General features: G+C 61.5%; 59 protein-coding genes and 1 pseudogene (2 of these 60 cut by a window edge). 22 read left to right on the plus strand and 38 right to left on the minus strand.

Annotated elements, in window-relative coordinates:
- The 5 genes in view from H096_RS02940 to H096_RS02960 are tightly spaced (each overlapping or abutting the next) and all read right to left on the minus strand, a layout consistent with a single transcriptional unit that may run on beyond the window.
- Positions 1-327, minus strand: partial view of an ABC transporter ATP-binding protein gene (locus H096_RS02940; RefSeq protein ID WP_033896707.1) — the beginning only. The gene continues 705 nt to the left of window position 1, outside the view; the window shows 327 of its 1,032 coding nt (coding positions 1-327); it begins with the start codon at positions 325-327; its stop codon lies off the left edge, out of view.
- Complete coding sequence (locus H096_RS02945; RefSeq protein ID WP_033896708.1) at positions 324-1,118, minus strand: ABC transporter permease subunit; 795 nt, start codon at positions 1,116-1,118, stop codon at positions 324-326. The genes H096_RS02940 and H096_RS02945 overlap by 4 nt, the downstream gene beginning before the upstream one ends.
- The gene (locus tag H096_RS02950) at positions 1,115-1,933 is read right to left on the minus strand and encodes an ABC transporter permease (protein WP_033896709.1); all 819 of its coding nucleotides are present in this window, start codon (positions 1,931-1,933) and stop codon (positions 1,115-1,117) included. Before H096_RS02950 ends, H096_RS02945 begins: the two co-directional genes overlap by 4 nt.
- On the minus strand, positions 1,934-2,938 hold the full coding sequence (locus H096_RS02955) for an ABC transporter substrate-binding protein (RefSeq protein ID WP_033896710.1): 1,005 nt from the start codon (positions 2,936-2,938) through the stop codon (positions 1,934-1,936). It abuts the gene before it with no gap.
- The gene (locus H096_RS02960; RefSeq protein ID WP_033896712.1) at positions 2,922-3,941 is read right to left on the minus strand and encodes a LacI family DNA-binding transcriptional regulator; all 1,020 of its coding nucleotides are present in this window, start codon (positions 3,939-3,941) and stop codon (positions 2,922-2,924) included. The genes H096_RS02955 and H096_RS02960 overlap by 17 nt, the downstream gene beginning before the upstream one ends.
- Before the next feature lie 255 nt (positions 3,942-4,196).
- Between H096_RS02960 and H096_RS02965 the strand changes: the two genes are divergently transcribed.
- Positions 4,197-5,294: a carboxynorspermidine decarboxylase gene (locus H096_RS02965; RefSeq protein ID WP_028616547.1), complete on the plus strand. Its 1,098-nt coding sequence runs from the start codon at positions 4,197-4,199 to the stop codon at positions 5,292-5,294.
- A 28-nt stretch (positions 5,295-5,322) separates the two neighbouring features.
- Positions 5,323-6,567: a saccharopine dehydrogenase family protein gene (locus tag H096_RS02970; protein ID WP_033896713.1), complete on the plus strand. Its 1,245-nt coding sequence runs from the start codon at positions 5,323-5,325 to the stop codon at positions 6,565-6,567.
- 70 nt (positions 6,568-6,637) lie between these two features.
- Here the strand turns inward: H096_RS02970 and H096_RS02975 are convergent, their stop codons facing one another.
- The 3 genes from H096_RS02975 to H096_RS02985 form a co-directional block, all read right to left on the minus strand.
- Positions 6,638-8,581 (minus strand): hypothetical protein, encoded by a 1,944-nt coding sequence (locus H096_RS02975; RefSeq protein ID WP_156717462.1) that lies wholly within the window; start codon positions 8,579-8,581, stop codon positions 6,638-6,640.
- Positions 8,574-9,629 (minus strand): polyprenyl synthetase family protein, encoded by a 1,056-nt coding sequence (locus H096_RS02980; RefSeq protein WP_162240106.1) that lies wholly within the window; start codon positions 9,627-9,629, stop codon positions 8,574-8,576. The genes H096_RS02975 and H096_RS02980 overlap by 8 nt, the downstream gene beginning before the upstream one ends.
- A 151-nt stretch (positions 9,630-9,780) precedes the next feature.
- Positions 9,781-10,560: an IclR family transcriptional regulator gene (locus H096_RS02985; RefSeq protein WP_033896716.1), complete on the minus strand. Its 780-nt coding sequence runs from the start codon at positions 10,558-10,560 to the stop codon at positions 9,781-9,783.
- A 215-nt stretch (positions 10,561-10,775) separates the two neighbouring features.
- Here H096_RS02985 and H096_RS02990 point away from each other — a divergent pair, with 215 nt between their 5' ends.
- The 6 genes from H096_RS02990 to H096_RS03015 all read left to right on the plus strand — a co-directional run bounded on the left by H096_RS02990 (position 10,776) and on the right by H096_RS03015 (position 15,776).
- Positions 10,776-11,558 (plus strand): ABC transporter substrate-binding protein, encoded by a 783-nt coding sequence (locus tag H096_RS02990; RefSeq protein ID WP_033896718.1) that lies wholly within the window; start codon positions 10,776-10,778, stop codon positions 11,556-11,558.
- Positions 11,555-12,223, plus strand: a complete 669-nt coding sequence (locus tag H096_RS02995; protein ID WP_033896719.1) for an amino acid ABC transporter permease — start codon at positions 11,555-11,557, stop codon at positions 12,221-12,223. The genes H096_RS02990 and H096_RS02995 overlap by 4 nt, the downstream gene beginning before the upstream one ends.
- On the plus strand, positions 12,220-12,972 hold the full coding sequence (locus tag H096_RS03000) for an amino acid ABC transporter ATP-binding protein (RefSeq protein ID WP_033896720.1): 753 nt from the start codon (positions 12,220-12,222) through the stop codon (positions 12,970-12,972). Before H096_RS02995 ends, H096_RS03000 begins: the two co-directional genes overlap by 4 nt.
- Positions 12,969-14,237, plus strand: a complete 1,269-nt coding sequence (locus tag H096_RS03005; protein WP_033896721.1) for an FAD-binding oxidoreductase — start codon at positions 12,969-12,971, stop codon at positions 14,235-14,237. The genes H096_RS03000 and H096_RS03005 overlap by 4 nt, the downstream gene beginning before the upstream one ends.
- Before the next feature lie 133 nt (positions 14,238-14,370).
- On the plus strand, positions 14,371-15,156 hold the full coding sequence (mddA, locus tag H096_RS03010) for a methanethiol S-methyltransferase (RefSeq protein WP_033896722.1): 786 nt from the start codon (positions 14,371-14,373) through the stop codon (positions 15,154-15,156).
- 116 nt (positions 15,157-15,272) lie between these two features.
- Positions 15,273-15,776: a signal peptidase II gene (locus tag H096_RS03015; RefSeq protein ID WP_033896723.1), complete on the plus strand. Its 504-nt coding sequence runs from the start codon at positions 15,273-15,275 to the stop codon at positions 15,774-15,776.
- Between the two features lie 38 nt (positions 15,777-15,814).
- On the opposite strand, the gene H096_RS03020 is transcribed toward H096_RS03015, so the two are convergent.
- The 4 genes from H096_RS03020 to H096_RS03035 all read right to left on the minus strand — a co-directional run bounded on the left by H096_RS03020 (position 15,815) and on the right by H096_RS03035 (position 18,476).
- Entirely contained in the window at positions 15,815-16,558 is a 744-nt protein-coding gene (locus H096_RS03020) for a zeta toxin family protein (protein ID WP_237142504.1), read from the minus strand.
- Positions 16,555-16,845, minus strand: a complete 291-nt coding sequence (locus H096_RS03025; protein ID WP_028616556.1) for a hypothetical protein — start codon at positions 16,843-16,845, stop codon at positions 16,555-16,557. Before H096_RS03025 ends, H096_RS03020 begins: the two co-directional genes overlap by 4 nt.
- A gap of 152 nt (positions 16,846-16,997) precedes the next feature.
- Complete coding sequence (glsB, locus tag H096_RS03030; RefSeq protein WP_033896725.1) at positions 16,998-17,906, minus strand: glutaminase B; 909 nt, start codon at positions 17,904-17,906, stop codon at positions 16,998-17,000.
- A gap of 159 nt (positions 17,907-18,065) precedes the next feature.
- On the minus strand, positions 18,066-18,476 hold the full coding sequence (locus tag H096_RS03035; protein WP_033896726.1) for a hypothetical protein: 411 nt from the start codon (positions 18,474-18,476) through the stop codon (positions 18,066-18,068).
- Positions 18,477-18,584: 108 nt separating this feature from the next.
- Here H096_RS03035 and H096_RS03040 point away from each other — a divergent pair, with 108 nt between their 5' ends.
- A complete protein-coding gene (locus tag H096_RS03040) occupies positions 18,585-19,427 on the plus strand; it encodes a helix-turn-helix transcriptional regulator (RefSeq protein WP_033896727.1) in 843 nt (280 codons plus the stop codon).
- A gap of 9 nt (positions 19,428-19,436) precedes the next feature.
- Here H096_RS03040 and H096_RS03045 read toward each other — a convergent pair whose 3' ends face one another.
- From H096_RS03045 to H096_RS03065, 5 genes are read right to left on the minus strand one after another with little or no spacing between them, the layout of a single operon-like run.
- Positions 19,437-20,225, minus strand: coding sequence for an ABC transporter ATP-binding protein (locus H096_RS03045; protein WP_033896728.1), 789 nt, complete (start codon positions 20,223-20,225; stop codon positions 19,437-19,439).
- The gene (locus H096_RS03050) at positions 20,219-21,208 is read right to left on the minus strand and encodes an ABC transporter permease subunit (protein WP_033896729.1); all 990 of its coding nucleotides are present in this window, start codon (positions 21,206-21,208) and stop codon (positions 20,219-20,221) included. Before H096_RS03050 ends, H096_RS03045 begins: the two co-directional genes overlap by 7 nt.
- On the minus strand, positions 21,195-22,253 hold the full coding sequence (locus tag H096_RS03055; protein ID WP_033896731.1) for an ABC transporter substrate-binding protein: 1,059 nt from the start codon (positions 22,251-22,253) through the stop codon (positions 21,195-21,197). Before H096_RS03055 ends, H096_RS03050 begins: the two co-directional genes overlap by 14 nt.
- The gene (locus H096_RS03060) at positions 22,246-23,601 is read right to left on the minus strand and encodes an LLM class flavin-dependent oxidoreductase (RefSeq protein ID WP_033896733.1); all 1,356 of its coding nucleotides are present in this window, start codon (positions 23,599-23,601) and stop codon (positions 22,246-22,248) included. The genes H096_RS03055 and H096_RS03060 overlap by 8 nt, the downstream gene beginning before the upstream one ends.
- On the minus strand, positions 23,598-24,536 hold the full coding sequence (locus H096_RS03065) for an aliphatic sulfonate ABC transporter substrate-binding protein (RefSeq protein WP_033896734.1): 939 nt from the start codon (positions 24,534-24,536) through the stop codon (positions 23,598-23,600). Before H096_RS03065 ends, H096_RS03060 begins: the two co-directional genes overlap by 4 nt.
- Before the next feature lie 245 nt (positions 24,537-24,781).
- Between H096_RS03065 and H096_RS03070 the strand changes: the two genes are divergently transcribed.
- Both H096_RS03070 and H096_RS03075 read left to right on the plus strand, forming a co-directional pair.
- Positions 24,782-25,726 (plus strand): aliphatic sulfonate ABC transporter substrate-binding protein, encoded by a 945-nt coding sequence (locus H096_RS03070; protein WP_033896735.1) that lies wholly within the window; start codon positions 24,782-24,784, stop codon positions 25,724-25,726.
- A gap of 72 nt (positions 25,727-25,798) precedes the next feature.
- Complete coding sequence (locus H096_RS03075; RefSeq protein WP_033896736.1) at positions 25,799-26,794, plus strand: helix-turn-helix domain-containing protein; 996 nt, start codon at positions 25,799-25,801, stop codon at positions 26,792-26,794.
- A 210-nt stretch (positions 26,795-27,004) separates the two neighbouring features.
- Here the strand turns inward: H096_RS03075 and H096_RS03080 are convergent, their stop codons facing one another.
- Together H096_RS03080 and H096_RS03085 are read right to left on the minus strand one after the other, a co-directional pair.
- Positions 27,005-28,423: a mechanosensitive ion channel family protein gene (locus H096_RS03080; RefSeq protein ID WP_033896738.1), complete on the minus strand. Its 1,419-nt coding sequence runs from the start codon at positions 28,421-28,423 to the stop codon at positions 27,005-27,007.
- Complete coding sequence (locus H096_RS03085; protein ID WP_033896739.1) at positions 28,423-29,352, minus strand: LysR family transcriptional regulator; 930 nt, start codon at positions 29,350-29,352, stop codon at positions 28,423-28,425. Before H096_RS03085 ends, H096_RS03080 begins: the two co-directional genes overlap by 1 nt.
- Before the next feature lie 220 nt (positions 29,353-29,572).
- On the opposite strand from H096_RS03085, the gene H096_RS03090 reads away from it, so the two are divergent.
- From H096_RS03090 to H096_RS03105, 4 genes are all read left to right on the plus strand, one after another.
- Positions 29,573-31,111: a PAS domain-containing sensor histidine kinase gene (locus tag H096_RS03090; RefSeq protein ID WP_082461377.1), complete on the plus strand. Its 1,539-nt coding sequence runs from the start codon at positions 29,573-29,575 to the stop codon at positions 31,109-31,111.
- On the plus strand, positions 31,108-31,779 hold the full coding sequence (locus tag H096_RS03095) for a response regulator transcription factor (protein ID WP_033896740.1): 672 nt from the start codon (positions 31,108-31,110) through the stop codon (positions 31,777-31,779). The genes H096_RS03090 and H096_RS03095 overlap by 4 nt, the downstream gene beginning before the upstream one ends.
- A gap of 81 nt (positions 31,780-31,860) precedes the next feature.
- Positions 31,861-32,229 (plus strand): response regulator, encoded by a 369-nt coding sequence (locus H096_RS03100; protein WP_033896742.1) that lies wholly within the window; start codon positions 31,861-31,863, stop codon positions 32,227-32,229.
- A 133-nt stretch (positions 32,230-32,362) separates the two neighbouring features.
- The gene (locus H096_RS03105) at positions 32,363-33,562 is read left to right on the plus strand and encodes an NAD(P)/FAD-dependent oxidoreductase (RefSeq protein ID WP_033896743.1); all 1,200 of its coding nucleotides are present in this window, start codon (positions 32,363-32,365) and stop codon (positions 33,560-33,562) included.
- A gap of 72 nt (positions 33,563-33,634) precedes the next feature.
- On the opposite strand, the gene aqpZ is transcribed toward H096_RS03105, so the two are convergent.
- The 4 genes from aqpZ to H096_RS03125 all read right to left on the minus strand — a co-directional run bounded on the left by aqpZ (position 33,635) and on the right by H096_RS03125 (position 37,191).
- Positions 33,635-34,336: an aquaporin Z gene (gene aqpZ / locus H096_RS03110; protein WP_206542892.1), complete on the minus strand. Its 702-nt coding sequence runs from the start codon at positions 34,334-34,336 to the stop codon at positions 33,635-33,637.
- Between the two features lie 102 nt (positions 34,337-34,438).
- Positions 34,439-35,623: a sugar transporter gene (locus tag H096_RS03115; RefSeq protein WP_033896745.1), complete on the minus strand. Its 1,185-nt coding sequence runs from the start codon at positions 35,621-35,623 to the stop codon at positions 34,439-34,441.
- 123 nt (positions 35,624-35,746) lie between these two features.
- Complete coding sequence (locus tag H096_RS03120) at positions 35,747-36,106, minus strand: type 1 fimbrial protein (protein WP_033896746.1); 360 nt, start codon at positions 36,104-36,106, stop codon at positions 35,747-35,749.
- Between the two features lie 86 nt (positions 36,107-36,192).
- Entirely contained in the window at positions 36,193-37,191 is a 999-nt protein-coding gene (locus tag H096_RS03125) for a bile acid:sodium symporter family protein (RefSeq protein ID WP_033896747.1), read from the minus strand.
- An 86-nt stretch (positions 37,192-37,277) separates the two neighbouring features.
- Between H096_RS03125 and H096_RS03130 the strand changes: the two genes are divergently transcribed.
- Positions 37,278-38,066, plus strand: coding sequence for a helix-turn-helix transcriptional regulator (locus tag H096_RS03130; RefSeq protein WP_033896748.1), 789 nt, complete (start codon positions 37,278-37,280; stop codon positions 38,064-38,066).
- On the opposite strand, the gene H096_RS03135 is transcribed toward H096_RS03130, so the two are convergent.
- From H096_RS03135 to H096_RS03165, 7 genes are all read right to left on the minus strand, one after another.
- Positions 38,063-39,298, minus strand: coding sequence for a Zn-dependent hydrolase (locus H096_RS03135; protein ID WP_082461379.1), 1,236 nt, complete (start codon positions 39,296-39,298; stop codon positions 38,063-38,065). The two genes, H096_RS03130 and H096_RS03135, sit on opposite strands and share 4 nt — an antisense overlap.
- Positions 39,291-39,773 carry an L-2-amino-thiazoline-4-carboxylic acid hydrolase gene (locus H096_RS03140; RefSeq protein WP_033896750.1) on the minus strand — a complete coding sequence of 161 codons (483 nt, stop codon included), beginning with the start codon at positions 39,771-39,773 and terminating at the stop codon, positions 39,291-39,293. Before H096_RS03140 ends, H096_RS03135 begins: the two co-directional genes overlap by 8 nt.
- Positions 39,774-39,830: 57 nt before the next feature.
- The gene (locus H096_RS03145) at positions 39,831-40,970 is read right to left on the minus strand and encodes a branched-chain amino acid ABC transporter substrate-binding protein (protein ID WP_033896751.1); all 1,140 of its coding nucleotides are present in this window, start codon (positions 40,968-40,970) and stop codon (positions 39,831-39,833) included.
- Between the two features lie 63 nt (positions 40,971-41,033).
- On the minus strand, positions 41,034-41,750 hold the full coding sequence (locus H096_RS03150; RefSeq protein WP_033896752.1) for an ABC transporter ATP-binding protein: 717 nt from the start codon (positions 41,748-41,750) through the stop codon (positions 41,034-41,036).
- Positions 41,743-42,516, minus strand: coding sequence for an ABC transporter ATP-binding protein (locus H096_RS03155; protein WP_033896754.1), 774 nt, complete (start codon positions 42,514-42,516; stop codon positions 41,743-41,745). Before H096_RS03155 ends, H096_RS03150 begins: the two co-directional genes overlap by 8 nt.
- Complete coding sequence (locus H096_RS03160) at positions 42,513-43,598, minus strand: ABC transporter ATP-binding protein (protein WP_033896755.1); 1,086 nt, start codon at positions 43,596-43,598, stop codon at positions 42,513-42,515. The genes H096_RS03155 and H096_RS03160 overlap by 4 nt, the downstream gene beginning before the upstream one ends.
- Positions 43,595-44,542, minus strand: a complete 948-nt coding sequence (locus H096_RS03165; RefSeq protein ID WP_033896759.1) for a branched-chain amino acid ABC transporter permease — start codon at positions 44,540-44,542, stop codon at positions 43,595-43,597. The genes H096_RS03160 and H096_RS03165 overlap by 4 nt, the downstream gene beginning before the upstream one ends.
- Positions 44,543-44,714: 172 nt before the next feature.
- Between H096_RS03165 and H096_RS03170 the strand changes: the two genes are divergently transcribed.
- Positions 44,715-45,611 (plus strand): LysR substrate-binding domain-containing protein, encoded by an 897-nt coding sequence (locus H096_RS03170; RefSeq protein WP_033896760.1) that lies wholly within the window; start codon positions 44,715-44,717, stop codon positions 45,609-45,611.
- Here H096_RS03170 and H096_RS03175 read toward each other — a convergent pair.
- On the minus strand, positions 45,608-46,621 hold the full coding sequence (locus H096_RS03175; protein ID WP_033896762.1) for an ABC transporter substrate-binding protein: 1,014 nt from the start codon (positions 46,619-46,621) through the stop codon (positions 45,608-45,610). The two genes, H096_RS03170 and H096_RS03175, sit on opposite strands and share 4 nt — an antisense overlap.
- Positions 46,622-46,769: 148 nt before the next feature.
- On the opposite strand from H096_RS03175, the gene H096_RS03180 reads away from it, so the two are divergent.
- Positions 46,770-47,666: a LysR family transcriptional regulator gene (locus tag H096_RS03180; RefSeq protein WP_033896763.1), complete on the plus strand. Its 897-nt coding sequence runs from the start codon at positions 46,770-46,772 to the stop codon at positions 47,664-47,666.
- Here the strand turns inward: H096_RS03180 and H096_RS03185 are convergent, their stop codons facing one another.
- Positions 47,667-48,059: a RidA family protein gene (locus H096_RS03185; protein WP_033896765.1), complete on the minus strand. Its 393-nt coding sequence runs from the start codon at positions 48,057-48,059 to the stop codon at positions 47,667-47,669.
- Between the two features lie 164 nt (positions 48,060-48,223).
- Here H096_RS03185 and H096_RS03190 point away from each other — a divergent pair, with 164 nt between their 5' ends.
- A complete protein-coding gene (locus H096_RS03190) occupies positions 48,224-48,652 on the plus strand; it encodes a hypothetical protein (protein ID WP_033896767.1) in 429 nt (142 codons plus the stop codon).
- Here the strand turns inward: H096_RS03190 and H096_RS03195 are convergent.
- Positions 48,653-49,409 (minus strand): annotated as a pseudogene (locus H096_RS03195) (SDR family oxidoreductase). It lies immediately after the preceding gene.
- Positions 49,410-49,539: 130 nt separating this feature from the next.
- Between H096_RS03195 and H096_RS03200 the strand changes: the two are divergent.
- On the plus strand, positions 49,540-50,466 hold the full coding sequence (locus H096_RS03200) for a LysR family transcriptional regulator (protein WP_033896768.1): 927 nt from the start codon (positions 49,540-49,542) through the stop codon (positions 50,464-50,466).
- Here H096_RS03200 and H096_RS03205 read toward each other — a convergent pair.
- The gene (locus tag H096_RS03205; RefSeq protein WP_033896770.1) at positions 50,460-51,209 is read right to left on the minus strand and encodes a glucose 1-dehydrogenase; all 750 of its coding nucleotides are present in this window, start codon (positions 51,207-51,209) and stop codon (positions 50,460-50,462) included. The two genes, H096_RS03200 and H096_RS03205, sit on opposite strands and share 7 nt — an antisense overlap.
- A gap of 147 nt (positions 51,210-51,356) precedes the next feature.
- Between H096_RS03205 and H096_RS03210 the strand changes: the two genes are divergently transcribed.
- Positions 51,357-52,223, plus strand: a complete 867-nt coding sequence (locus tag H096_RS03210; protein WP_033896771.1) for an AraC family transcriptional regulator — start codon at positions 51,357-51,359, stop codon at positions 52,221-52,223.
- Positions 52,224-52,303: 80 nt separating this feature from the next.
- Here H096_RS03210 and H096_RS03215 read toward each other — a convergent pair whose 3' ends face one another.
- Genes H096_RS03215 through H096_RS03230 form a run of 4 tightly spaced genes read right to left on the minus strand, consistent with a single transcriptional unit; the run spans position 52,304 to position 54,905 of the window.
- Positions 52,304-52,768, minus strand: coding sequence for a nuclear transport factor 2 family protein (locus tag H096_RS03215; RefSeq protein WP_033896772.1), 465 nt, complete (start codon positions 52,766-52,768; stop codon positions 52,304-52,306).
- 19 nt (positions 52,769-52,787) lie between these two features.
- The gene (locus H096_RS03220) at positions 52,788-53,747 is read right to left on the minus strand and encodes a saccharopine dehydrogenase NADP-binding domain-containing protein (protein WP_033896773.1); all 960 of its coding nucleotides are present in this window, start codon (positions 53,745-53,747) and stop codon (positions 52,788-52,790) included.
- Positions 53,744-54,145: a VOC family protein gene (locus H096_RS03225; RefSeq protein ID WP_033896774.1), complete on the minus strand. Its 402-nt coding sequence runs from the start codon at positions 54,143-54,145 to the stop codon at positions 53,744-53,746. Before H096_RS03225 ends, H096_RS03220 begins: the two co-directional genes overlap by 4 nt.
- Positions 54,146-54,161: 16 nt before the next feature.
- Positions 54,162-54,905, minus strand: a complete 744-nt coding sequence (locus tag H096_RS03230) for an SDR family oxidoreductase (RefSeq protein WP_033896776.1) — start codon at positions 54,903-54,905, stop codon at positions 54,162-54,164.
- Between the two features lie 138 nt (positions 54,906-55,043).
- Between H096_RS03230 and H096_RS03235 the strand changes: the two genes are divergently transcribed.
- Positions 55,044-55,739 carry the 5' portion of an AraC family transcriptional regulator gene (locus H096_RS03235; protein ID WP_191982990.1) on the plus strand. Its footprint extends 192 nt past the window's final position, so only the first 696 of its 888 coding nucleotides appear in the window; the start codon lies at positions 55,044-55,046; the stop codon falls past the right edge of the window.

Consider the following 55,739-nt stretch of genomic DNA (forward strand, 5'->3'; position numbering starts at 1 on the left):
CGACATCCCGCGAATCTTCAAGCCGTAGACGATATTTCCCGCCACATCCAGGTTGGGAAACAGCGCGTAGTTCTGGAACACCATGCCCACGTCGCGGCGCTCGATGGGCAGGCGCGTCACGTCCTGGTCACCGAACAACACCTGGCCCACATCCGGGCGCTCCAGGCCGGCGATCAGGCGCAAGGTGGTGGTCTTGCCACAGCCGGACGGCCCGAGAATCGCCAGGGTTTCGCCGCCCTCGACGGTCAGGTTCAAGTCATGCACGGCCACGGTGCCGTCGGCGAACGCCTTGCGACAGCCTTGCAGGCGGATAGTGATAGCGGTCATCGACGCTCTCCACGGGACAAACGGGCACTGATGGCCTGCAACGCAATCAGCAGCGGCACGATCATCAGCAAAAAGATAAGGGTGTAGGCGCTGGCGATCTCCAGGCGCGCCGAGGCGTAGCTGTCGGCCAGGCCCACGGGCAGGGTCTTGGTCATGGGGGTGTGAAGCATCCAGGTCAGGTTGAATTCACCCAGGGACAAGGTCACCACCATCAGCACGCCGGCCAGGATTCCCGCGCGGCAGTTAGGCACCACCACACTGAAAAAGCGCTTGATCGGACCGGCGCCCAAGCTGGCCGCCGCCTCTTCCAGCACCGGCAGTTGCTGGCGTTGCATCACCGCCATCACCGGGCGTACCAGGAATGGCAAGGTGAACAGCACATGCCCGACCAGGATGAACAGCCAACTGCTGCGAAAGCTGCCGAACTGGCCGTAGGTGAGCAGCAACGCCAACGCACTGGCCAACCCCGGCATCGCCACGGGCAGCACCATCAACTCTTCGAAGGCGCGGCTGAAGCGGTTGTTCATCCGCACCAGGGCGTAGGCGGCCGGCACGCCAATCACGCAGACACACACCGCGCAGGCCAGCGCCAATTGCAGCGACAACCACACAGTCGGCGAATAGGCCTGCCACACCTGGATCAACCAATCGAAGGTCAAGCCACTGGACAGACCGACGAAGAAGTTGCGGGTCAAACCCGCCAGCAACGACATCACCACCGGCACCAACATGAAGGCGCACACCAGCAGGGTAAACAGCAGTTGCAGCACAAACAGCGATGAACGTTTCACAGCACAGTCCCCGCGTTTTTCACCAGGCGCCGGGTCAGCAGCAACACCGCCCAGGTCACCCCGCCCAGCACCACCGACAGCGCAGCGGCGACGGCAAAGTTGGCGTAGTTGGTGAATACGTTGTAGATCGCCACCGGGGTGACATTCAGTCGCGTGCCCAAGGTAAACGCCGTGCCGAAGGCGCCCATGGACGTGGCAAAACAGATCGCCCCGCAGGACGCCAACGCGGGTGCCAGGCCCGGCACGATCACGTCACACACCACGCGCCAATGCCCGGCACCCAGGGAGTGCGCGGCTTCTTCCAGGCTGCGATCAAGGCTCTCGCACGCGGCCATCACCGTGAGGATCACCCGTGGAATCGAGAAGTACAGGTAGCCCACGAACAGCCCCGCCAGCGAGTAGGCAAAGATCCAGCGCTCGCCAGCCAGTTGCAGGCCCAGTGAGGCCAGCAGGCCTTGGCGACCGGCCAGCAGAATCACCAGAAAGCCCACCACCACACCGGGAAAGGCCAACGGAAAGGTGAGCAACGCCACCAGCGCCGAGCGCCCGAAAAACTGGTGCCGGGCGAGGAACACGCCGCTGATGCCGCCGATCACCAGCGCCACCAGCGTCACCACCACGGCCAGCACCAGCGTTTGCCCAAGGCTACCCAGGTACTGCGCGCTGCTGAGCACCTGCCAGTAACCGCTGCCGTTGCTGTCGCGACTCTCGGCGCCGAGCACCATCAAGTGCGCCAGCGGCAGCAGCCAAAAGGCGAGCAGCACCGCAAAGGCCGGGGCCAGTGCCCAGGCGGCATGTTTTGCCGATGCTGCCACTTACTTGACCTCGTTCAGGTAACGGGCGGCGAAGGCTTCCTGCACAGCGGCCATTTTTTCGTAGTCCACCACCCCGGCGCGGGCGTAGTCGCTGTCAGGCAGAAACTGGGCGGCCACGTCAGCCGGCATTTTCATCGGACGCACCGGGCGCAGGTAGGCCTTGGCCCAGAGTGCCTGGCCTTCGTCAGACAGCACGAAGTCGAGGACCTTTTGCGCATTGGCGCGGTGCGGTGCGTTGGCCACCAGACTCATCACGTAGGGCACGCTGATGCTGCCTTCCTTCGGGATCACGAAGGCGACGTTGGCCTTATCTTTGTAGCGCGCGCGGTAGGCGTTGAAGTCGTAGTCCACCAGGATCGGCAACTCACCGGACAGCACCCGCGCATAGGCGGTTTGCTTGGGCACGATGGGCGCGTTCTTCGCCAACTTCTGGAAGTAGTCGATGGCCGGTGCGAAGTTGTCCAGGTCGCCGCCCAGGGCGCGGTTGATCGCCACGGCCGACACGTAGCCGACGAAGGCGCTGGACGGGTCGAGGTAACCGACCATGCCTTTGTATTCCGGCTTGAGCAGGTCGGCCCAGCTTTGCGGCACCGGCAAACCACCCAGCGCATCAACATTGACCATGATGCCCAAGGTACCGGAGTGGATCGCGAACCAATGGCCGGCCGGATCTTTCAAGCCAGCGGGAATCTGCTCCCAGGCCTTGGGTTTATAGGTGTCGACCACCTCGGCTTTTTGTGCCTGCAGGCCGAAGGTCACGCCGTAGTACACGACGTCGGCCACCGGCGCGGCTTTTTCCGCCACCAACTGCGCCAGCGACTGGCCGGAGTTCTTGTTGTCCAGCGGTACTTGCACGCCGGTGCTGGCGGCGATGGCCTTGAGCTGGGTGCCCCAGTCGGCCCAGTCCGGCGGGCAGTTGTAGCAGATCGCGGTTTCGGCGGCCTGGGCCAGGCTGGCCGCACCGCACAGCAGCACGGCTGCCAGGGTTTTACTGAGTGCGCGCATCAAGGGTTTCCTCGTGGGGTTGAGTACTGTCGCCCGGCCGGATATGGCAAGGCAGGCAATGGGACGTCGGGGCGTTGCCGGCGATCTGCGCCAGCAGTTGGTCAATCACGGTGCTGGCCAGCAAGGCGATGGGCTGCACCACGCTGCACAGGGTCGGGTGCATCTGGGTGCCGAGGCTGATGCCGTCGAAGCCCATCACCGACAGCTGTTCGGGCACGTTCCAGGCGTTGCGACGCAGTTCGGCGATCAGGCTGATCGCCAGGAAATCGTTGGAGCACACCAATGCAGTCGGGGCCTCGTCGCCTCGCAAAAAGGGTTCGATGGCGGCGAATTCGGCCTGGGTGTGGGCCGGCATTTCGATCACCGCGCGGGGTTCCAGGCTGTATTCGCGCATGGCGTCGCAATAACCGGCGTAGCGCAGACGGGCACGGTCGGATTGCAACGCAGGACCGGCGACCATGCCGATGCGCCGATGCCCGGCTTCCAGCAGGTAACGCGTGGCCAGCGCCATGCCTGCGCGGTTGTCCACCGACACGGCGCTGTAGTTGGGATTGCTCGGTTGGTGATAAGCCAGCACGAACGGGGTTTGCTCGGTGTTCAAGCTGCTGAGCACGCTGTTGCTCTCGGCATCGGTGACCGTCAGCACCAGGCCATCGACGCGCTGGCGCAACAGTTCTTCCACCACGATGCATTCGCGCTCGCTGCTGTAATCGGTGGTCGCCAGCAACAGGCTGTAGCCGCGCGCCCGAGCGGCGCGCTCCATGGCCTGGAACTGTTCGGCAAACACCGGGTTGAGCAGGTTGGGCACCACTACGCCGATCAACTGGGTGGTTTGCAGGCGCAGCTGGCGGCCCAGCAGATTGGGGCGAAAACCCAACTCACGGGCGGCGGCGAACACTTGCTCACGGGTGGTCGGGCGCACCTGGTCGGGGGAAGCAAAAGTGCGGGCGGCGGTGGCGCGGGATACGCCCGCCAGCCGGGCTACGTCTTTCAGGTCAGTCATTGTCACTCGCTTGAGATCGATCTCATTGGCGAGGACAGTAGCGAGGGAATGTGGCAGTTCGGCGGTAAGGAGATGACAGTTTGATGGCACCTGGCTTGCTACCCATTGATCCGGGGTATGCCCATAGATGGTCATACTCAGCGGGTATCATTGAAACCCAGGGCAGCAAAATCCGCCCACTAACCTTTCGATTCGATCCAAGTGCGGGCACAATGCGTGTCCTTTTTTGGCAGGCACCGCCGCAGGCTCTCAAAAATGATCAAAACGCCGTACTACCTCATCGATAAACAGAAGCTTCTGGTCAACATGCAGAAGATTGCTTACGTGCGCGAGCAGTCCGGCGCCAAGGCGTTGCTGGCGCTCAAGTGCTTTGCCACCTGGTCGGTGTTCGACCTGATGCAGCAATACATGGACGGCACCACCTCGTCGTCGCTGTATGAGCTCAAGCTCGGCCGCCAGAAGTTCGAAGGCGAGGCACACGCCTACAGCGTGGCCTGGGCCGACGATGAAATCGAAGAGATGCTGGACAACTGCGACAAGATCATCTTCAACTCGATCAGCCAGCTGCAACGCTTTGCCGAACGTTCCGAAGGCAAGACCCGTGGCCTGCGCGTCAACCCGCAGGTGAGCAGCTCCGACTACCTGCTGGCCGACCCGGCGCGCCCGTTCAGCCGCTTGGGCGAATGGGACCCGGTGAAGATCGAAGGCGTGATCGAGCAGATCTCCGGCTTCATGTTCCACAACAACTGCGAGAACGGCGATTTCAGCCTGTTCGACAAGATGCTGGGCACCATCGAAGAACGCTTCGGCGCGCTGCTGCACAAGGTCGAGTGGGTCAGCCTCGGCGGTGGTATCCACTTCACCGGTGAAGACTATGCGGTGGACGCGTTCTGCGCACGCCTGAAGGCGTTCTCCGAAAAGTACGGCGTGCAGGTGTACCTGGAACCCGGCGAAGCGGCGATCACCAACAGCGCCTCCCTGGAAGTCACCGTGCTCGACACCCTCTACAACGGCAAGCACCTCGCCGTGGTAGACAGCTCCATCGAAGCCCACTTGCTGGACCTGCTGATCTACCGCCTCAACGCCAAGCTGGCGCCAAGCGACGGTGAACACACCTTCATGGTGTGCGGCAAATCCTGCCTGGCCGGGGACATCTTCGGCGAGTATCAATTTGATCGTCCGCTGGCCATCGGCGATCGGCTGTCGTTCATCGACACCGCAGGCTACACCATGGTCAAGAAAAACTGGTTCAACGGCCTGAAAATGCCGTCCATCGTAGTGAAACAACTCGACGGTACAGTCGAGGTGGTTCGTGAATTTGGTTACGACGACTACCTGTCCAGCCTTTCGTAAGCTGGCGGATAAAGGAGAGATAAAGCAATTGAAAAAGAACGTTCTTATCATTGGTGCAGGAGGTGTCGCCAAGGTGGTGGCCCACAAGTGCGCGCAGCACAACGACGAACTCGGTCGTATTGCTATCGCGTCGCGCAACATCTCCAAATGCCAGGCCATCATCGACAGCGTCAAGGCCAAGGGTAGCCTCAAGGTTCCCGCCGACATCCAAGCCTTCGCGCTGAACGCCCTGGACGTGGAAGCGACCAAGGCCCTGATCCGCGAGACCGACTCGCAGATCGTTATCAACGTAGGTTCCGCGTTCCTCAACATGTCGGTGCTGCGCGCCTGCATCGATACGGGCGTTGCCTACCTCGACACCGCCATCCACGAAGAGCCGGGCAAGGTCTGCGAGACCCCGCCGTGGTACGGCAACTACGAATGGAACCACCTGGAAGAGTGCAAACAGAAGAACATCACCGCCATCCTTGGCGTGGGCTTCGACCCGGGTGTCGTCAACGCGTACGCCGCGCTGGCGCAGCAACAGCATTTCGACCGTATTGATTCGATCGACATCCTCGACGTCAATGCCGGCTCCCATGGCAAATACTTCGCCACCAACTTCGACCCGGAAATCAACTTCCGCGAGTTCACCGGACAGGTGTGGAGCTGGCAGAACAGCCAGTGGACCAGCAACACCATGTTCGAAGTCAAACGCACTGATGACCTGCCGGTCGTCGGTTCGCAGAACCTCTACCTCACCGGCCACGATGAAGTGCACTCGCTGTCGAAAAATCTCGACGTGCCCAACGTGCGTTTCTGGATGAGCTTCGGCGAACACTACATCAACGTGTTCACCGTGCTGAAAAACCTCGGCCTGCTCTCCGAAAAGCCGGTCACCACCGCCGAAGGCCTGGAAGTCGTGCCGTTGAAACTGGTCAAGGCCGTGCTGCCCGACCCGTCTTCGCTCGCCCCCGGCTACACCGGCAAGACCTGCATCGGTGACCTGGTCAAAGGCACCAAAAATGGCCAGCCCCACGAGATGTTCATCTACAACGTGGCCTGCCATGAAGAAGCCTTTGCCGAAACCGACAGCCAGGGCATCTCCTACACCGCAGGCGTGCCACCAGTGGCCGCTGCGCTGCTGGTTGCCCGTGGCGAATGGGATGTGAAGCACATGGCCAACGTCGAGGAACTGCCGGCCGAGCCGTTCCTGAAAGCGCTGGATGTGATGGGGTTGCCGACTCGGATCAAAGACGAGAACGGTGATCGGGCTTGGGATGCGATTGCCTGATCGTAATCGTTAACCAAAAAAAGCGCCCTCCAGGGCGCTTTTTGCATGAACAGCCCCCGGTTCTGCCACGTCACTCATCGCCAGACGCTTCACATTGGCTCGCAATGCCATCCGTCAGACGCGCATAAGGATTGAAACCCGCCAATTCCACGGCACTGGTTGCTATGCCGAAGAATGCACGCCTGACTATCAACCCCACCTCCACAGGTAACGTGTAGCTACGCCGAACCGCCGCATCACAATCAACATACAACTGCTCAGTATCAACGCCAGCTAGTTCATCACAAGCGACAATACATCCCCAAAGTCGTGCCAGAACGGATTTAAAGGGATCAATAAGTGACTGATGAGAATCAACGCGCGTACCACTCAGCTGCAGGCAAGCATCAAACAGCGCATGCCAGTGTGAAAACAGCGCGCGTAGATCAGCGCTGTCTTCGAGCGTATCGCATTGCTGCAACAATGGCTGTGCAATAGCAGTCAGCGAATCATGACATTCACGCCGCCACACATCGATTAGTAGGCAACGCCTGACAATCCGACGCGTCAGTTCTGCAATCAGGATGGGACGTTCTGTCGATGGCATAACTCGCCAGAGTGGCTGCCAGGAGACACCATGAAGGAGCTTGCCCGGCAACAGTATCTGCGTCGCAAACTGTAATCGGCGCCCCGCAGGCGGCAGTGTAAATGCACTGGCAAGGCCTTCTTCACCAGCACTGAACGCGCGTAACTGCCTCCACGCTTGATAGCGTGGCAATAGCAGATACCAAAGACATCCACCCATGGACATCTCCGCTGCCTCATCATGTCCTGGTTCGCCACAATCGCAACGCAATAGCTCATCAGTTACGCAGGAAAGGCTTGTGCCATAACCACGCAACGCCTTGACGCCCCCCATCGACAACGCAACAAATGCCTCATTGAAGAACTCTTCGTTCGAATAATCTGCAACGAAATCCACCACTTCGCTGTAGCGAATCAGATTATCGATAGCTCGTTGGACGGTGGCGCATCGCGCAAATGAATCGAAAGCGCCCGCTTCGTTCATCAAATAATCATAGCCGTCAGAGTTCATTACCATACGGTGATAAGGGCTCATCGCCGCATCCCACCAACGCGCCAAGACAAATTCATCAGGTGTTATCCCTCCGCCTGCCGCTTCGACAAAGCCGCCCAATTCCCCCCAATGCCTTGAAGCTGCGACCAGCACATCCTTGGTTTTCATAAAGGCACAAGCCGTAACCATGTCCTGCAAAGCCTGCCTGACAGAATCCCCACCCAAGTGCGTAAAGCCATCGCTGGCAGCCAATCTGTAGGCCGCCCGCTTCGCCCCGGGATCATCGGCGGCCCCCACATAATCGACGGCCGTCGTGAGCACCAGCAATGAGCCACATAGATCATGAATACGTGCGTCCGGGCTGCGAATGCACTGCCATGCAAATGTACTGGCGCAGAAGTCGCGAATGATCATTGCGGGCATATCCTGCGCTTTCAAACCGGGAGCAACAGTGCGGTAGGCGCTGAATAACCGTGGAACCTCCAAACCCTTTTTTGGTGCAGGGCGCGCAATAGCAGCCAGGCCACTGGCAATGCGACGGCTCTGTTCACTCACTCCCTTAGATGCGTGCCATAAACTGGCTCCCGCGATCAATGTCATCGCCGCAATTGCGCCCGTCGATACCGTCTTGCAAAGTGATTTCTCGTCAGTCAATGCCAACAACTGATCAAAATACGCGCCCCCCTGCGCACTGTGTTCTATACGGTGCGACGCATATGGCACGTATACAGGAAGGCCAACCAAGTAGGTCAGTGCACTGTCGCTCCCCACAATCACCTTCCCGCTGTTCATGGAGGCGAAGATTGACTGGACGCTGGCATCCGTCAACCCCATCGCGGCGGCACTCCATATATCCGCTCTTGAGCCCGCACGTATAAAGTGCGTACGTAAACGACGTACTTCGCAAGGATCACGCAGCCACTGCTGTGCTTTCTCAAGGATGAACGAGTCACTCATGATCAGACCACACTCTTGTAGACCCGATGAAACTCGCCCTGAGTTGCGTCAATTGCTGTCGAGCTTCATCAAGTCCCTGATGCGGTCCCGCCTTGATACAAAGCTCTCGAAACGACTGATCCAGAATATTATTACTTCGTTGAGTCCCTCGAGCGCCCAGTGCTTGGCAAATGTCATCTGCCAGCGACTGCACTTCATACGGCTCGACAACAGCTTGGGCCTTTTTCTTCAATGAGTTGAAATAACAGCAACTCAAGTCCTCCGCCAGCCACGCCCACACCCAAGAGGGCCGATCATTGCGTAAATCTTCATATCGCTTGATGGGGTCGAGCTGCTCACCGAAGTTACCCAGATCATCCAACATCTGCAGCGCCACACCCACCTGCTGTCCATACACTGTCAGGCTCTCGACAAGGGATTTCGACCCTCCTGCCGCAATGGCACCCAACGACGCAGCCAAGGCCATCAGTCGTCCTGTTTTCAAACCTGAGATCACGGATACAACCGAAAGCACTTCTGCTTGTTCCAAATCGGTCAAGCGTACAGATAGATCCAATGCCTGCCCCGAGTGGCAGTGAAGCAACGTCGACGACACTGCGCGGGATACCTTCAGCTCTACGGCGCCGGGCAGGCCCAAACGCTGTATCAGGCTGAGCGCCCAGAAATACAGCCAATTGCCGGTATTCAACGCCAGCGGCAGCCCATGGGTAACGTGCAACGCTGGTTTGCCACGTCGCCAGGATGAGTTGTCTTCAATGTCATCCACGATCAGCGAACCGCCGTGGAGTGCCTCAAGGATAATTGCCAGTTCTGGAGGTGCGCACTCCTCGCGCCCTGCCAGGTGCCAGCCGAGATTCACCAGAGACGCACGAAATCCTTTACCAGGCGTACGGAAAAATGTGCGTGCCGGGTCCAGGAGTGCTTCGTTCCAGAAACCTGCAGCCAAGTGATACTCCTGTGCAAATGTTGAGGAGGATGAGAAATCGCTCTCAAGCATTTGCAGCAGCAGAGTTGAATGTGGTTGTGTTGTTTGAAGCAGCATAGCCATGACGCGCTCTTCCCTGAACGGGTTCCCGACAGGATCAGCTTTAACTGGGTCGAACGGCATGCCAACAAAATGCGTGAGGCAATGACTCAAGAAAGCCACCGATTGAAGGGTGAGCCTAGGTGAGGTTTTTTCTAGCGTCAAACACCGGCCATCACCCCAGATTCCGCGCTGAGTTACTCAATGCTCGCGAACACTGCAACAACGCCGGCGCCAACTGCTTCTCCGCATCCGCCCTGCTCCACCGACTGGTCGGCGCCACCACATGCACCGCTGCCACCGGCCGGCCATTGGCACCCAACACCGGCGCGCCGATGGTCATATCACCCAGGAACAGCTCCTGGCCATTCACCGCGTAGCCCTGCTCGCGCACCTGTTGCAACGACTTCAGAATCTGCTCGATGTCAGTCAGCGTCTGGCTGGTGTGGGCAATGCGCTGGCTGTTCTCGATCAACACCAACGCCTCCTCCTGCGGCAACGCGCTCAAATACGCGCGCCCCGACGCCGTGCAATACATCGGCACCCGCGAACCGATCGGCATATGCACCGGCACGAACCCTGAGCTGACGAACCGCGCGATATAGGTCATGTCGTAGCCCGCAGGCTCGGTGAGGCATGACGTTTCGCCGGTCAACCGCGTCAGCTCCGACAGAAACGGGTTGGCCACCTCGATCAACGAATGCGCATCCAGATAACTGAAGCCCAACTCCAGCACCCGGGGTGTGAGTTGGTAATGCCGTGTGCGGGAGTGTTTCCGAAGGTAACCCAGGCTTTCCAGGGTAAACACCATGCGCTGGGCCGAGCTTTTGGTCATGCCGGCGGCCTCGGCCACCTCTGCAAGGCTCATGCTACGGCGCTGTGCACTGAATGCCTTGAGCACCGACAGGCCTTTTTCCAGGGATTGGTTGTGCAGACTGTTGCGTTCTTCGGACATGGCGGACTCGCGGTCAGGTCGATCAGGTGTGGCGATATTTCTACCTCAAATCACAAAAATAGACCATTAAATATCGCATATCGATACGAACAGTTCATTTTGTCGACTTTTAATAACGTATATCGATTTTTATCAATCGAAATGGCACAGAGCTTGCGATTTCATCAATAACCGCTCGCGGTACTGACGATCCGTTTTCCTTCTGGAGTAACCCGATGAACAGTCTTTCGCCCTTGTTTCGCCGCCTTGCCTTCGGTCTGTGCGCCGCCGTTTGTGTCAGCGCCGCGCACGCAGACAGTGCGTCCTTGTACAAAGTCGGTGCAACCGCCAGTGGCTCGCCGTTTACCTTTCTTGACATCAAGAGCAACAGCATCCAGGGCGTGATGGTGGATGTGGCTGAGGCCGTGGGCAAGGCCGGCGGTTTCACCAGCCAGATCGAACAGACCAACTTTGCCGCGCTGATTCCGTCGCTCACCTCGGGCAAGCTGGACTTCATTTCCGCCGGCATGCTCAAGACCGAAGAGCGCACCAAGGTGGTCGACTTCAGCGCGCCGGTATATGCCTACGGTGAAGGCCTGATCGTCAATGCCGACGACAACACCGCCTACCCCGACCTCATGCCACTCAAGGACCAGGTGGTCGGCGTACAGGCCGGCACCGTCTTCTATGACCAACTGAACAAGCTCGGCATCTTCAAGGAAATCCGCACCTACGATTCCATCGGCGAGATGGTCCGCGACCTGTCCCTGGGCCGCATCAAGGCCGCCGTGGGCGACCAGCCGGTGGTGGCCTACCAGATCCGCCAGAAGCTGTTCAAAGGCGTGAAACTCGCCCCGGACTACAAGCCCACCAATGTCGGCGAAGTGTGCCTGGTGGTGCGCAAGGGCGACGCGCAAACCCTCGAACGCCTGAACACCGCCATCGCCAGTATCAAGGCTGACGGCACCCTCGACAGCATCCTCAAGAAGTGGGGACTTGATACCCAGGTGCGCCCATGAACCCGGCTGAGTTCCTGCAAAACGCCCAGGACTTCTTGCCGATCCTGCTGCAAGGCGCCTGGGTGACGGTCCAGATTACCGTGCTGTCGTTCCTGCTCAGCAGCGCGATCGGCCTGGTGCTGGCGCTGCTCAAGCTGTCGCCGATCCGCGCGCTGTCGTGGGCGGCCAGCACCATCATCAACGTGATCCGTGGCCTGCCGATCATTGTGCAGCTGTTCTATATCTACTTTGTGCTGCCGGACATGGGCGTGCACCTCACCGCGTTCTACGCGGGCGTGATCGGCATGGGCATCGCCTACTCGGCGTACCAGGCCGAGAACTTCCGCACCGGCATCATTGCCGTCGAACAGGGCCAGCGCGAGGCCGCCGAAGCCTTGGGCATGCGCTCGGCACTGATGATGCGCCGGGTGATCCTGCCGCAAGCGTTTCGTATCGCCCTGCCGCCCTACGGCAACACCCTGGTGATGATGCTCAAGGACTCGTCGCTGGTATCGACTATTACCGTGGCCGAGATGACCCGCCAGGGCCAACTCATCGCCTCGTCCACCTTCCAGAACATGACCGTCTACACCCTGGTCGCCCTGCTCTACCTGCTGATGAGCCTGCCGCTGGTGTATGGCCTGCGTCGTATGGAACAGCACTTGGGCCGGAGGAAAAAAGCATGATCGAGATACGCCAACTGCAAAAACATTACGGCAGCCATCGCGTCCTGCACGGCGTCGACTTGGACGTGGCCAAGGGAGAAGTGGTGTGCCTGATCGGCCCTTCGGGTTCAGGCAAGTCCACCTTGCTGCGCTGCATCAATGCGCTGGAAGCTTATGACGGCGGCGTCATCACCGTGTTCGGCCAAACCGTACAACGCGGCAGCAAGACCGTGCACGCCCTGCGCAGCCGCATGGGCATGGTGTTCCAGCGCTTCAACCTGTTCCCCCATCGCACCGTGCTGGAAAACGTCATGGAAGGCCCGGTGTATGTCAAAGGCGAATCTGCGCAACAGGCCCGCGAGGAAGCCCTGGTGTTGCTGGAAAAGGTCGGCTTGAGTGCCAAGGCCGACGCCTACCCGGAGCAACTCTCCGGTGGCCAGCAACAACGCGTGGCCATCGCCCGCGCCCTGGCGATGAAACCCGAAGCGATGCTTTTCGACGAACCTACCTCGGCCCTCGACCCGGAACTGGTGGGCGATGTGCTGGCAGTGATGCGCACCCTGGCGGATGAAGGCATGACCATGATCGTGGTCACCCATGAAATGGGCTTTGCCCGCGAAGTGGCCGACCGCGTGTGCTTCCTGCATGGCGGCTACATCGTCGAAAGCGGTGCGGCGGAACAGGTGCTGGGCAATCCGCAGCATCCACGCACCCAGGACTTCCTGCGCCGTGTGCTGCATCCCACTGGCGATACGCGGAGCCTGTCATGAAATCATTGTGGTCCGCGACCGCACCGTCGGTGGTGCCGACGCCTGCGTTGAGTGAATCGGTGAAGGTCGATGTGGCGATTGTCGGTGCGGGCTATACCGGCTTGTCCACGGCGCTGCATTTGGCCGAGCGCGGCGTGAGCGTCTGCGTGTTGGAAGCCAATGAGCCGGGTTGGGGTGCGTCGGGGCGCAACGGTGGGCAGGTCAACCCCACCCTCAAATATGACCCGGAACAACTGGTGCAGATGTATGGACCGGAACGCGCCGAGCCGTTGATCTCAACCGTGTCGAACTCGGCGGACCTGGTGTTCAAGCTGATCGAAAAACACGGCATCGATTGCGCGCCGGTACGCAAGGGCTGGATGCAGGTGTCGTACACCGAAAAAGGCGTCGCCGGGTTGCATGCGCGAGCAGATCAGTGGGCCCGGCGGGGTGTGCCGGTACATCGCCTGGATGCAACGGCGGTGGCTTCACGCATGGGCAGTGACGCGTTTGCCGGTGGCTGGCTGGACGGCCGCGCCGGGGCGATTCAGCCGTTGGCATATGCCCGTGGGTTGGTGGGCGCAGCGTTGGCGGCGGGTGTAAGGATTCATGGGCAGAGTGCGGTGACGGGGTTGCAGCGCCAAGGTTCGGGCTGGCAATTGACGACGGCAACGGGTGCGCAAGTGAGCGCCGAGAAAGTGGTGCTCGCCACCAACGGCTACAGCGGTAACCTGTGGCCGGGCATGGCGCAAAGCATCCTCGCGGCGAACAGTTTTATTGTCGCGACCAAGCCTCTGACGGGGCATGCAGCCGAGAGCATTTTGCCGGGCAAGGAAACCGTCTCTACCGCACAAAGGCTGCTGCTGTACTTTCGCAAAGACAGCCATGGCCGCTTGCTGATGGGCGGACGCGGGCTGTTCAACGACCCAACATCGCCCACGGACTTTGCTCACCTGGAGCGTTCGTTGGCGCTGCTGTTTCCGCAGTTGGGGCCATTGGAATTCGAATACCGCTGGGCTGGGCGAATCGCGATCACACGGGACTTCATGCCCCATGTCCACGAACCGGCGCCGGGGCTGACATTGGCGCTGGGTTGTAATGGTCGGGGGATTGCGCTGTGTACCAGCCTGGGGCAGCAACTGGCGGGGCGGTTGTGTGACCGCAAGGCAGAGTTTGCCTACCCGGTGACGCCGTTGCAGCGCTTGCCGATGCATGGGTTACAGCGGTTTTATATCGGGGCGGGGGTGGCGTGGTACAGCTTGTTGGATCGGTTGCATATCAGCTGAGATCCATCGCCAAACAATCTATACCACTGTCATTTTTCACAGGTTGCCGATCACGCAATGGCTGCTAGCTTTAGCCAGTCGAGTTTACACTTCGACTGGCCTACCTATTCACCATGCGCGAAAGGAATCGTCCATGAACCCGCAAAAGAACCCGAACAGCCTCCCGGCGCGGCTGGCCGGGCTGGCATACAGCCTGGTCTGCTACTTGGTTTTCCTGGCCACCTTTTTATACCTGATAGGTTTTCTGGGTGGCTTCAAGGTGCCAAAAACCATCAACGATGGACCCTTCATCCATCGGTCATTGGCAACATTGATCAACGGTTTGCTGGTCATCCTGTTCGGCATGCAACACAGCATCATGGCGCGTAAAAACTTCAAGAACAGGCTGGCCGCTTTCATTCCTCCGGCGGTTGAACGCTCCACCTATGTGTTGATCAGCAGTTGGGTACTCATGTTGATGTTTTGGCTTTGGCAACCTATGCCGCACACGGTGTGGAGCGTTGACGCCGCCTGGGCAAGGGCCTTGTTGGCGGGGTTGTTCTGGCTGGGCTGGGGCATCGTCTTGCTGGCAACATTGTTGATCAGCCACTTCGAACTGTTCGGCCTCAAGCAAGCCTTTGATCGTTGGCGCGACACGGCACCGCACACGCCGACATTCAGAACGCCGCTGCTGTACAAGATCGTTCGCCACCCGCTGTACCTGGGGTTCTTGATTGCCTTCTGGGCTACGCCTGACATGACGGTCGGGCATTTACTGTTTTCGATGGGCCTGACGGTCTATCTCTTTATCGGTGCCTACTTTGAAGAGAAGGACCTAGTGGTGTTGTTTAGTGATAGATATCGGCAGTATCAGGGAGAGACCAGCATGATTTTGCCGGTGCCGAAGAGACGGCCCAAGGGGCGGAACACAGACACTTGATCGCCCCTGAGCCCCCCCCGGTGGCGAGAGAGCTTGCCGAATCAACGTAGACGATATAAGGCGCCTGAGCTATCTTCGGACGCCTTATCGATCGACCCGGAACAGGAAGTCACCGCTTGAGCACGTCGTCCCTACTGCGAAGCCGCACCTTTGCCCTCTTCGCAGGCATCGCCTTTGTTGCCATAGACCAGCTCGTCAAACTACTGGCCCTGGTTTCACTGCAAGCCAACAGCTTCAAATTCGGTGCCAGCCCCCTCAACCTCGCGCTGGAACTGAGCCTGAACCCAGGCGCCTTCCTGAGCCTGGGCGCGGCGCTACCGTCGCAGGTCAAACAGCTGATCTTTATCGTGGGTGTGGCGGTCGTGGTGGCATGGGCGATGGGGTGGTCACTTTCCAACTGGAGCCAACCGCTGCGTAAAGTCTTGCCGCTGTACGCGATTGCGTTGGGCGGTATCGCCAACCTGATTGACCGCGTGTTTCGCGACGGGCATGTGGTTGACTACATGGTGCTGAATGTTGGGCCGACGCACACTGGCGTGTTCAATATTGCTGATATCGCAATTACAGCTGGTGCAATCTATTTAATGATCGACTTGTTGGTACAACCGCGAAAGGCATAGTTGTATGAGCATGTTATGTAAAAAAGGCGTCTCACCTTCTACGTCAACTTATCGATCACGTATTGCTTAAACCAGGCGGGCTGCGTGTCCGAAACGATATCGATATCCTCACCTTCGGTAATTTCCGCCAGCTGAGCGAAACTAGGCTCACCGTCTTGCGAGTTATCAAAGATATAAGCTCTGTTTGAAAGCAAAACAGCCTCGGAGAGATTCTCCAGCGAGCGCTTGTAACGAGAGCGAATTTTGTCGGCGGGAACATCATGCCCCCCGATGGATGCCCTGTACGCAACCCGCGCAACGTTGATATCGGCATCTGCAGTAGCAACGTAGTAGACGTATACCCGATACCCCGCTGCTTTCGCCTGCCGGAGCAACTCTATCTTGCTGCTATCTGACATGACGGTTTCAAAGGTAAAACTCACCCGTTCTTCAATCAAAGAAACTCGAATAAAGTCAGACAACGCAGAGGCTATATAGGAGTCCACCTGCCTTGAGGGAAAAGCGATTTGATCGCCGCCCACGACTAACCCTTCCAGCTTGGCGAGAGAGTCGGGAAAATTCAAAAGTAGCGTATGATCGCGTAAGAACAGAAGTGCCCGCCTGGCATGTTGATCAAGGCCAAACGCAGCGAGTTCAAACACTCCCGTTTCGCGGATGCTCAACTCAATTGCATCAGGGTTGATGTAGTTCACCAACAAATGAGCCGGAACTTTCGAGTTGAACGTGCTCTTTCCACTCCCGTTCGGTCCGGCGAACATCCGGTCCCTGGGGGTGGTGCTCAAGCTTGAATCTGCGCCTGGGTGGACCGTCGATCCAAGAGAGACTTCTTGGTTTTCAAGCGGGTACCCGCCTTGAGAGTGCCGTAGGTTTCCACGGGGCGGATAACCAGCGTTTCTGTATTTGAGACTTTCACCAGTTGGCCGGCACGGACCACAAGCACAGATTCGCCCTTGGAAAGGGCAACCTCGTAGGCATCTCTGAATGCCTTGGCTGCAATAGAGGGAATACTCGATTCTTGAGCAAGAATCTGCGCTTCGGTGATCTGTGGCTTAACTTTTTTACGTGACATGCTGGTCTCCGACTCAGGACGGGGGCGGATCAATGGCGGTTAGCATAGATCACCTCTAGCGTCGAACGCAGACCCGACTTCACCTCAATGTGTGTCCCGTGTCCTCACTCCCACCGTGCGACCCGGTGTTTACGCTCTTCCCATTCGATCTCTCAAAACACCGACCACCCAATCCGCTCACTCAACAACTCCAACGCCTTCATCCCCGCCAGCGAATTCCCCGCCGCGTTCAACTCCGGCGACCACACGCACACTGTGAACTGCCCCGGCACCACTGCGACAATCCCGCCGCCTACCCCGCTCTTGCCGGGCAACCCGACGCGATAGGCAAAATTGCCCGCCTCGTCATACAGCCCGCTGGTGGCCATGATCGAGTTGACCTGCTTGGTCTGGCGCGCCGTCAAAATCTGCTCGCCGCTGTGGGCGCTTATGCCCTCGTTGGCGAGGAAGCTGAATGCGCGGGCCAAGTCCAGGCAGCTCATCTGCAACGCGCAGTAGTTGAAGTAGCTGTGCAGCACCGCGTCCACGTCATTGTGGAAGTTGCCGAACGATTTCATCAGATAGGCCATGGCCGCGTTACGCGCACCGTGTTGCGCTTCGGACTCGGCGACGATGCTATTGACCAAGATTTGCGGGTTACCCGACAGGCGCCGCACAAAGTCGCGCATCGATAAGATCGGCACGGCAAAGCGCGACTGGTTGATGTCGCAGATCACCAGCGCACCGGCATTGATGAACGGGTTACGCGGGCGGCCGCGCTCGAATTCCAGCTGCACCATGGAGTTAAATGGCTGTCCGGAAGGCTCATGCCCCAGGCGCTCCCAGATGGTTTCACCGCCGTGGTCGATGGCTTGCACCAGGCTGAACACCTTGGAAATGCTCTGTACCGAGAACAAGGTGTCGGCGTCCCCGGCGCAGTAGGCTGTGCCATCGTTGCCGTAAACGGCGATGCCCAGTTGGTTGGCCGGCACGTCGGCCAGCGCGGGGATGTAGTCGGCAACCTTGCCGAGGCCGATCAGGGGGCGCACTTCGTCGAGGATCGAGGAGAGCATCGCCTGCATGTCTTGTCCGGTCATTTGTCTTTGAATCGGTGGAAAACGAGGCGCGGAGGATACCTGAAACACCCAGGTCAGGTGGCGTACTACAGAACGTGCAGCCTCCCCCGCCCGCCCCCTGTGGCGAGCGGGAACCTCCTTGTCACAGCACGACCTTGCGGGCGTTCAAAAGTGCGCCACATCCGACACCCGCTCATCCAGCACATCCCGCGCCAGCGCCCAGGCCTGGTCCTTGGATTCCACCACCAGCAGCGGATAGCCCCAGGCCTTGCCGAACATCACGGCAAACGGTTTGAGCGCCAGGCGCTGTGCAGCGCTGGGTTCCACCTGGATCATGCCTCGGACGTAGGTGCGCAGCGCCTGCTTGTTTTTCTTCATCCAGATCGAGGCTTGCTTGCGCTCTTCGTGGGAGTGTTCGTGGTTGTTTTCGTCCACGGATTTTTCATGCAGCAGCAGGAAGGGTTGCTGGCGGGCCAGCAGGTTTTCGAAGACCAGGAAGGCATCCTCCTGCCCGCCCTCGTTGGGCGCGTCGAAAACGATTTTCACCACCGGGAATGTTGTGCTGTCGAGTCGCATGGCAGAGCTCCTTGTTGAGAATGGCTCTCACTTTAACGATCCACCCACTGGACGGCATTGCACAGAATAGCCAGACTGTTTCGCAATTCAGCCAACCTGCGATCCCGTATGAAACACCATCGCCTTGAAATGCATGACCGCTCGATGGTCAAGGATGCAGATCTATTCCCCCGCGCGGTGGTGGCCGTGGGCGCCACCAGCACGTCTGACACCTGGGAGCATGCGCAACACGCGCACCGCAAGGGCCAGTTGCTGTACACCCTGCGCGGGGTCATCCATTGCGAGATCGAGGCGGGTATCTGGATCGTGCCACCGCAATGCGCACTGTGGATTCCCGGCGGTACGTCCCATGCGGCACGCGGGTCTGGCGAAGCGGAAGTCTATTGCCTGTTGATCGATCCCGACGCCGCCTGCGCCCTGGCCCCGCAATGCTGCACCCTGGCCGTGTCAGGGCTGTTGCATGAGCTGATCAGCAAGGCGGTGAGTTTCCCGCTGCTCTACGACGAAAGCGGCGCCCAGGGCCGCTTGATCAACACCTTGCTGGATGAGTTGGCCGCTGCACCTGTCGAAGCCTTGCACTTGCCGATGCCACAAGACCCACGGTTGCGCCGACTGGCCGATAGCCTGCTGGCCGAACCGGCGGACAAGGCCACGCTCGGTCAATGGGCCGTGCGCATCGGCATGAGCGAGCGCAGCATGACGCGCCTGTTGCTGGAGGAACTGGGGCTGAGTTTTGGCCGCTGGCGCCGGCAGTTGCATGTGATCTTGTCACTGCAACGGCTGGCCAAAGGTGAGAGTGTGCAGCGCGTGGCCCTGGACTTGGGCTATGAGAACGCCAGCGGCTTTATCACCATGTTCCGCAAGACGATGGGCCAGCCGCCGGCGCGTTACCTGGCAGACCGTGCCGGGGCCTTGAACGCCCTTGCGCCGGCGACGATTGCGCTCAACTGAGCCGGCGCGTTACCAGTTTTCGCCCAGCCCCAACAAGCCCAGGATCTGCCGCCGCAAGTCCACCAGATATGGATCATCTCGGTGCCGAGGATACGGCCGTTCGATGGTCAACTGCGCCTGGATTTTCGCCGGACGGTCGCTGAACACGATCACCCGGTTGGCCAGCAGCAAGGCTTCTTCCACATCATGGGTCACCAGCAGCGCCGTGTAGCCCTGGCGTTGCCACAGGTCGATCAGCTCTTTTTGCATGGTGATGCGGGTCAGTGAGTCGAGCTTGCCTAAAGGCTCATCCAGGATCAGCAGGCGCGGTTGATTGACCAGTGCGCGAGCCAAGGCGACCCGTTGCGCCATGCCACCGGACAACTGCCGTGGATACGCGCGCGCGAACTGGCTAAGGCCGACTTTCTCCAAAGCTTCATCGACCTTGGCCGAATGGCTCTTGAGCAGGCCCTGGGCTTCCAGGCCGACGGCGACGTTGTCCCACACCCGGCGCCATGGGTAGAGCGTCGGGTCCTGGAACACCACCACACGGCTCGGGTCCGGGCCGGTGATGGCGTCACCGTCTGCCAGCAAGCGGCCGGAGTCCGCCGGTTCCAGGCCGGCCACCAGGCGCAGCAAGGTCGACTTGCCGCACCCCGAAGGCCCGAGCAAGGCCACGAACTCGCCGGGTGCCACGTCCAGCGAAACCCGCTCCAGCACCGGCAGATGCTGGCCGTCCAGGGCAAAGCCATGGCTGAGGTTTTCTATACGTAGCGCCAAACCTTCCGACGCCGATACTGCGTGTGCCAGGGCTACCATTTCATCGATCCTTTCTGCCAGGCCAATAACCGGTCACGCACCAGGAACAACCCGGTGATCAACCCCGAACAGGCGAGTGCCATGATCAGCAAGGCGGCGTACATATTCGCGTAGGCGGCCCAGCCCTGTGCCCATTGCAGGTACCAGCCGATGCCGGATTTGACGCCCATCATCTCCGCCACCACCAAGGTCGAAAACGAGGCGCCCAGGCCCATGAACAGGCCGACAAATACATGCGGCAAGGCAGCGGGAATCGCCACCTTGAAAATCAGGAAACCTTGCTTGGCGCCGAGGGTGCGGGCCACGTCGTAATAGGCTTTATCCACGCTCGCCACGCCCGACCAGGTGAGCACCGTGACCGGAAACCAGGTGGCCAGGGCGATCAGGAATACGCTGGCGCTCCAACTGCTCGGAAACAGGAAAAAGCACAGCGGCAACAACGCCGTCGACGGCACCGGGCCGAGGATGCGCAGTACCGGGTGCAGCCAGTAGCCAATGCGCGTGGACCACCCGATCGCCACGCCCGCAATGAACCCGGTGATAGCCCCCAGCGCCACGCCCGAACCCAGCAGCAACGCCGAGTGCAACAGACTGTCGGCCAGGCGTGCGTAGTCTTCGATATACACCGCCAGCAAGGCCTGGGGCGGCGCAAAAAACGGCACCGGCAACAACGCCAATTTGGCGGTGAGCAATTCCCAGATACCCAGCAGCACCGGCAGGGCAATCAGCCAGGGACCCGCGTTGCGCAGACGCAGGCCCAGCTTCGATAGCTTGCGCCCCAGCAGGCTCAATACGATGAACAGCGCTGCGATGCCCACACACAGATTGGCCAGGCCCTGGGTCATCGGCCAGTTGCGCGTCGCGTTGGGCCAGTAGCTGATCAGCAACGCGACAGCCAACCAGGCCCCGACCACTGCCACATCCTGCCACCCGATTTTGTAGACCAGGGCTGGCGCCAGAGTTGTTGCATCAGCTGAAGACATCGGCGGTGATCTCCTTGGCAAACTCCACCGGGTCGGTGCTCTTGCTGATCACTTCGACGGTTTTCAGGTCGGTCACGTAGGTGAGGATTTCCTGGGTCAGCGCCGCGCCCACCGCGTGATGGCCGTGGGTATGGTCGTGGAGGATCGCCTGCACTTCCTCTACCGACGTATTCAACGCATGGGCCTGGAAGCCTTTGGCGACTTCTTCGGGGTGCTGCACGGAATAGTCGTGGGCTTCCAGAATCGCTTGGGTCAGCGCCGCAACCACGCGTTTGTCTTCGCGTACCAATTTGCCGGTGACGCCGACCACGCAGCAGCTGAGGTTGGCGTATTCCTCCACCAGGTTGGTGGACAGTTCACGGGCCACGCCGGATTTGATCAGGCGATACATGAACGGGTCACTGCCACTCACCGCCTGCACTTCGCCGCGCTCCAGGGCCGTGCCGAGCAGGTCGGCCGGGTACAGGCGCCACTCCACGTCGCGCACCGGGTCCACGCCGTGTTTTTTCAGCAGGATCGAGAAGAAATTGCGGTCCGGGCTGGCCATGTCGGTCACGCCGATGGCCTTGCCCTTGAGGTCTTCCAGCTTGGTCACGCCGCCATTCGCCGCACTGAGCAAACGCAGGCAACCACCATGGGTGCCCGCCGTGAGTTTTACGTCAAAACCCTGCTCCAGGGCCTTGAGCCAACGCAGCGCCATGCCCACACCCGCGTCGGCTTTACCGGTGGCGATGGCCTCCAGCAGCACCTCGGTGGAGTTGCCGAAGTTGACCAACTCCACGTCCAGATTGTGCTTGGTAAAAAAGCCCTGGCCGTGGGCGATTACTACGGGTGCCAGGCACACGGCGTTGAGGTTGACTGCCAGTTTCAACTTGCGTGGCGCGTCGAGGCGGATGAACTCACCGGTGCCGGGGGGTTCCTGTGAAGTGTTATGGCCAGCGTGTTCGTCAGCGGTGAACCCCAGGCGTGGCAGCGACAGGCTGGCCAGGGTGATACCGGCCAGGCCGAGCAGGCGGCGACGGGTTAAATGATCGAAATCAGCCATGCGAAATATCCTTTTTATCAATTCTGTTGTTGAGATCAGCCAATCCCAAATGCTCGCGCAACGTCGCCCCTTCGTACGCCGTGCGAAACAATCCCTTGCGCTGCAAATGCGGAATCACGCTCTCGACAAACTCGGTGAACGAGCCCGGCAGGTACCCCGGTGAAATCACAAACCCATCGCATCCACCCTGCTCAAACAGCTCGGCCAATTGATCGGCTACCTGTGCCCCCGTGCCCACCAGCTGCGGCACGCGCACGCTGCTGGCGAAGATGCGCCCGAGTTGTTCCAGGGTGGTGTCCGGGCCCTGCATCAACAGCTTCTCGGCGGCAGCCGGGTGGATCAGCGGCGACTGGGCGATCTCAGCCAGCGTCGCCGAAAGCGGGAATGGCGACAGGTCCACATTCAACTGTGAAGCCAATGTCACCAGCCCCAACTCAGGCCGCGCCAAAGCGTTGTGCTTGTCGCGCTTGGCCCGGGCCTCGGCCTCGCTGCCCCCAATGAACGGCATCACCGCCGTCAGCACCTTGCAGCTGTCAGCCTCACGGCCTTGCTGCACCACCTGCGCACGCACGTCATCGCGAAACGCACGCATCGCCACCAAATGCGGGTGAATGGTGAAAATCGCCTCGGCCCACCGCGCACCGAAGCGCCGGCCCCGACCGGACGAACCGGCCTGGATCAGCACCGGCCGGCCCTGGGGCGTGCGCGGAATATTCAGCGGGCCTTCAACCCGGAACCACTCGCCCTGATGCTGCACCGAACGGATCAACGCGGGGTCCGCCAGCACGCCACTTTCGCGATCCAGCTTCAATGCGTCCTTGCCCCAGCTGTTCCAGAGTTTGAGCGCCACTTCGACAAACTCATCGGCGCGGTCATAACGCAGGTCGTGTTCCAGGTGCTTGTCCTTGCCGAACAGGCGCCCTTCGCTGTCGTTCATCGAGGTGACGATATTCCACGCCGCACGGCCCTTGGACAGATGGTCGAGGGTGGCGAATTCACGGGCGATGTGCGCCGGTTCGTAGTAGGTGGTGGAACGGGTCGCACCGAGCCCCAGCTTGGAGGTCTTGCCGACCAGGTAAGAGAGGATCGGCAACGGGTCCAGCCGCGTGGCGTCCTGGGCGCCGTAGCGCAGGGCGAACTCGCGGGAACCGCCCATCTGGTCGCCCACGGCCAGGCGATCGGCGAAGAACAGGAAGTCGAACAACCCCTCCTCCACCACCTTGGCCACCCGTGCGTAGTACTCGGGGTCGAGGTAATTGCCGACGGTTTCCGGATGGCGCCACACCGCGTGACTGTGCACCACCGGCCCACTCAACAGGAACGCGGATAAATGGATCTGGCGGCTCATGGTTTTGGCGTCCACACAGTGATTGCGCTGACCTTCAACGGCTTGGGAATCAGCTTGGCGGCGTAGTAGGTGTCGGCGATGCGCTGTTGCTCGGCGAGGTTGTCCAGCTTGACCGGGATGATGTCGTAGCTGCGGCGGCTATTGGCGCGCTCCACCGTAGCCGGGGCGATGTTGCCCCACAGCGGGCCGAGGATTTCGGCAGCTTCCTTGGGGTGGGCCTTCACCCATTGGCCGGTCTCGCGCAGGGTGTCGAAGGTCACCTGCAACACGTCCGGATGAGCCTTGGCGAATTTCGTCGTAGCCAGGTAGAAGCGGTTGTAGTCGGCCAGGCCGTCCCTGCCGTCGGCAATCACACGTACGTGATGGTCCAGTTGCTGGGTGGCGAGGAACGGGTCCCAGATCACCCACGCGTCCACGCTGCCATTGGCGAAGGCGGCACCGCCGTCTGGGGCTTCCAGATAACGGGGGGTGATATCGGCCAGGGTCAGGCCGGCTTTTTTCAGGGCCGAGATCAGCAGATAGTTGCTGCCCGAGCCCTTGGACACGGCGACGGTCTTGCCCTTGAGGTCGGCGATGCTGTGGATCGACGATGTGTCCTGCACGATGATCGCCTGGGCACCGGGCGAGGAGTTTTCCTGGGCGTAGTAGGTCAACGGCGCGTCGGCGGCCTGGGTGAACAGTGCAAAGGCATCGGCCACATCGGCATGCAGGTCGACGCTGCCGGCGTTCAAGGAACTGAGCAAACCGGTGCTGAATTCATGCCAGTTCACGGTGAAACCCAGCGGTTTGAGGCGCTGTTCCAACTGGCCATTTTGCTTGAGCAGGATCCACAAGGTGGAAGAACGCTGGTAGCTGATGTCCAGGGTTTGCTCGGCTTGGGCCGCCGCCGCGGCAAACAGCAGACTGGCGGCAACGATAAGTTTCTTGAACGTCATGGAAGGCCTTGGCGTGAGAGAAATAGAAGGAGCTGCATATGCCAAAAAACCGCGTAAGGCCTGGCAGAAAAACTCATTCGATTATATTAACGACGAGAAATTATGAAAGAATCTTATAATTCTATGGTTATGCCCAATTCGTCGGTTCCAGGGAAAAGTGCCCTAAGCTAAGATCGAAAGAGTATTTAACGAATGGTTTTTAGAACTTTAAGCTCGACGCTATTTCGTTGAAGATCGAGCTCGCCATGTCCTTACGTCGTCCCCTCGCCGCAGTACTCGGTTTGCTGGCCTTTTCTGTCGCCGTGAGCGCCGAGGCCCAGGAAACCGTGCGCATCGGCTACCAGAAGTCCTCGACCCTGATTACTTTGCTGAAAACCCAGGGCACCCTGGAAAAAGCCCTCAAGGCCGACAATATCGATGTGAGCTGGCATGAGTTCCCCAGCGGCCTGCCACTGCTCGAAGCGCTCAACGTGGGCAACGTCGACATCAGTGCCGACGTGGCCGACACCGTACCGATCTTCGCCCTGGCCGCCCAGGCCAAACTCACCTACTTCGCCCAGGAAGCACCCTCGCCTTCAGCCCAGGCCATCGTGGTGCGCAAGGACTCGCCGATCCAGCAACTGGCGGACCTCAAAGGCAAGAAAATCGCCGTGACCAAGGCGGCGGGCACCCACTATTTGCTGATCGCGGCATTGGCCAAGGCGGGCCTGGAATTTTCGGATATCACACCGGCTTACCTGACACCCGCCGATGGTCGGGCGGCGTTCGAGAACAACAAGGTGGACGCCTGGGTCACCTGGGAACCTTTCCTCACCAGCGTGCAGCGCCAACTGCCGACGCGCACCCTGGCCGACGGCGCCGGCTTGGCCAGTTACAAGCGTTACTACCTGACCGGCACGCCTTACGCCAAGGCGCATCCTGAGGTGTTGAAGGTGGTGTATGAGCAGTTGGAAAAAGCCGGCCAGTGGGTGAAAACCAACCCGCAGGATGCGGCCAAGATACTCGGCCCGCTGTGGGGCAACCTGGATGTGGCTACCGTTGAAGCGGCCAATGCGCACCGCAGCTACCAAGTGCAACCGGTAACGCTCGACCAACTGGGCGAGCAGCAGAAAATCGCCGATGCGTTCTTCAAGGCAGGACTGCTGCCCAAGGCAGTGGATGCCAAGGATGTGCAGACCTGGAAGCCTTAACGGACTGAGCAGGGGAATCCGGTTAGGTGGTACAAAGGGCGACCCTGCCCTCGCCCCGGGAAATTGTCTTCCATGACCGCCATCGCCCCACTCGTTCAACCGCGTACCCTGGTGTTCCTGGCCTATCAGCAAATGGGCCTGCTCGACCTGACCGGTGCCCAGACCGTGTTCTGGGCCGCCACCAAGGCCATGGCCGAACGCGGCTTGCCGGGTTACGTGATGCACACCGCCAGCCTGGCTGGAGGCTTGATGCAGACCGCCGAAGGCTTGAGCGTAGACACGGTGGAACTCGGGCAATTGGCTGACACGCCCATCGACACCCTGATCGTGCCTGGCGCCCCGGCCATTCAACAGGCGATGGCGGCCAATACAGAACTGGTCGAATGGCTGCGCATCGCCTCGGCCAGCGCCGGGCGCACCGCCTCGGTGTGCAGCGGCACCTTCCTGCTGGCCATGGCCGGCTTGCTCGACGGCCGCCGCGCCGCCACCCACTGGGCCATGTGCGACATGCTCAAGCACGGCTTCCCGGCCATCGTGGTGGACATGGACGCGATCTTCATCCAACAGGACAATGTGTGGACCTCGGCCGGCGTGACGGCCGGGATCGACCTGGCATTGGCCTTGGTCGAGATCGACTGCGGCCGCGATGTGGCGTTGCAGGTGGCCCGCGAGCTGGTGGTGTTTCTCAAACGCCCCGGCGGGCAGGCGCAGTTCAGCCAACTGTTGCAGGCACAGACCGATGACAGCGCGGGTTTCGATGAACTGCACTTGTGGGTTGCCGACAATTTGCAGGACTCGGACCTGTCCGTGGAGCGTCTGGCGCACCAGGCGCAGATGAGCCCGCGCAACTTTGCGCGGGTCTACAAGCAACGCACCGGGCGCACACCGGCCAAGGCCATCGAGTTGTTCCGCATGGAAGCGGCGCGCCGCCTGCTGGAGGATTCCGACCGCAATATCGACCAGATCGCCCGGCTGTGTGGGTTCGGCGATGAGGAGCGCATGCGGTATACCTTTCACCGTCACCTGACGATTTCGCCACGGGAGTATCGGGAGCGGTTTTCCCGCTGATGCGCCCATGATTTTTTCGGCAGAACGGGCTTGTTCTGATGGGCGCGCTGTCGTGGCGAGCGGGCTTGCCCCGCGTTGGGCTGCGAAGCAGCCCCAATAAGATCACCGCATTGGTTCAGATAAACCGAGGCGCCTGGTTTTTAGGGCCGCTTCGCGCCCCAACGCGGGGCAAGCCCGCTCGCCACTAGAACCGTGCTCGCCACAGTGGGCTCAGTGTTTCTGGAGCCACCGCAGCAAACCAGTTTTCTTGACCGGCGCAGGTTTCTTCAGCACCACCGCCTCCCGGATGTCTTCGCGCTGATGCTGCAACCGATCCAATGCCATCAACAAATCACTGCTGTGCTGCAACTGCGCGCCCAGCAGTGATTTTTCGATGCGGAACAACCGCCCGCTGGTGAGGCTGCGAAATTGCCCACGGGAACGCCCGTCCGCCAAGATGCCCTCCTCACCCATCACTTCGCCGGGGCCCATGCGACCGGCTTCGACCACACGGTCACCATCATGGATGGCTACCGACACCACGCCCGTGGCGATGATCATCAGGCTATCGGCGACTTCATCGAAGGCCAACAGCACCTGATTGGCCTGGAAGTCCACGGGGGCCATGGCCTCGGCCAGGCGGTCGCGTTCCTCAAGGCTGAGGGCACGCATCACCCGGACTTCCTCCAGCAATTGCCGCTGGCGGCTCCAAGCCTTGGTGTTGGAGCCTTCACCCCAGGTCAGCCCAGCCGCTTCAAGGTGTCGATGGGCCAGGTCAAACATCAGGTTGCGCACGCCGCTGCGGGCCGAGCGTGAGGCGACGAAGCCCTTGAGTTCGTATTCGTTGAATTCCAGTTGCGAGCTCTTGATCGAGACTTTGGGCCCCGGCAGCAAGGCGTGAGTACCCTGCAAGGCTTTTTCCAAGGCCTCCAGTGCCAGGCGAGGCGCGATGCCGCTGGGCACCGCCAGGCTGACGCTGACGCCATGCGCCCCGCCCGGCCGGCTGTGGTTGAGGATCTTGGCCTTGGCCGCCAGGGAATTGGGCACCACAGCGGTGCTGCCCGCTTCCGTCTGCAAATGAGTAGAACGCCAATCGATGTCCAGCACCTTGCCCTCAACCCCATCGATGCTGACCCAATCATCGATCTGATAGGGCTTGGTGGTGTTGATCACGATGCCGCTGAACACGTCGCTCAACGTGCTTTGCAGCGCCAGGCCGAGGATGATCGCCATGGCGCCCGAGGTCGCCAACAGGCCCTTGACCGGCAGTTGCAGCACATAGGCCGCTGCGCCGACGATGGCGACCAGGAAGATCACCGCCCCCAGCACGTCATGCAGCAAGCGCGCGCTCTGCCCCACACGAGTGGTGAGGCCGTGGCCGAGGATCACGGTCAGGGTGCGTGCGGCGAACAACCACCAGCCGATGCCCAGCACGGTCGCCATCAGGTTGAGCACCGCGTCTTCCGGCCAAGGCGGTGGCTGCAAGGGGCTGATGCCGGCCGCCACCATGACCCAGCAAAACAGCGCGAACACCAGCACGCGCAACCCGCTGCGCAAGGTACGTCGCGCCGGGCCAAGGCCTTGCCACAACACCAGGTCCAGCAGGATCAGCACGCCGCCGAGCAGCAAGGGATGAGTAGAGAGGTTCATCAACTGGCCACCGCGAGCACCACCGGCTCGCCCAGGAACACGCTGCAGCGCGACCGCAACCAGCGCTCTCCCGGATCGTTATGGGTGGTGCCGCGCCACACCAGCGCCAGTTCCTGTTCGGGCAGCTCCAGCGGCGCACACTGCGCGCGAAGCCCACCGACTCCGGCCATGGCGTGCGCCACATAGTCGGGCACGATGGCGAGCATGTCGCTGTCGGCGAGCAGCACCGGTAACGCGCTGAACTGCGGCACAGTAAGCACCACTTTGCGCTGGCGCCCGATCAGGCCCAGCGCGCGGTCGGAGTCATCGATCACATTGCCCATGGACGACACGACCGCGTGGGGCCGCTGGCAGAACTCGTCCAGTCCCACTTCCCCTGGCCGGTGATCGGCGCGCAGCAGCATCGGGCGCATCGGCCGCAGGCTTTTGCGGCGTGCATTGGCCGGCAGTTCCTGGGTGTGGCTGATGCCCAGGGAGATCTCACCACTGGTGAGCAGTTGCGACATCTGCCAGTGATCGGCGCGGCGCACCACCAGGGTCATGTTGGGTGCCTCGATACGCAGGCGCCGCAACAGGCTGGGCAGCAAGGCGTATTCCACGTCGTCGGACAGGCCGATATGAAAAGTGGCCTCGCTGGTCGCCGGGTTGAACGCCTGGCAGCGACTCAGCGCCGCCGCAATGCTGTCCAGCGCCGGGCCGAGATTGCTGAAGATTTCCTCGGCACGGGACGTGGGTTGCATCAGCCGCCCAGCGCGAATGAACAGCGGGTCATCGAACATCAACCGCAAGCGGCCAAGGGCACTGCTGATGGTCGGCTGGCCGAGGAACAATTTCTCGCCGACCCGGCTGACATTGCGCTCATGCATCATCGACTCGAACACCACCAGCAGATTGATGTCAGCACGACGCAGGTCATTTCTGTTCATCATGTTAGCCACCCGGCCGCAGGGCCTTGGAGAGGAGTGAGAGGCCTCAGGTTATGGCGGCTCGGGCCGGGCGTCTCTCCTACCTGGGGTCAGCGCGCTCATACCTGGGTATAGGGCTTGGCAGGATTTCAGGGTTTTGTGTCCTACTCGGTGAGAACGGATGCTTTTAAAGTGAGTGACCCCTGCTCCACCCTCGATAACACCAATGGAGTGCCCGAACGCCATGAAAATTACCGTTCCCGCGAGCGCGCGCCGCGAACAGTCGTGGTTGACCGGCCTCTGGGACCGGCTGGTATTCACCCCCCGACAGACCCACGCACGCGCCGCGTTCGGCATCAGCCCGACCCCGGCGATCAACGCCCTGGGCTGGGTGGTCGGGCTGGTCGTGGCCTGCGGCATCTTCGTGATCAATTCCGAAACCCATACCGACTGGGCGCCGACGCTGCTGTACATCACGCTGCTGTTGATGGCGGCCAACCTGTTTTCGATCAATGTGGTGATTGGCGTCGCGCTGTTTTCCATCGCGCTGCTCACTGCGCTGTTTCTCTACAACGGCAACTATGAGCGCTGGGAATCGATCACCGGGTTCTTCCGCTGCCTCACGGCACTCTCCGCCATCACTTTTCTTGCCCTGCGCAGCAAGTACGCAGCGGACAGCCTGCGGCACAACGAGGCCTACCTAGTGGGCGCCCAGCGCTTGAGCCAGACCGGCAGCGTGAGTTTTCGTGGCGACAGCGATGCCATGTCGTGGTCCGAGGAATTGGCGCGGATCTTCGAATACCCACACCAACAGACGCCCACGGCAGCAATGGTGCTGGAGCGCACCCATCCCGACGACCGTCACCTGGCCCGCGAGGTCTTCGCCAAGGCCCTGAACCGCGAGCCGCTGATCGAGGTCAAGCACCGCCTGCTGATGCCAGACGGGCGCATCAAGCATATCCATATGATCGCCAGCCCCGTCGAGACCCGTGGGCATTTCGAATACCTGGGCGCGGTGAAGGACGTCACCGCCGACAAGCTCGCCGAAGAGGCGTTGTTCCATGCGCAGAGCCAACTGGCCCACGTCACCCGCATCACCTCCCTGGGTGAATTGGCCGCCTCGATTGCCCATGAAGTGAACCAGCCGCTGACCGCCATCACCAGCAGTGGCGAAGCCTGTCGGCGCTGGCTCGACCGCGTCGAACCCGACCTCAATGAAGCCCGCCAGTCTCTGGACCGCATCGTCTCCAGCGCCTGCCGCGCCAGTGAGGTGATCAGCCGCATTCGCGCGCTGTCACGCAAGTGCGACCCGCTACGCAAACCCGAGTCGCTGGACGCCATCGTCAACGAAACCCTGGGCCTGGTGCAGCACGAACTGTCGCGCCATAAAGTGCGCAGCCGCGTGGAACTGGGCGTGCTCGACGCACAGATCAACGCCGACCGCGTGCAGCTGCAACAGGTGTTGATCAACTTGATCATCAATGCCTGCCACGCCATGGAAACCGTCGCCCCGCGCCAGCGCCTACTGCGGGTGCGCACCTGGGTAGACGGCGACAAAGTCCTGCTTGAAGTGGCCGACCAGGGCATCGGCATTGACCCCAAGGACCTGCCCACTTTGTTCCAACCCTTCTTCACCACCAAGCCCGACGGCCTGGGCATGGGCCTGTCGATCTGCCGTTCGATCATCGACTTCCACGGCGGCCGCCTCTGGGCCGCCAGCACGCCCGGCGAGGGCACCGCATTCACCTGCTCACTGCCACTGTTGGCCAAGAAGACCCCATGAACGACCTTCACCCGATGAACCGCGTGATCAGCCAGGAACCCTGGGTGTATATCGTCGATGATGATCGCCCGCTGCGCGAATCCCTCGGCAGCCTGTTGCGCTCGGTGGGCCTGCAGGTCCAGCTGTTTGGTTCGGCGGCCGAGTTCATGCACTTTCCACGCCCCGACCTGCCCAGTTGCCTGGTGCTCGACGTACGCCTGCAAGGCACCAGCGGCCTGGATTTTCAGAATGAATTGGTGGCGACGCGGATCAATCTGCCCATCGTGTTCATGACCGGCCACGGCGACATCGCCATGACCGTGCGCGCGATGAAAGCCGGTGCCGTGGACTTCCTGGCCAAGCCGTTCCGCGAGCAGGACCTGATCGACGCGGTGTGCGCCGCCCACGCCAAGGACAAGGCGCGGCGTGAGGCCGAGCGTGATGATGATGCGTTGCGCAGCCGCTACGCCACCCTCACCCCCCGCGAGCAAACGGTGATGGCGCTGGCGGTTTCCGGCCTGATGAACAAGCAGATTGCCGGCGAGATCGGCCTGAGTGAAATCACCGTGAAGATCCATCGCGGCCAGGCGATGCGCAAGATGCTCGCCCGCTCTTTCGCTGATCTGGTACGTATGGCCCAGGCCCTCGGCATCCCGGTCAAGCAACAGTCTGGGTATACGCACGTATAGTATGTTGCCGGTGTGGACGGCGTATCGTGGGGTGATGGCGGGTTGCTTCCATGTGCAGCCCGATAGCCTCCAGGTAACGAAATGTCCGACACGAAGATAATTGCCATCGTCGATGATGATGAGTCCGTTCGCCTGGCACTGGATGGGTTGCTGCGCTCCAACGGCTACAGCGTCCGGCTCTATGCGAATGCCGAAGCCTTCCTCGACTCGGATGCCCCCCGCACCACCGCCTGCCTGATCAGCGACATCCAGATGCCTGGCCTCACCGGCATCCAGCTCTACGAAACCCTGCATGCCGATGGCGTCTCACTGCCGGTGATTTTCATCACCGGCTACCCCGGCCCGCCGCCCAGCATCGACCCGGCATTGCCACCGCCGATTGCGTTCTTTCCCAAGCCGTTTTCCTGCGCCCAACTGATGGCCTGTCTCGCCGATGTGTTGGGCCGCTAATACCTTGGTATAGCCGCCTCACACCTATGCATGCCTGCACTGACCCTAGGTAGAAGTGTTCAAGGCAAGTCACCTGGATAGTCTGGCTCCACACAGTCCCACTCACGCAACAACGCCTCTCCAGGAGCAAACCATGAAACAGCACATTCTTATTATTGGCGCAGGGTTCGGTGGTGTCTGGAGCGCGTTGAGCGCGGCCCGCCTGCTGGACAAACATGACCGCAACGACGTGCAGATCAGCCTGCTCGCCCCGCAACCGGAACTGCGCATCCGCCCACGTTTCTACGAACCCGACGTGCACACCATGATGGCGCCGCTGGGCCCGTTGTTCGACGCGGTGAACGTGACGTTCATTGAAGGCGCGGCGGACAGCATCGACGAGAATGGCAAGCAAGTGACCTACCGCAACGCGGCCGGCACCTCCACCACCATCCAGTACGACCGCCTGGTGCTGGCCGCTGGCAGCCGTCTGAATCGCCCGCAGATGCCAGGTATCGAGCATGTCTTCGATGTGGACCAGATCGAAGACGCCACGCGCCTCGAAGCGCATATCAAGGCCCTGAAGAACCTGCCTGACAGCGCGGCGCGCAATACCGTGGTGGTCGCCGGGGGTGGTTTTACCGGTATCGAGACCGCCACCGAAATGCCGGCGCGCCTGCGTGAAGCACTGGGTGACAAGGCTGACATTCGCGTCGTGGTGGTCGACCGTGGCCCGCAGATCGCCGCGTCCATGGGCGATGGCATTCGCCCATCGATCATCGAAGCGAGCACGGAACTGGGCCTGGATTGGGTGCTCAATACCTCGGTCGCCTCGGTGGATGCCGGCGGCGTGACCCTGGCGAATGGGCAGCGGATCGAATCCAGCACCGTGATCTGGACCATTGGCTTTCGCGCCAACCCGCTCACCGAACAGGTCAGCGGCACCCGCGATCCCCAGGGCCGCCTGCATGTGGACGGCAACCTCAAGGTCAAGGGCCAGGCCGACGTGTTCGCCGCTGGCGACGTGGCTTACGCCGCCACCGATGATTTGGGCAACTTCGCCGGCATGTCCTGCCAGCACGCCATCGCCCTGGGCCGTTATGCCGGCAACAACGTGGCCGCCGACCTGATCGGCGTCGCGCCGATGACCTACAGCCAGCCCAAGTACGTGACCTGCCTCGACCTTGGTGCCTGGGGCGCGGTGTTCACCGAAGGCTGGGACCGCCAGCTGAAACTGGTCGGCCAGGAAGCCAAGGACCTCAAGCACCAGATCAACACCGTGTGGATCTACCCACCGGCCGCTGATCGTGCGGTGGCGCTGGCGGCGGCTGACCCGTTGATCCCGGTGGCCTGATCCCCGAACGCCCTACACCGGCCAGCTCACTCCTTGCTGCCCCGGTCACTCCCGAGCGCCCGCCGATGATGTTTAGGCGGGCGTTTTTTTATCGTCCTCACCCAACGAACGCGCCGCCAAGGCCCCCATCACCCCGCCCACCATCGGCGCCAGCCAGAACAGCCAAAGCTGCGCCAGGTACTCGCCCCCGGCAAACAACGCCGGCCCGGTGCTGCGTGCGGGGTTCACCGAGGTATTGGTCACCGGGATCAACACCAGGTGAATGAGCGCCAGCGCCAAGCCAATCGCAATCGGCGCAAAACCAGGCACCGCGCCCGGTGCGGTCACACGCATGATGATGAACAAGAAGAAAAACGTGGCGATGAACTCTGCGAGCAGCGCGGCCTTCATGTCGAAGTGGCCAGGGCTCAATGGACCATAACCGTTGGCGGCAAAACCACCCACTGTAAAATCCGGCTGCCCATTGGCAATCAGGTACAAAGCCGCCGCCGCCCCCATCGCACCGGCAACTTGCGCCGCGATATACGGCAGCACATCCCCGCCCGCCACACGCCGCCCGGCCCATAAACCCAGGGTCACCGCCGGGTTGAAATGCCCACCCGAAATCCCACCCACCGCATAGGCCATGGTCAGCACCGTGAGCCCGAACGCCAGCGAAACGCCGACAAACCCAATGCCCAGTTCCGGGAAAGCCGCCGCCAGGATGGCGCTGCCACAGCCGCCAAACGTCAGCCAGAAAGTACCGATAAACTCGGCGGTCAAACGCTTTTGCACAATCGACTCCATTGCTGTTCAAGTGCCGTCACCACAGACCGTGGGCGGTCGTGGGGGACGGTAGCAATGGGTATCAAATTGCTGTGTAAGCCTTGTCCTTTTTTATCGGGTTACGACACCTTGCCCAAACCGGCGGATCGCCAGGCAATAGCCAATCAACGCCAGCGCCGCGAGCAACCCGCCCGCCGCGCCGATCCAGGCAAAGCCAAACTGGCTGCCGACCCAACTGCCCATCAGGGCGCCGCCGCCGATGCCGATGTTGTAGATGCCGGAAAACATCGCCATGGCCACGTCGGTTGCATCCGGCGCCAGCACCAGTACCTTGGATTGCATCGCCAGGCCAAAGCCCATGATCGCCATGCCCCAGAACACGCTCAACACCACCAGATAGGATTCTGCACCACTCAACGGCAGCAGCAGCGCCAGGCACGCGGCGAGGATGAATACCGCGCCGACCACGAACAGGTGCGGGTTGAATCGGTGCACCAGGCTGAACAGCAGCGAGCCGATGATGCCGGCGCCGCCGAACACCAGCAGGATCAGGGTGACCGCGCTGCCGCTCATGCCGGCGACGCCTTCGACGAAGGGTTCGATGTAGCTGTAGGCAGTGAACTGCGCGGTCACGGTCATGGCGGTGAGCACGTACAACGCCACCAGCGCCGGGCGCTTGAACAGCAGCGGCAGGCTGCGCAAGGAGCCGGAGTTCTGGCTCGGCAGCAGCGGCAAGGTGCGCGCCAGCCAGAACACCAGGGCGGCGGCGAATGCGCCGATCACCAGGAACGTGGTGCGCCAGCCCATGGCTTCACCCAGCAGGCGGCCCAGTGGAATCCCCAATACCATCGCCAAAGAAGTACCGGTAGCCAGTAGACCGAGGGCTTGCACCTGCTTGCCTTCCGGCGCCAGGCGCACTGCAAGGGACGCGGTGATCGACCAGAACAAGGCGTGAGACAAGGCAATGCCAATGCGGCTGATCATCAAAAGGCCGAAGCTGTTGGCGACACTGGAGAGAATGTGGCTGACGATAAACATGCAAAACAGCACGATCAGCAGCTTGCGCCGCTCGACGTTGCGGGTCAGCAGCATCACCGGCAGCGAGGTCAGGGACACGATCCAGGCGTAGATGGTGAGCATCAGGCCGACGCTGGACACGGGCATGTCGAAGCTGGCACCGATGGCGCTGAGCAGCCCGACGGGCACGAATTCGGTGGTATTGAACACAAAGGCGGCCAACGCGAGGGCGATGACCGGTTGCCAGTTGGCTTGGGGCGTTGCGGCTGAAATGCTCATTGAAGGGCGCGGTACTCGGACGATGATCAGACGGCCACCCAGGACAAGCGCCGCCGCCGAGCATTCTATAGGTTTCTGGCGCGGCTGTTGACGCCGATCCGGCTCAAAACAACCTCAACCCCATCACGGCGCGCTCAGGGTAACCACGTAGGCCCCCGATTGAATAGGCTTGCCGAGGGCGTCCACCAGCACATACCGTTGGTCGTAATAGCGCCCATCACGGCTGTCGGCGACTAACTTGACGTTAGCCTGCGCAGTGCCCAGCGCCTTCACCGTGCGCACCGGTTGCACCGCCAACTGGCTGCCACGCAGGGCCTGGGGGCAGCCCTTGAATTCCAGCGTCGACCCGCCTGGCGCAGCCGCATGACAACTGGGCTCGACAATACTGCCGTGAAATTGAATGACGCCTGAGGGCGCCGCCAGGCAAGCCCCCGCCCATACCGCAAGAACGCCGGTAACCAGTGACAAACGTTTAACGTTCATGTCGACGCTCCTTCTTGGGTAGTTAAGAAGGTAGTCGTCTGGCCCGGCGTTTACTTGAGCTTATTCGGCAAAGGCTGTGACGTAGATCAAGGATCCACCTGCCCCATCATTTCTGGAATGCTTTCCGGCCGCTTGGCATAACGCTGGGCCAACGCCGCGCAGACCATCAGCTGAACCTGGTGGAACAGCATCAGCGGCAAAATCAGCACGCCCATGGTTGCCCCGGCGAACAACACCTGAGCCATCGGCACACCGGTTGCCAGGCTCTTCTTCGAACCACAGAACAGGATGGTGATGCGGTCTTCCTGATTGAAGCCAAAGGCCTTGCCCAACACGGTCGAGGCCACCAGCACCAAGGCGAGCAACACGCAGCACGCCACCACCAACCCACCCAGCTCCCACAACGGGATCTGGTGCCAGATGCCTTCGTTGACCGCTTCGCTGAACGCGCCATAGACCACCAGCAGAATCGAGCCCTGATCAACGAACTTCAGCCAGGATTTATTGCGGCCGACCCACTCACCGATCCAACGACGGGCGATTTGCCCGGCGATGAATGGCAGCAGCAATTGCACGCTGATTTTCAAGATCGCGTCGACGGTCGAACCACCCTCGCCGTGCACGTTGAGCAACAGGGTCACCAGCAACGGCGTGAGGAAGATCCCGAACAGGCTGGACGCCGCCGCACTGCAAATCGCCGCCGGGATATTGCCCCGCGCCAGCGACGTAAACGCAATTGCCGATTGCACCGTGGCCGGCAGGGCGCAGAGGTAGAGCATGCCCATGTACAGGTCTTTACCGATCAGCGGCGACAGCACCGGTTTGAGCGCAAGGCCCAGCAACGGAAACAGCACAAAGGTCAGGCTGAACACCAATAGATGCAGGCGCCAATGCCCGGCACCGGCAACAATTGCCTGGCGCGACAGCTTGGCGCCGTGCAGGAAGAACAGCAGCGCTATCGCAAGGTTGGTGACCCAGCCGAAGGCCACGGCGGTCTGGCCGCTGGCGGGCAGCAGGGAAGCGAGGATCACCGTGGCGATCAGCGTCAGAGTGAAGTTGTCGGGCAGAAAACGGGGGCGAGTCATAAGCAGGATCTTCCGGGGGTTGCCAAGAGCGTCGTCGCGACTCTAACGTAACGGCTTGTTACCGACTAACGCCAATGAGCCAGTAAATGCCGCCTAAAGGACATGACAAGACCGTCCGCCGCAGTGTGCCTGGGCTTTCCAGCCTGCCACGGCCGGTGTACGGACGCACCGAATCCTTGCCCAATCGTGCGCTGACCCGTCGCCACAGCCACCCGTGGGTGCAATTGTCCTACGCGATTTCCGGGGTGCTGGAAATCCAGACCAGTGTCGGCCGCTTCGTCGCGCCGCCTCAGCGCGCGGTGTGGATTCCGGCCGGTATGCCGCACCGCGTGTTCAGCTCGCCCCACACGGAGATGCGCAGCCTGTACCTGGATTGCAGCGTCACCGCCTGGGCGGATGAGCGCTGCCATGTGCTGGAGGTAAGCAGTTTGCTGCGGGAGTTGATCCGCAGTTTCAGCGAATTGCCGGTGGAATATACCGAGGATGGGCCAGATGGGCGTTTGGCCCAAGTGGTGCTGGACCAACTGGCGGCGGCGCCGCAAGTCGACTTGATGCTGCCGCTGCCGCTGGACCCGCGTTTACGCCAGATCTACCGCAGCTTGAACTCACACCCGGAGCAGCAGACCACCTTGGGCCAGTGGAGTCAGAAGCTGGGAGTGAGCGAGAAGACCCTCAGCCGCTTGTTCCTGAGCGACACCGGGCTGACCTTTCGGGCGTGGCGCCAGCGTTTGCGATTGCTCACCGCCCTGCCCGCCCTGGAGCAGGGCGAGCGAGTGACGGATGTGGCCTTGGGGTGTGGGTATGAATCCACCTCGGCGTTTATCAATGCATTTCGCCAGCAGTTCGAGGCGACGCCGGGTGAGTTCTTTCGCTAGGCAGAAGCCTTCGCCAGCATCGCCTGGAGCAATACATCCGCCCCCGCCGTCGACCATTCCTGGGAAATTTCTTCCGCCTCGTTATGGCTCAACCCATCCACACACGGCACAAAGATCATCGCCGTCGGCGCCACCTGGTTCAGGTAGCAGGCATCGTGCCCGGCGCCGGAAATCATCGGCCGATGGCTATAGCCCAACGCCTGCGCCGACGCCCGCACGACCTCGACACAGCCTGCGTCAAAGGCAATCGGCGCGTACTGGAAGATCTGCTTCACGCTGTGCTGCAAGCCAATGCCGTCGGCAATCTGCGCCACGGCATCGCGCAACTGCTGGTCCTGGCGTGCCAAGACCGCTTCGTCCGGGTGACGGAATTCCACACTGAAAAACACCCGCCCCGGCACCACGTTGCGTGAGTTGGGGAAGATATTCGCCATGCCCACCGTGGCCCGCCCTTCGGCGCCCTGCTCCAGGCCCAACCCGTTGACGGCCTCGACCACCCGGGCAAAACCGAGCAAGGCATCCAGGCGATGATCCATGGGCGTGGTGCCGGCGTGGGCGCTGCGGCCGCTCAGTTCCACTTCATACCAGCGCTGGCCCTGGGCGCCGGTGACCACGCCGATGGTAATGCCCTGCGCTTCGAGGATCGGGCCTTGTTCGATATGCAGTTCAAACGCGGCGTGGATCGCTTGGCCGCCCACCGGCTCGGGGCCAGCGTAGCCGATTTGCTGCAGCGCCTGGCCAATGGTCACGCCGGCTTTGTCTTCACGGGACAGCCCGTATTCCAGGTCAAACACGCCCGCGTAGACGCCCGACGAAATCATCGCCGGCGCAAAGCGTGAGCCTTCTTCGTTGGTCCAGTTGACCACTTCGATGGGCCGGTCGGTCTCGATACCCAGGTCATTCAGGGTGCGCAGCACTTCCAGGCCCGCAAGCACACCGTAGATGCCGTCGTACTTGCCGCCAAAGGGCTGGGAATCGCCGTGGGAACCGGTCATCACCGGGGCCAAATCGTCGAAGCGCCCCGCGCGACGGGCGAAGATATTGCCCATGGCATCCACGCGAATGCTGCAACCGGCCGCCTCGCACCACTGCACGAACAGGTCGCGGCCACGGCGGTCTTCGTCGGTCAGCGCCAGGCGTGATACGCCGCCTTTTTCGGTGGCGCCGATCTGCGCCATTTCCATCAGCGAAGCCCACAGGCGTTCGCCGTTCACACGCGCCAGCTTACTCATGGGGTTTGGCCCGATAGCGGAAGTCACAACGGTGATCGCCGCCCATGATGGTCTGGGTGCGGGTCAACTGGATGTCCGGGTTGTAGCCGACGATAAACAGCTCGTCACGGTTGCACGACAGCAGATGGCCGATCTCGCCCAGGCCCATATCGTGGTACATCTCGGCGTAGCGGCAGCGCTTGACGTCGTAGTCATAGTGCTCGGCGTCACTGGCGATGATCTCGACCTTCAGCGCGTCGTCCTTCTCCCACAGCACTTGCAGCTCCACGAAACTCTTGAGGTCGGCGCCCTGCTCTTCCAGCGACGCAAAATGCTTGCCGGCCTGGATCGCGGCATTGCCCACGGCTTCACCGATCACGGCAGCGGCAAAGTCCTTGCCCTGTTCGCGCTTGAGGATCTCGTAGATCGGCTTGATGATTTCGGCCTCGATGCGCCGCCGGGCGAGGATGCCCAGTTCACCTTCCAGTTTGCTCATTGTGTGCCTCCATCAGCTCCACAGAATCGGGTGCCCGGCAGGCACCCGACAATACGATTATTGACCGCCTGCCACGCTCACCGGCTGCCATTGATTGGCCTTGACCTGGTAAACGGTGAACGTCGGTTTCTTCAAGTTGCCTTCGCCGTCAAAGGCGATGGTGCCGGTCACGCCCTCATAGCTGATGGCGCGCAGCACCGGCAGGTATTTCTGCGGGTCCACCGAATCTGCTTTCTCGATAGCCGCCACCAACACCCCCACACCGTCGTAGGCGAACGGCGCGTGCAGTTCGATGTTGGTTTTGTAGCGTTCCTTGTAAGCTTGCTCGAACGCCTTGCCGCCTGGCATCTGCGCAATCGCCAGGCCCGGCTCCAGGGCGATCACGCCTTCGCCTTCGTTCTGCGCCAATTGCAGGAAGGTCTGGCTGACGAAACCACCGGCGCCCGCCAGCGGCGCCTTGATCCCCAGTTGCTTGATGCGACGGGCCAACGGCGCGGCCTGGGCGTCGACGCCGCCGAAGAAGATCAGGTCCGGGTTCTGGCTACGGATATTGGTCAGCACGGCGCTGAAGTCGATGGTCTTGTCGTCCACGTATTCGCGGGACACCACCTTGGCGCCACCGGCTTCAATGGATTTGACGAACTGGTCCGCCAGGCCCTGGCCAAACGCGGTGCGGTCGTCGATCACGGCGATACGCTGGGCCTTGAGGGTTTTCAGGGCGTAGTCGCCGGCGACCTGACCACCATCGTCGTCATGGCCCATGATGCGGAAACTGGTGTCGAACCCTTGCTGGGTGTAAGCGTGACCGGTAGCCACCGGCGCCACCTGGGCGATGCCCGCGTCATGGTAAACCCGTGCCGCCGGGATGCTGGTGCCGGTGTTCCAGTGGCCGACCACGCCCACCACGCCTTCGTCCACCAGGCGCTGGGCCACGGTGACGGCGGTGCGTGGGTCGGACTGGTCGTCTTCGGACACCAGCTTGAAGGTCACGGCTTCACCGTTGATTTTCGGGTGCTTGGCGTTGGCCTGGTCGATGGCCAGTTGCGCACCGTTTTCCAGGTCCTTGCCGATCCGGGCCGACGGGCCAGTGAGCGGGCCGGCGAGGCCGATCAACACAGTCTGGTCGGCCTGGGCCACGGCGCTGGCCAGGCTGCTCAGGGCCAGGCCGATCAATGCGGTTTTCTTCAAGGTGTTCATGGGTTATTCCTGCTAAGTGTCGGGCGGGTCGGAACACGCCGGGCGTCCGGTAGCGTCATGGTTTTATTCACCAAGGTAAGCACTGCGCACCTCGGGGTGTTCAAGTAAATCCTGGGAAGGGCCGGTCAAGGTGATGCGCCCGGTGTCCATCACGTAGGCACGGTCGGTGACTTGCAGCGCCAGCCGTGCGTTCTGTTCCACCAGCAACAGGGTCATGCCCTGGCGACAGACGTCGTCGATCACCTGGAAAATCTTCTCGACCATGATCGGTGCCAAGCCCATGGACGGTTCGTCCAGGATCAACAAGCGCGGGCGTGACAACAGCGCACGGGCCAGGGCGAGCATCTGTTGCTCACCACCGGACAGCAGGCCGGCGGACTGGTGCAGGCGTTCTTCCAGGCGCGGGAAGTGTTCGAACAACTGGCGCATTTCGCGCCGTACTTGCTCGTTATCGCGGCGCAAAAAGGCGCCAGCCTGCAGGTTTTCCAACACGCTCATGCGCGCGAAAATCCCACGGCCCTCAGGGACCATGGCGATGCCCTGGCGCAGCAGGTGTTCCGGGGCCTGGCCGAGAATCGATCGCCCGGCAAAATGGATCGACCCCTTGGCCGCCGGCAGCAAGCCGGTCAAGGCCTTGAGGCTGGAGGACTTGCCCGCGCCATTGGCGCCGATCAGCGTGACACGCTCGCCTTCAGCGATATGCAGGTCCAGGGATTTGACGGCTTCGATGGCGCCGTAGCGCACCTGCAAGCCCTCGACGTTCAACAAGGCTTCAGACATGCGCACTGGCTCCCAGATAGGCCTGGATCACCGCCGGATGCTGACGCACTTCGGCGGGTGGGCCGACGGCGATGACCTGGCCGTAGTCGAGCACGCTGATGCGGTCGCATACGCCCATCACCAGCTTGACGTCATGTTCGATCAGCAACAGCGTGTGGCCGTCGTCGCGGATCTTTTCCAGCAGGCCGCGCAGTTGCACTTTCTCGCTGGCGTTCATGCCTGCCGCCGGTTCATCCAGGGCCAGCAAGCGTGGCTCGGTGGCCAGGGCGCGGGCGATTTCCAGGCGGCGTTGATGGCCGTAGCTGAGGCTGTCGGCACGGTAGTGGGCAAAACCGGCCAGGCCTACATACGCCAACAAACGATGGGCATGGGCGCGGGTTTGCGTCTCTTCTTCCTGCGCGCGGCGGTGACGACTCAACGCCGCCCACAAGCCGTTGCGGGTGCGCACATGGCGCCCGACCATCACGTTTTCCAGGGCGCTCATGGCATTGAATAGGCGGATATTCTGGAACGTACGGGCGATGCCGGCCTCGGCCACCTGATGCACGCTGGTGGGCTGGTAGTCACGGCCATCCAGCTGGAAGCGCCCGGAATCCGGGGTGTACAAGCCGGTCATCACATTGAAGAACGTGGTCTTGCCCGCGCCGTTCGGGCCGATCAACCCGTAGATCTCACCGGGCTGGATGCTCAGGCTCACATCGGTCAGCGCCGCAACGCCGCCGAAGTGCTTGTTGACCTGGTCTATCTGCAACAGGGGTGCGTTCATCGTGCCACTCCTTTGGGCCACAGCCCGGCCGGTCGGTAGAGCATCGCCAGGATCAGCGCCAGGCCGTAGAACAACTGGCGGATGATTTCCGGGTCCACCAGCACCTGGCCGAACAGCGCCTGTTGCAGTGGCCCCATGCTCGCGCGCAAGGCTTCGGGCAAGGCCGCCAGCAACACGCAGCCGAGGATCACGCCGGGGATATGGCCCATGCCACCCAGCACCACCATGGCCAACACGGCGATGGACTCGTTGAGGGTGAAGGACTCCGGCGAAACAAAACCCTGGAACGACGCGAACAGCGCCCCGCTCACCCCGCCGAACGCCGCACCGATGGCAAACGCCAACAGCTTGAGGCGCACGGTATTCACGCCCATGGCCTGGGCCGCCTCTTCGTCTTCACGGATCGCCACCCAGGCGCGGCCGATGCGCGAGCGCTCCAGGCGGATGCAGGCAAACAGAATCAGCACCACCAGCGCAGCAAACAGGTAGTAATAGAGGTAGACCGACGGCAGGCGCAGGCCGAATAGCTCCTGGGTGCGACCGAGGTTCACGCCCAGCAGGTTGACCGGATCGACCTGGGCAATGCCTTTAGGCCCGTTGGTGAGATTCACCGGGCGATCAAGGTTGCGCAGCAGGATGCGAATGATTTCGCCAAAGCCCAGGGTCACGATGGCCAGGTAATCGCCGCGCAGGCGCAGGGTCGGCGCGCCGAGCACCACGCCGCAACCGGCAGCGAGCAGTGCGCCCAACGGCAAGATCAGCCAGATCGAGGTGTGCATCCCTGCCGGCAACAGCGCGGCCAATGCCGGGAACTGTTGCAGCAAATGGGGTGACGAGAGCAACGCTGCCAGATAGGCACCCACCGCGTAAAACGCGATGAAGCCCATGTCCAGCAGCCCGGCGTAGCCAACCACGATGTTCAGGCCGAGGGCGAGCATGATGTACAGCAGGGCAAAGTCCAGGGTACGCACCCAGGTGTTGCCGCCGGCATGCCCGACGATCCAAGGCGCCAATACCAGGGCCAAGGCGAACAGCAGCAAGCCGAGACTCGCACGCTTGTTGGGAGACAGAGACTGGATCATGCGCGGGTCGCCAAACGTTCGCCCAACAGCCCGGAAGGACGGAACACCAGCACCGCGATCAACACGATAAAGGCGAACACATCCTGGTAATTACTGCCGAACACGCCGTTGGTGGCCGCGCCCAGGTAACCGGTGCCCAGGGCTTCGATCAGCCCCAGCAGCAGGCCGCCGAGCATGGCGCCCTTGAGGTTGCCGATACCGCCCAGCACCGCGGCAGTGAAGGCTTTGATGCCAGGCAAAAAGCCCATGTAGAAATGCGCGCTGCCATAGTTGCTGGCCATCATGATCCCGGCGAGTGCTGCCAGGGCGCCGCCGATGGCGAAGGTGATCACGATAATCCGATTGGGGCTGATGCCCATCAGGCTGGCGACCTGGGGGTTTTCCGCCACGGCACGCATGGCCCGGCCGAAGCGCGTGCGCTCCACCAGCACCAGCAGCGCAACCATCACCGACAAGGCGATGGCGATGGTGGTCAACGCCGTGACGTTGGTAATCGCCGGGTGCGCCGAGGCTCCGGCCAACACTTCAATCGGCGCCAGCGGCAGCAGTTGCGGGAACATCTGCGGGTTACGGGTCCAGACCAGCATGGCGATGGTTTGCAGCAACAGCGACACGCCAATCCCGCTGATCAGGGGCGCCAGGCGCGGAGCATGGCGCAGGCGGCGATAGGCGACGCGTTCAATGACCACCGCGAGTACCGCGCAAAACGCCATGGCCACCACGGTTGCACAGAGCAGCACCAGTACTGGCGGCAGCGCAGGCCAGGCGGCCTGCACCAGGCGGATCACCGACAACCCCACCAACGCGCCGATCATCAACACGTCGCCGTGGGCAAAGTTGATGATGCGCAAAATGCCATAGACCATGGTGTAACCCAGGGCCACCAGCGCGTAGAGACTGCCCGTCATCAAACCATTGAGCAGTTGTTGGATAAACCCATCCATCAGGACCAGAAACCTCAGTGCGTGCAAGGGCGGCACACTAAGCATCTATTCTGTTTTTATCAAATATCAGAAAGTCATATGCATATATCAAACGAATAACAGGCCTTTTATGCCAAAAACACGGCACTTATGGCTCTTTATTCAGATTAAAAGTTAGTATTTAATTCAACACATGAATAAATCAGAACAATTAGCCAACGACCCTCCCCTGCGTGCCGTGCGCACCTTCGAAGCGTTCGCGCGCCATGGCGGCGTGAATGCCGCCGCGCGCGAGCTGGACGTGTCCGCCTCGGCCATCAGCCATCAATTGCACTTGCTGGAAGATTTCCTGCAACAGCCACTGACCTTGCGTCAGGGCCGCAACCTGGTACTCACCGATGAAGGCCGCGAGTACTACCGCGCGATTCGTTCGGCCTTCGCCGTACTGCGCAGCGCCACCGAGCACGTGCGCGAAAAAAGCGCCACGCGCCAGGTGACCATCAGCCTGATCCCGCTGTTTGGCATCAACCTGTTCATCCCGCGCCTGGCGGACTTTCTGAAGGACCACCTGGCGCTGGACATCAACGTGACCTACGCCAACCACCGCAGTTACCCCAGCGATGCGGCCGACCTGTCGATCCGCTTCGGCACCGGGCATTGGCCGGGTTATCACAGTGAGCCGCTGATCTCCGGCGCGGTGACGCCCTATTGCAGCCGCGATTTCCTGGCGCAACATGGCCCCATCGACTCGCCCGAGGCGTTGAGCCAACTGCCACTGCTGCACGACGAAGAACGCGGCACCTGGGGCCAGTGGTTCGAAGCGGCCGACGTGGACACCACGGCGCTGAATGGGCTGTTGTTGGAAGACGGCCAACTGGCGCTCACCGCCACGCTCACCGGCCTCGGCTGCGCCTTGCTGCGCGAGCCGTTGGTGGCACCCCTGGTAGCCAGTGGCGAATTGGTAAAGTTGTTTGAACGGGAGGTCAATGATGGCCGCCAGTACTACCTGTGCCGGCGGGCCAACAGTGAATTGTCGAGCGAGGGAAATGACTTGTATGACTGGATCAAGCGCAGCTTGATTGCCGATTAGCTGCCATTGCCGCCATGGGCTTCTTCGAAGAAGTAGTCCTTCCAACTGGCGGCCTTGTTTTTCAGCACACCGAGCTCCTGCAATTTTTCGGCGTAGATGTAAGTGCGCTGCGGCACGATGGTGAAGTCGATTTCCGGGTCCTGAACGATTTTTTCAACCAGGTCCAACGGCAACTTCGACTGTTCTACGCGAATATAGGCCTTGGCCGCAGCCGGTTTGTCGGCCTTGATAATGGTCTCGGCCTCGGCCAGCGCGTCATAGAACGCTTTGTAGGTCTTGGGGTTTTCGTCGTGGAATTTCTGCGTGGTGTAGAGCACGTTGAACGTCGCCTGCCCGCCCAGGATGTCGTAGGAACTGAGCACCTTGTGCACGTTGGGATTCAACAGTTCCTGGTACTGGAACGGCGGGCTGGAGAAGTGCGAATTGATCTCCGAGCCGCCGGCAATCAGCGCGGCGGTCGCGTCGGGGTGAGCCAGGCTGATGGAGATGTCGTCAAACTTCTTGTAGTTGGCGTCGCCGAACTGCTTGGCGGTCTCGATCTGCAAGGTGCGCGACTGGAAACCCACGCCGGCGGCGGGCACGGCGATGCGGTCTTTTTCGGTGAAGTCCTTGAGAGTCTTCACGTTGGGGTTGTTAGTCAGCAGGTAGTTGGGCATCGAGCCAAGGGAAGCGATGGCCTTGACGTTCTGCTTGCCCTGGGTGCGGTCCCACAGGGTGAGCATCGGCGGCACCCCGGCCGAGACCACGTCCAACGCACCCGCCAGCAGCGACTCATTCATCGCCGTGGCGCCGGAAATGCTGTTCCACTCCACCTGGATGTCCAGGCCCTGTTCCTTGCCGTGCTTTTCGATCAGGTGCTGGTCGCGCACCACGTCGAGGATCAGGTAGCCGATCCCGAATTGCTGGGCGATGCTGATCTTGCCTTCAGCCTGGGCACCGGAGGTGAGCAAAGCGCTTGCGGCAGCCAGCGAGGCCGCCAGGAGAGTCAGGGAGGAGCGCTTGAGGGTCATGGAAAGTCTGCCGCACTGTTGAGAAGGTGAGCGAGGGTAGTCACGATTTTTAAGACAGGAAAAGAATATATAAATCTATTCTTATGCCGTTTTTCTACATAACCGAGCTGCTATATTGCGCATCTGCCCCGCCGCCACGAGTGACCCGATGCTGCGTACCAACCTCAATGAAATGCTGATTTTCATGGCCGTAGTCGACGCTGCCAGTTTTGTCGCGGGCGGCCAGACCATGGGGCTGACCCGCTCGGCGGCCGGCAAAGCCGTCACACGCCTAGAGGACAACCTGGGCGTACGCTTACTCAACCGCACCACGCGCACCCTGAGCCTGACCGATGAAGGTCGTGCGCTGTACGACCAGGGCTTGCAGATACTGGCTGCCGTCGACACAGCGCAAAACAGCATCGGCCAGCCTAGCGGGACGCCCCGCGGCTTGCTGCGCCTGACCCTACCCGATGCCTTCGGGCGCCGTGTCGTGCTGCCGCTGCTGGACACGTACTTGAAAACCTGGCCTGACGTGCAGGTAGAAGTGAGTTTCAGCGACCGCATGGCCGACATCATCGAGGACGGCTTCGACCTGGCCATCCGCATCGGCGGCGAACACGCCGACCGACAGCTGGTTTCGCGTGTGATCGCGCGCTATCAGGCGGTACTGTGCGCATCCCCTGCCTACGTCGCCGAACGCGGATTGCCCCGTGACACCGATGCCCTCGTACAGCACGACTGCCTGTATTTCAGCAGCCGCACGCGCAAGCTGAGCTGGCGTTTTCGCGACAAGCAAGGTGAGTGGTTCAAGGCGCCGGGACGCAGCCGGGTACGCCTGGACAGCGGCGAAGCCCTGCGCGACGCCGCCGTAGCGGGCATGGGCATTGCCCAGTTGCCAGACTTCGTGATCGCCGACGACCTGGCCAGCGGGCGCCTGGTAGCGATACTGCCCGAGTTGGACGCCGGCGACGTGGAGATCATGGCGATGTACCCGAGCAAGCGCTACCTGGAACCCCGTGTACGCCGCTTTATCGACCTGCTGGCCGAACATCTGCCCGGCTGATCAATCTGCGTGAGCCACGGCCTTGATTTCGACGATCTGCGCATCCGAGGCCAGGTAATTCACGCCCACCAATGTCGCTGCCGGGCGGTGCGTGCCGATGTAGTCTTTCCAGACCGCGACCACCGCGTCGAAATCCCGCTTGGCGTGCACCAGGAAAATATCCACCGCGGCAAGGTTGTTCCGACCGATGCCAAAACCTGCCAACACATGGTCGAGATTCTCCAGGGTCTTGCGGGTTTGTGCGGCCGCATCACCATCGACGAATTCACCTTCCAGCGTGTGGGAAAACTGCCCGGAGATAAAGATCGTGCCGTTGACGCTATAACCTTGGGCGACCCCATGGTCCTCTTCCCAGGCAACACCGTGTTTATAGATGGAAGTTTGCGTGCTCATATAAGTTCGCTCCAGAAGTTGATGAGGAAACTCTAACAAGGCCATTGGCGAATGGACGTCCCCACTCCGGCGAGCACCGTTCGCGCAAAAAATCCCCATGGGGCGTGCGCGGCTGGTATTGTGCCGCGCTTTGAAAAACTGCCGAACCTGCGAGGAAATGGACGTTGAACACTGACGAAAAAATGACCGGGGACCTGTTCGAGGTGGATAAGCGCCTGTCACTCAAACCCGTGGTGGACTTCAACGCCTACCTGCGCAGCGCCTTCGGCGACGGCCCATGCAGTTGCATCCGCTGCACGGCCAGCCAAGGGAATGAAACTGGCTATGAGTTCCAGCACACCTTTACCTTCGACGGCAAATCCACCCATCGCCGTTTTGCCACCACGGCGGGCAGCGATGTGTTGCAAGCGTTGAAGAAAGCCTGGTTGTCGTACACCAAGGCCGAGCTGCCATTGAGCGGTGTGCTGGCACTGGACACGGTGAAGGAGTTTGTCGAACCGCAACTGCACAAACGCCTGGCACCGCTGTTTTTGGCCAGTGGGTTGGTCAAGGAGGTAGAGGGGGTGTTGCAGGTTCAACCGCAGGCGGCATGATCAGCTGTTCTGCCCGCCGTCGACATTCAGCGTGGCACCGGTGATATAGGCGGCGTCCGCACCGGACAAAAACGCCACCACACCGGCGATTTCTTCCGGCTGGCCATAACGACCCAATGCGGTCATCTGCTTGACCAGCGGCGCCATGTCGCTGGTTTCGGGGTTCATTTCGGTATTGATGGGCCCCGGCTGCACGGTGTTGACCGTGATCCCGCGCGGCCCCAGGTCCCGTGCCCAGGCGCGGCCGTACGCCGCCACGGCTGCCTTGCTGGCGGCATAGTCCCCGACACCGGCAAAAGGTACTCGACTGGCAAACATGGTGCCGATCGATACGATGCGACCGCCATCGGCCATCGGCCATCAGCGGCACGGCAGCGCGTACTGCGGCCACCACGCCATTCAGGTTAATCGCTTGCTGGCGGTCCAAAGCGACTGTATCGGCCGTGGGATCGCCCACCACACCCATGCTAAAGACGCCGGCGCTGTTGACCAGGATATCCAGGCGCCCGAAGTGTTCATGCACGGTCCTGACCAATGCGGCGACCGCCCCACCATCAGCTTGATCCGCCGCGACGGCAAGCCCCTTCACCCCATAGGCCTTGATCCCACGCAACACGGCCTGCGCACGCTCGGCGGAGCGGGAGTAACTGAACGCAACGTCTGCACCTTCAGCGGCCAGGCGCAGGGCGATGGCGGCGCCGATACCGCGAGACGCACCGGTGACCAATGCGACTTTACCTTTGAGAGACTGGGTCATGGTGATTCCTTGAAAAACGGTCGATTCACGGGTTGCGAACCGTAAATCAAGGTAATCTCTTCAACTTAAGTGATAAACGCTGCATTTCTGTATTCCGTATCACTCAACCAGTGACAATCTGCGAGACTCCATGGACTACTTCCAGGCCGTACAGGCGTTTCTACGCATCGTGGAGACCGGCAGTTTTGTCAAAGCCGCCGCACAGTTGCAGGTGCACCCCAATGCCGTGACCAAGATGATGCAGGCGCTGGAGTCTCACTTGCAGGTGAGGTTGCTCAACCGCACCACCCGCACGGTGACGCTGACCCCGGAAGGCAGCGCCTATCATGCCCGCATGAGCCGAGTGCTGGACCATTGGCTGGAAGCCGAGTCAGACATGGCCGTATCCCGCAACCAGCCCAGTGGCAGGCTTCGAATCGACATGGGCACTTCCATCGCCACGTTGCTGGTGATCCCGGCCCTGCGCGATTTTCATGCGCGTTATCCGCAGATCCAGATCGATATCGGCGCCAGCGACCGTACCGCCGACCTGGCCAGTGAAAGCATCGACTGCGTGATCCGGGGTGGGCACTTGGCAGATTCGGCATTGATCACACGACGTTTGGGCAGCCTGGACTTTGTCACCTGTGCCACACCGACTTACCTGGCAGCCCACGGGATACCCAGCCACCCTGCAGAACTGGAAGAGGGCCACACGCTGGTGCGCTATTTTTTCCCCGGCAGCGGCAAGCAAAACAGACTGGAATTGTCACACGGAGAGGAAAAAGTTGCGGTGGAGGGTCGGCATTTCGTGGCGGTCAACGACAGCAACGCCTACCTGGCGGCAGGCCTGGCCGGACTGGGAATACTCCACACGTTGCGCTTCATGGTGCAACCGTACATCGATTCGGGCGCACTGGTGCCGGTGCTACACGAATGGTCAGCGGCGCCCAATCCATTGTCGGTGGTGTACATGCCCAACCAGCATCTGAGTGCACGGGTGCGGGTGTTTGTGGAGTGGCTGGTAGAGTTGTTTGCCGCACACCCTCATGTGCGGCAAGGATCAGACCGTCAGTAACCCACACCCCGCACACCACCGGAAGCCCGGATCGATTCGCCGGTCACCCAATGAGCCTCATCGGAGGCGAGGAACACAGCCAGCGGCGCGATATCTTCCGGCTCACCAAAGCGCCCAAGGGGCGTACCGGCGATCAGCGACTGGCCAAATTCGCCGGCAAAATTGCCATCGGTGGCCGGCGTGTTGGTATGGCCCGGCAGGATCGAGTTGACCCGGATCCCCTTCGGCCCCAATTCCCGCGCCAGGGCGAAGGTCAGCGTGTCCACCGCGCCCTTGGTGGCCGAGTACACGCTGGAAGCCAGGTAGGGGTCGGTGCTGAGGATCGAGCTGATGTTGATGATGCTGCCGCCCTGCCCCAGCAACTTCACCGCTTCGCGCGCCGCCAGCAGATAGCCCAGCACGTTGAGGTTGAACTGTTTGTGAAAGGCCTCTTCGGTCAGGTCTTCAATCATCTGGAACACCGCGACGCCTGCGTTGTTGACCAGGATATCCAGCCTGCCGAATTGCTCACCGACCGTTGCGAACAGCCGCGTAACGTCGGCGCCCACACTCATGTCCGCCTGCACACTGATCGCTTTGCCGCCGTGCTGCTGGATATGCGCAACCACTGCGTCGGCGTCGGTTTGACTGGTGGCGTAATTGACTACCACGGTCGCGCCGGCTGCCGCCAAGCCTTTTGCGATCCCTGCGCCGATGCCTTTCGAGGCACCGGTGACCACTGCAATTTTTCCGTCGAGCTTCATGATTCTGGTCTTCCCAAGGTTGAGTGATGTCGCTTGCCACCAGTATTCGGCCCGCCATAGGAATGCCGGTTGCCGGTTTTTCTCCCATGCTTGCCTATTCTTCTCAGCCGGCTTGCTTTGCCCGTCGACCTGGCTCAAGGTCGCTGCATGAACGACGACCTGGATGAACTGCGCCGCCTTGTGATGCGCGCCGACAACAAATGGACCGACACCGGCCTGCCTCGCGTGGCGATGGTGCGCGCCGAAGCGTGCGCGGATCAGGTGTATCAGCCGATGCTGCACCTGGTGCTGCAAGGTTCGAAGACACTCTCCATCGGCGATCAGGTCGCGACCTACGGGCCGGCCAGTTACTTCGTGGTGCCGGTGGAGGTGCCGGCTACCGGCCAGGTCCATCCTTCGGCCCCCACACTGCCCTACCTGGCGCTCAGCCTGACCCTGGAACCCTCGATGATTGCTGCCGTGCTGGCAGACGAGCGTCAACCCGCCGAACGCCCGCGCACCCAACGGTTCGCGGCGGTGCAGGCGTCGGAGGAAATGCTGGATGCATGGCTGCGTATGCTGCGGTTGATGGATCGACCCAACGAGGCGGCCGTACTGGCGCCCCTGATCGAGCGGGAAATCCTGTTTCGGGTCCTGCAGGGTCCGCTGCGCGAAACCCTGGTGGACATGGCACGCCCCGATGGTCGCCTGGCGCAGATCCGCCGCGCCACCGAGTGGATCCGCCAGCACTACACCGAACCTTTTCGCGTAGAGCCGCTGGCGGCCATGACCGACATGAGCGTGGCGGCGTTCTACCGGCATTTCAAAGCCATCACCGCGATGACGCCGATTCAATACCAGAAACGCTTGCGTCTACTGCGGGCGCGTTGGTTGGTGCTGTTCGACACCCTGGATGCCGCGTCCATCGCCTTCACCGTGGGTTACGAAAGCGCCTCGCAGTTCAGCCGCGAATATGCGCGACTGTTTGGTTTGCCACCGGTGAAGGACGCGGCCCGGTTCAAAAGCCCGGCCTGAGGCTGTTGTGGTGAGCGAGCTGTTTTTGTGCTGAGTGAGCTTGTGTGGTGAGCGGGCTTGCCCCGCTCACCACAGGAACGTTACACGCCCGCCAGTACCGCCGGATCACCGGAACGCCAGACGTTATCCACCGTCACCCGTTGGATCAGCCAGACGCTGGCCTCCCTGACCAACTCAACGTCATAACGGTTCTTCATCAAGTAGTGCCGCGACGGGTCGCTTTGCGGCACATGTTGCGCCTCCACCAGCGCGTCCAGGCGGGCGCTGTCGCCGTCCAGCGTCACCCGCGCGTTGCTCACGGAGTGTGTGGTGTCGAGCTGGCTGAGCGCGCCCGACAGCGCCGCGACGATGGTGTCGCGGCCTTCCAGCACAGGGTATTCAAAGCCGGCCTTGGCGGCAGCCGGACGAAAGTCCGACACGGCGTTTTGAGTGAAGGCCGAAGCCAGCAGGGTCGGGTCGGTCTGGTCGATGCCCGCCGCAAAGCGATGCAGGGTGTCGATCACCGCGAACGTGTCGACGGTGGTTTGAAACTCAGTAGACGTCATGGGGCAATTCCTGTGGCGATTAATAATCGATGATCCGGGTGCCGGCAATCGTCTGGGCAAAGCCCACGCCGAACAGTTTGGCCGGGGTTTCGAAACCGGCCCGGCGTTCGCCGCCGAGTACACGGCGTGCCGCTTCCACGGCGGCCAGTGGGGTGTAGCTGTAGCCGTTGACAGTCTCGATGACCGAGCGCGCCACCGAGCCGTCGAGGCCGGTGACTTCGGCCACGGCGCGCGCGCGGTGGGCGTCACGCTGGGCTTGGGTAGGGCCGTCGGGCAGCAGCGACAAGTCGCCCTCAGGGAAGGCTTCGCCGGTGATGTGCACGTACATGGCGATCGTCGGGATGGCGCTGGAGTGCCAGGCGGTCACCAGGTCGCCAAACGACAACGGCGCGCACAGTGCCGGTCCGTCGCCAAAGTCCAGGTGCTGAGGCTGGGCATCCGGTGTGGCGACCAGTTCACCCTCGATGCGCGCCATCACGCCGGCACCGAGGATCTCGCTGACACTCATGGCCGAACCACGGGACATCGCGCCGGGCACCTGCAAGGCGATTTTTATCGACTGCGGCTGCTGCACACGACTGGCGACGTGCATGGCCAGGCAGTCGGTGGGCACCACGTCCCAGCCCACGCCGGGCAGCAACATCACATCCGCTTCGGCGCCGAGTTGTTCGGCAAGGCGGTACACGTTGATTTCGGCGGTGATGTCCAGGTAGTCAGTGCCATTGGCGATACAAGCGCGCATCAGCGCTGCGGCGGTCAGGGCAAACGGCCCGGCGAAATTGAGCAGCACGTCGATGCCTTCCAACTGGGCGGCATCCGCCGTGAACACGCGGTAAGGCGCGTCCAACTCAGCGGCCAGGGACGCCAGGCGCTCGGCGTTGCGACCGGCCAGCACCAGATTGAGGCCGAGTGTTTTCGCGTGTTGCGCCGCCATGCGTCCGGTGTAGCCGGTGGCGCCGTAGATCATCAGGGTTTTCATGGGGTGTGCTGCCAGTTCTTGTAGACGAATTCGAGGCTGTAGCCGTCCGGGTCCAGCACGTTGGCCGCGTAGTAATTAGGGTCGTAGTGCAGGCGTGCGCCCGGTGCGCCGTTGTCGGTGGCGCCGTTGGCCAGGGCGGCGGCGTAGGCGTTTTCCACCTCGGCGCGGTTATTGGCGACGAAGCCCACATGCACCGCTCGCCCCTCCACCACGCCTTCGCGCAGCCAGAAGAACATCCGGCCGTGGGCGCCAAAGCCCTTCAGGTCCGGATGGCCGGGCGGGCCGTCCTTGCCGTCGTAGTCATGCCGCGCGGTGATGCCGAGCGGCGTCAGGGTGGCTTCGTAGAAGCGGATCGAGCGTTGGATATCGCTCACCGAGATAAACAGATGATCGAGCATGGTGGAGCCTCCTGATTCAGATGATGTAGCCGCCCGCGACCTCGACGGTCTGGGCATTGATCCAGCGGCCTTCTTCCGACAGCAACAGGGCAATAACCCGCGCCACGTCTTCCGGTTCGCCTACACGGCCGAGGGCGGTTTGCCCGGCCAGCAGGGCTTCGAATTCATCGTTCAAGCCGCCGCCCAGTTCGGTGCGTATGGCACCGGGGGACACGGCGTTGGCACGTATACGTCGCTCACCGAACTCCTTGGCCATGTAGCGCGTGAGCACATCCAGGCCGCCCTTGAATGCGGCGTAAGGCGCAACGCCCGCCGTCGCGACACGAGTGGTGGCGCTGGTAAGGTTGACGATGCTGGCGTGTTCTTCCAGCAGCGGCAGCAGGGTTTGGGTCAGGAAAAACGGCCCCTTGAGGTGCACGTTGAACAGGCCGTCGAACTGCGCTTCGGTCACCGACTCAAGGGGGTTGAACAAACCATAGCCGGCGTTGTTCACCAGCCCACTCAAGGTGCTTGCGCCCCAGGTGGCCTGCAGGGCGTGCGTCACCGCCTCACGGAAGACAGGGAATGTGCTGACAGCCGCAACATCCAATTCCAGCGCCACGGCTTTCCCGCCGCTGGCCTCGATACGCTGGACCACCGCCTGTGCCGCATCCGGGTTGCGGTTGTACGTCAGGATCACGCCATGTCCCTGACGTGCACACAGCTCGGCGGTACTGGCACCGATCCCACGGCTGCCTCCGGTAATCACGATAACGCCCATGGCCTGCTCCACTGCTGAAAAGTTGAGTGACCACAGTAGTCATCGCCCAACTCTTAGACGCAGCCGTTCCTACTCCAATCTTGCCTGTTTCTGCTTTTTGCTTGCGCAGGGCTCAACGGAAGGCACAGCATGGTCGCCATGAATACTCAATTGATTGAACTGCGCGCCTTGACTGCCAAGGCCGAAAACCGCCGCACCGAGACCGGTATCCCCCGCGTGGCGATGGTCCAGGGGGCGATTCCCGAGCATATGCTCGCGGCGGTGTATGACCCGATGATCAACCTGATCCTGCAGGGCAGTAAGTGCATGACCGTGGGCGACCGCACGCTGCATTACGACCCGGCGACGTATTTTGTGATGTCCATCGAGTTGCCCGCAGTCGGCGTGGTGAACCCGGCGATCACGGGCGAACCCTACCTGGCGGTGAGCCTGACGCTTGATCCGACCGTGCTGACCACCCTGCTCAATGACCTGCCGGCCCCCAACGGCCGTTGCGAACAGGAAGCCGGTTTCTCCGTGGCGGCCGTCACGCCCGCCTTGATGGATGCCTGGGTGCGCATGCTGCGCCTGATGGGCGACCCAGTGGCGATTGCCGCCTTGGCGCCCGCGTATGAACGGGAAATCCTCTACCACGTGCTGCAAGGCCCCCACGGCTGGATGTTGCGCGAGATTGCCGCGCCGGATACGGCCATGGCGCGGGTCAGTCGGGCGATCCAGTGGATCCGGCGTGACTATGCCGAGCCGATTCGTGTGGAGGCGTTGGCGCAGAAGGCTGCAATGAGCGTTTCGGCATTTCACCGGCACTTCAAGGCGGTGACCAACCTGAGCCCGTTG

The organism is Pseudomonas sp. FH1, assembly GCF_000510895.2.
GTDB classification, from domain to species: Bacteria; Pseudomonadota; Gammaproteobacteria; order Pseudomonadales; family Pseudomonadaceae; genus Aquipseudomonas; species Aquipseudomonas azotoformans_A.

Coding starts and splice junctions, on each gene's coding strand:
- H096_RS02955 (WP_033896710.1), bottom strand. CDS start 2,938: ATGCGCGCACTCAGTAAAACCCTGGCAGCCGTGCTGCTGTGCGGTGCG.
- H096_RS02960 (WP_033896712.1), bottom strand. CDS start 3,941: ATGACTGACCTGAAAGACGTAGCCCGGCTGGCGGGCGTATCCCGCGCC.
- H096_RS02965 (WP_028616547.1), top strand. CDS start 4,197: ATGATCAAAACGCCGTACTACCTCATCGATAAACAGAAGCTTCTGGTC.
- H096_RS02975 (WP_156717462.1), bottom strand. CDS start 8,581: ATGAGTGACTCGTTCATCCTTGAGAAAGCACAGCAGTGGCTGCGTGAT.
- H096_RS02980 (WP_162240106.1), bottom strand. CDS start 9,629: ATGGCTATGCTGCTTCAAACAACACAACCACATTCAACTCTGCTGCTG.
- H096_RS02985 (WP_033896716.1), bottom strand. CDS start 10,560: ATGTCCGAAGAACGCAACAGTCTGCACAACCAATCCCTGGAAAAAGGC.
- H096_RS02990 (WP_033896718.1), top strand. CDS start 10,776: ATGAACAGTCTTTCGCCCTTGTTTCGCCGCCTTGCCTTCGGTCTGTGC.
- H096_RS02995 (WP_033896719.1), top strand. CDS start 11,555: ATGAACCCGGCTGAGTTCCTGCAAAACGCCCAGGACTTCTTGCCGATC.
- H096_RS03000 (WP_033896720.1), top strand. CDS start 12,220: ATGATCGAGATACGCCAACTGCAAAAACATTACGGCAGCCATCGCGTC.
- H096_RS03005 (WP_033896721.1), top strand. CDS start 12,969: ATGAAATCATTGTGGTCCGCGACCGCACCGTCGGTGGTGCCGACGCCT.
- mddA (WP_033896722.1), top strand. CDS start 14,371: ATGAACCCGCAAAAGAACCCGAACAGCCTCCCGGCGCGGCTGGCCGGG.
- H096_RS03025 (WP_028616556.1), bottom strand. CDS start 16,845: ATGTCACGTAAAAAAGTTAAGCCACAGATCACCGAAGCGCAGATTCTT.
- glsB (WP_033896725.1), bottom strand. CDS start 17,906: ATGCAGGCGATGCTCTCCTCGATCCTCGACGAAGTGCGCCCCCTGATC.
- H096_RS03035 (WP_033896726.1), bottom strand. CDS start 18,476: ATGCGACTCGACAGCACAACATTCCCGGTGGTGAAAATCGTTTTCGAC.
- H096_RS03040 (WP_033896727.1), top strand. CDS start 18,585: ATGAAACACCATCGCCTTGAAATGCATGACCGCTCGATGGTCAAGGAT.
- H096_RS03045 (WP_033896728.1), bottom strand. CDS start 20,225: ATGGTAGCCCTGGCACACGCAGTATCGGCGTCGGAAGGTTTGGCGCTA.
- H096_RS03050 (WP_033896729.1), bottom strand. CDS start 21,208: ATGTCTTCAGCTGATGCAACAACTCTGGCGCCAGCCCTGGTCTACAAA.
- H096_RS03055 (WP_033896731.1), bottom strand. CDS start 22,253: ATGGCTGATTTCGATCATTTAACCCGTCGCCGCCTGCTCGGCCTGGCC.
- H096_RS03060 (WP_033896733.1), bottom strand. CDS start 23,601: ATGAGCCGCCAGATCCATTTATCCGCGTTCCTGTTGAGTGGGCCGGTG.
- H096_RS03065 (WP_033896734.1), bottom strand. CDS start 24,536: ATGACGTTCAAGAAACTTATCGTTGCCGCCAGTCTGCTGTTTGCCGCG.
- H096_RS03070 (WP_033896735.1), top strand. CDS start 24,782: ATGTCCTTACGTCGTCCCCTCGCCGCAGTACTCGGTTTGCTGGCCTTT.
- H096_RS03075 (WP_033896736.1), top strand. CDS start 25,799: ATGACCGCCATCGCCCCACTCGTTCAACCGCGTACCCTGGTGTTCCTG.
- H096_RS03080 (WP_033896738.1), bottom strand. CDS start 28,423: ATGAACCTCTCTACTCATCCCTTGCTGCTCGGCGGCGTGCTGATCCTG.
- H096_RS03085 (WP_033896739.1), bottom strand. CDS start 29,352: ATGATGAACAGAAATGACCTGCGTCGTGCTGACATCAATCTGCTGGTG.
- H096_RS03090 (WP_082461377.1), top strand. CDS start 29,573: ATGAAAATTACCGTTCCCGCGAGCGCGCGCCGCGAACAGTCGTGGTTG.
- H096_RS03095 (WP_033896740.1), top strand. CDS start 31,108: ATGAACGACCTTCACCCGATGAACCGCGTGATCAGCCAGGAACCCTGG.
- H096_RS03100 (WP_033896742.1), top strand. CDS start 31,861: ATGTCCGACACGAAGATAATTGCCATCGTCGATGATGATGAGTCCGTT.
- H096_RS03105 (WP_033896743.1), top strand. CDS start 32,363: ATGAAACAGCACATTCTTATTATTGGCGCAGGGTTCGGTGGTGTCTGG.
- H096_RS03115 (WP_033896745.1), bottom strand. CDS start 35,623: ATGAGCATTTCAGCCGCAACGCCCCAAGCCAACTGGCAACCGGTCATC.
- H096_RS03120 (WP_033896746.1), bottom strand. CDS start 36,106: ATGAACGTTAAACGTTTGTCACTGGTTACCGGCGTTCTTGCGGTATGG.
- H096_RS03125 (WP_033896747.1), bottom strand. CDS start 37,191: ATGACTCGCCCCCGTTTTCTGCCCGACAACTTCACTCTGACGCTGATC.
- H096_RS03130 (WP_033896748.1), top strand. CDS start 37,278: ATGCCGCCTAAAGGACATGACAAGACCGTCCGCCGCAGTGTGCCTGGG.
- H096_RS03135 (WP_082461379.1), bottom strand. CDS start 39,298: ATGAGTAAGCTGGCGCGTGTGAACGGCGAACGCCTGTGGGCTTCGCTG.
- H096_RS03140 (WP_033896750.1), bottom strand. CDS start 39,773: ATGAGCAAACTGGAAGGTGAACTGGGCATCCTCGCCCGGCGGCGCATC.
- H096_RS03145 (WP_033896751.1), bottom strand. CDS start 40,970: ATGAACACCTTGAAGAAAACCGCATTGATCGGCCTGGCCCTGAGCAGC.
- H096_RS03150 (WP_033896752.1), bottom strand. CDS start 41,750: ATGTCTGAAGCCTTGTTGAACGTCGAGGGCTTGCAGGTGCGCTACGGC.
- H096_RS03155 (WP_033896754.1), bottom strand. CDS start 42,516: ATGAACGCACCCCTGTTGCAGATAGACCAGGTCAACAAGCACTTCGGC.
- H096_RS03160 (WP_033896755.1), bottom strand. CDS start 43,598: ATGATCCAGTCTCTGTCTCCCAACAAGCGTGCGAGTCTCGGCTTGCTG.
- H096_RS03165 (WP_033896759.1), bottom strand. CDS start 44,542: ATGGATGGGTTTATCCAACAACTGCTCAATGGTTTGATGACGGGCAGT.
- H096_RS03170 (WP_033896760.1), top strand. CDS start 44,715: ATGAATAAATCAGAACAATTAGCCAACGACCCTCCCCTGCGTGCCGTG.
- H096_RS03175 (WP_033896762.1), bottom strand. CDS start 46,621: ATGACCCTCAAGCGCTCCTCCCTGACTCTCCTGGCGGCCTCGCTGGCT.
- H096_RS03180 (WP_033896763.1), top strand. CDS start 46,770: ATGCTGCGTACCAACCTCAATGAAATGCTGATTTTCATGGCCGTAGTC.
- H096_RS03185 (WP_033896765.1), bottom strand. CDS start 48,059: ATGAGCACGCAAACTTCCATCTATAAACACGGTGTTGCCTGGGAAGAG.
- H096_RS03200 (WP_033896768.1), top strand. CDS start 49,540: ATGGACTACTTCCAGGCCGTACAGGCGTTTCTACGCATCGTGGAGACC.
- H096_RS03205 (WP_033896770.1), bottom strand. CDS start 51,209: ATGAAGCTCGACGGAAAAATTGCAGTGGTCACCGGTGCCTCGAAAGGC.
- H096_RS03210 (WP_033896771.1), top strand. CDS start 51,357: ATGAACGACGACCTGGATGAACTGCGCCGCCTTGTGATGCGCGCCGAC.
- H096_RS03215 (WP_033896772.1), bottom strand. CDS start 52,768: ATGACGTCTACTGAGTTTCAAACCACCGTCGACACGTTCGCGGTGATC.
- H096_RS03220 (WP_033896773.1), bottom strand. CDS start 53,747: ATGAAAACCCTGATGATCTACGGCGCCACCGGCTACACCGGACGCATG.
- H096_RS03225 (WP_033896774.1), bottom strand. CDS start 54,145: ATGCTCGATCATCTGTTTATCTCGGTGAGCGATATCCAACGCTCGATC.
- H096_RS03230 (WP_033896776.1), bottom strand. CDS start 54,905: ATGGGCGTTATCGTGATTACCGGAGGCAGCCGTGGGATCGGTGCCAGT.